The sequence below is a fragment of the Verrucosispora sp. CNZ293 genome (assembly GCF_002754655.1).
Genome location: NZ_PEFR01000001.1, coordinates 2514799 through 2572469, shown reverse-complemented (window position 1 = coordinate 2572469; position 57671 = coordinate 2514799). Strand labels below are relative to the sequence as shown.

The following is a 57671-nucleotide window of genomic DNA, read 5'->3' as shown; positions in this document are numbered from 1 at the left end:
GCGCCGGGCGCCGTCGGCCAGCTCCTGGCCGTGCCGCTGGGCCACCGCGAGGTACTGGTGCTGCCGGATCTCCGGTTCGGCGCTGAGCAGCAGGCCGAGCAGCAGCGGTACGGCCGCCGCCCGATCGCGGGCTCGTTCGAGCAGCGAATCCGGGATCCGGTCGAGGATCGCTGCGGCGTGTGCGTAGGCGCTCTCGGTGGGCGCGGCCACCCGCCCCAGCACCTCGTCTGGCGCGACGGTTATCCGGGCGCCGTGCCCTGTCCCGCCGGTCCCGCCGGTCCCGCCTGACCCGCCGGTCCCGCCTGACCCGCCGGTCCCGCCCGGACCGGCGGGAGCGGTTGGAGCCAGGCCGAGGGCGACGTCCTCCTGACGGCCCGACGGCGGTGCCGCCGCCCACTGCCGTGACAGGTGTTGCAGCTCGGCCGGGTCGAACGACGGTTCCAGTGCCTTGATCCGGTCGACAAGCGGGGGGTGGGTGGCGAACCAGGACGTCCGGGCCGCCTCGCCGAAGAGCATGTGCCCCACCTCGTCGCGCTTGGGCGAGGTCAGCTCGGACCCGTCGGCCAGGCCGCCGATCTTCTTCAGCGCCCCGGCGATGCCCCGGGTCTGGCGGGTGTACTGCACCGCCGAGGCGTCGGCGAGGTACTCCCGCTGCCGGGACACCGACGCCTGGATGAGTCGACCGGCGAGGACGCCGACGTAGCCGGCCACCAGCAGCGCCAGGCCGACAAGCGCCAGCGGGGCGGCGCTGCCGCCGCTGTTGTTGCCGCGGGACCGGCCGCCGCCGATGACCCCGGCGCGGGCCAGCCCACGGCCGATCACGGTCAGGAAGAGGATGCCGAACAGCAGGCCCATCAGCCGGATGTTCAGCCGCATGTCGCCGTTGACGACGTGACTGAACTCGTGGGCGATGACCCCCTGGAGTTCGTCGCGGTTGAGCCGCTGCAACGCGCCCCGGGTGACGGCGACGGCGGCGTCGGACGGGGTCCACCCGGCAGCGAAGGCGTTGATCGCCGTCTCCTCCGGCAGGACGTAGACCTCGGGAACGGGTACGCCGGAGGCCAGCGCCATCTCCTCGACGACGTTGCGCAGCCGGCGCAGCTCCGGGTCGGTGGTGTTCGCCGGCACCGGCACCCCGCCCAGCTCTCGGGCCACCTTCCCGCCACCGCCGCGCAGCGCGAGCGTACGCACCAGGGCGGCCAGACCGATCGCGGCGACAGTGGCGACGGTGACCATGGCGACGAAGCCGGCGAGCTGGCCGGGGTCGGCGGTGGTGGCGTTGAAGGCGAACAACGCCGCGAGGTTCACCACCACCACGATGCCGACCACGGCCAGCACGAACAGCAGTACCAGCCGGGTCGACAGCCGACGTACCTGGCGCTGCCGTTCGAAGAAGTTCATCGGAACCCGATCAGAACGAGACCTGCGGCGCCTGGCGCTGCTGCGGGTCGTCCGGCTGGAACAGCGCCGCCGGCCCGAACGAGAACATTCCCGCCACCACGCTGGAGGGGAACACCTCGCGCTTGTTGTTGTAGGCCATCACCGCGTCGTTGTACGCCTGTCGGGCGAAGGCGACCCGGTTCTCCGTTGAGGTCAGTTCCTCCGACAGCTGCATCATGTTCTGGTTGGCCTTGAGGTCCGGGTACGCCTCGGAGAGCGCGAACAACCGGCCCAGGGTGGCGGTGAGCATGTTCTCCGCGCCGCTGAGCTGCTGCATCGCGGCCGGGTCGCCGGGAGCGGCCGCGGCGGTGGCCTGCGCGTTGACCGCGGCGTTGCGGGCGTTGATCACCGCCTCCAGCGTCTCCCGCTCGTGCTTGAGGTAACCCTTGGCGGTCTCGACCAGGTTGGGGATCAGGTCGTGCCGCCGGACGAGCTGCACGTCGATCTGGGCGAAGGCGTTGCGGTACGCGTTGCGGGCCCGGACCAGCCCGTTGTAGATCGAGACGCCGAAGCCGACCACCGCCACGACGATCAACACCAGGCACACCAGTCCGATGATCAGTTCCATGGCCGCTCCCTCGGTGTGTGTCGGCACTTCCGCTGATCATCGTACGTGCGTCGGTCCAGGCCCGCTCCTGCTCAGTGCGCGGACCGACGCGCCTTGACCGCGCTGTCGACGATGTCCCAGATCGTGATGGCGACGATCACCACGATGCTGATCCGGGCGACCGTGTCCAGGCCGCCGTCCCGCAGCCAGGCGAAGCGGGCGACGAACTCCGGGTTGAGCAGCTGGTCGTTGGCCAGCAGCCAGATCGCCGGAACCGCGAAGGCCAGGTTGAGCACGGCGTTGACGCTGACCAGCGGCCACGTCCAGCGGCGGGCGCGGTACTTGGCGATCTCCAGGCCGATGCTGGCGAGCAGGACCACGAGCAGCAGCGGAAGCCAGAAACCCCACAGTGCCGGATCCAGGATCGGCAGGCGCTCGCCGTCGGGACCGATCACGGACTGGAACTGCTGCCACGGCAGGAAGGCGATGAGCAGGACCAGGAACACGATCGAGGCGCACACGTCGGTGAGGGTGACGTCCCGTTCGACGGGGTGGTCGGGAAGTCGGTCGACGCTCCATTCGGGCAGGTCCAGCGGGGTGCCGAGCCGTTCCAGCACCGCGAAGACCAGGGTCACCCAGAAGGCGATCTGCACCGCGACGTTGAACGCGACGCTCACGCCCGTGCCGATCGCACCGGCCGGGTTGTCGGAGACGGTGGCCTGGACCACCCCGACCGCCACTCCGGCGATGGCGGGAACGATGCTGAGCAGCAGGATCAGCAGGCGTTGCCAGGCCAGGTAGTAGGTGGGGCCGATGAGCTGTAGCCGGCGGTCGGCGTAGCGGGCGGCGAGCTGGGCCGGGTCACCCAGCTCGGTCAGCACCTCGCGCTCGGCAGCGCCGGCGTCCTGCCCGGCGGCGGTCCGGTCGTCGATCATGTCACCGATGGAGGCGCGCAGTTCGGTGGCGATCTCCTCGCGCCGCCGGGTCGGCACCGAGCGCAGGGTGGCGGCCAGGTAGCGGTCGGTCAGGGAGGTCATCGGGGTGCTCCTTCGATAAGGGTGGTGAGGGAGGTCTGTACGGCGGCGAGGTCATCGAGCAGTCGCCGCAGCACCTGCTCGCCGGACTCGCTGATGCGGTAGAACTTGCGCGGTCGGCTCTCCTCGGTGTTCCACTCGCTGGTGAGGAGCCCCTGCTCCTCCAGCCGTCGCAGGAGGGGATAGAGGGTGTTCGCGTCGACCGGGAAGCCGTGCCCGGTGAGTCGTTGCAGCAGCGCGTAGCCGTAGTCGGGTCGGCGCAGCGCGACCAGACTCGCCACCACCACCGTGCCCCGACGTAGCTCCTGTAGGTGGGTCCGTAGGACGTCATCGCTGACCATGTGTCACACCATAGTGTGTGCCACACACTGTTGTCTACCGCGCAATGATGTCGCCCCACCGACATCGTGTCAGTCGACGCGCCAAACGTCACAATCTAAAACTTTGCAGAGACTGCACCTTTGGCCCTAGGGTTCTGCCGTGACCCCCGACGACCCGACCCGGCTGGGCCGACGCGACCGCAAGAAGCGCCAGACCCGTGCCGCCCTCGCCGCCGCGGCGCTGCGCCTGGTCGCCGAACGTGGACTCGACCAGGTGACCGTCGAGGAGATCAGCGAGGCGGCCGACGTCTCCTCCCGGACCTTCTTCAACTACTTCCCGTCCAAGGACGACGCCCTGGTCGGCGACACCGACGCCGACCGGGACACCGTGCTGCGGGCCCTCGCCGCCGTGCCTGCCGAGCAGCCCGCGCTGGAGACGCTGCGGCACGCCTTCGCCGAGGTGGTCACCGAGGTGCAGGGTGACGCCGAACTGTCGCTGCTGCGGATGCGGGTGGTGACGCAGTACCCCGTGCTGCTGGCCCGCCTGATCTCCGGTAACGCGGTCACCGAACGGGCGCTCGTCGAGGCGATCGCCGCCCGAACCGGGCTGCCCCCCGAGCACGGGTACCCCGCTCTCGTCGTGGCGGTCGCCGGAGCCGCCCTGCGTACCGCCCTGATCCGGTGGGCGACCGGCGGCGGCGCCGGCTCCCTGACCGCGCTGCTCGACGAGGCGTTCGCCGCCGTCGCAGCCGGCCTGGTCGACCCCCGCACCGGCTGACCGGCCGTGCGGGCCGCCACCGACCACCCGTTTCAACCTTCGGCGTGACCGCGCCGGGGCGGCACCATGCGTGAGGAAAGGTTCATGACAGCTTCGACAGCGCCGATCGACGCGTCCGAGACCGGCGTCGGCCGGATGTCCCGCCGGGAGATTCTCCAGGCCCTCTCGGGGCTGATGGTCGGCATGTTCGTGGCGATTCTCGCCTCGACGGTGGTGGCCAACGCGCTGCCCCGCATCATCGCCGACCTCAACGGCACCCAGACCGTCTACACCTGGATCGTCACCACCGAACTGCTGGCCATGACCGCCACCGTGCCGCTGTGGGGCAAGATGGCCGACCTCTACAGCAAGAAGCTGCTCATCCAGCTCTCCCTGGGGCTGTTCGTGGTCGGCTCGCTGATCGCCGGACTCACCCCGAACGTCGAGGTGCTGCTGGTCAGCCGGGTCGTGCAGGGCATCGGCGCAGGTGGCATGACCGCCCTCGCCATGATCGTGATGGCCGCGATGATCCCGCCCCGGGAACTGGGCCGCTACGCGGGCATCTTCGGTGCCGTCTTCGGCGTCGGCACCATCGCCGGTCCGCTCATCGGCGGCGTTCTGGTCGACACGTCCTGGCTGGGCTGGCGATGGTGCTTCCTGATCGGCGTGCCGTTCAGCATCCTCTCCATCGTGCTGCTCCAGCGGACCCTGCACCTGCCCGTCGTCCGTCGCCGGGTACGCATCGACTGGCTCGGCGCGGCGCTTATCACCGCCGGGGTCTCCACCCTGCTGATCTGGTCCTCGCTGGCCGGCCACAAGTTCGCCTGGGCCTCCGGCTGGACCGCGCTGATGGTCCTCGGCGGCCTGGCCCTGCTGGTGGCGGCCGTCCGGGTCGAGGCCCGGGTACCCGAGCCGATCATCCCGCTGAAGATCTTCCGTAGCCGTACCGTGGCGCTGACCACCGTCGCCAGCATGCTTGTCGGGGTGGCCCTCTTCGGTGGCACGGTGTTCCTGTCCCAGTACTTCCAGACGTCGCTGGGCAAGTCGCCGACCGTCGCCGGCCTGATGAGCCTGCCGATGATCCTCGGCCTGCTGGTCTCCTCCACTGTCGCCGGCCAACTCATCACGAAGTACGGCCGCTGGAAGGCGTACCTGGTGGCCGGGGCGGCGGTGATGGTCGTCGGGATGCTGCTGCTGTCGACGATCGACGTCGACACCCCGCTGCCGCTGCTGTTCAGCTACATGGCCCTGCTCGGCATCGGGGTCGGCATGCTCATGCAGAACCTGGTCCTGGCGGCCCAGAACGACGTACCAGCCCACGAGTTGGGTGCCGCCACCTCCGTGCTGACCTTCTTCCGCAGCATGGGCGGCGCGATCGGCGTGAGCGCCCTGGGCGCGGTGCTGGCCAACCGGGTGACAGGTCTGATGACCGAGCAACTCGGGCCGGCGGCCAGCGCCACCGGCGGCGGCACGACCGAGGTACCCGACCTGTCCGCGCTGCCCGAGCCGATCCTGCGGATCGTGCGCGACGCGTACGCCACCGCCACCTCGGAACTGTTCCTGATCGGCGCGCCCATCGCCTTCCTCGCTCTGGTCGCGGTCCTGTTCATCCGCGAGAAGGCGCTGCACACCGTCAGCGGCGACGAACGGGCCCGCCAGGAGGCGAGCCTGCCCGCCGTCCACTGAACATACGTACCCGCGACGCGGGACGTCCGCTCCTCCGGACGCCCCGCGTCGTCGTTCAGACGGCCCCACCCGGGTGCGTGCCCCCGGACGGCACCTCAGCCGGGTGCGTGGCCTCGGACGGCACCCTCAGCAGGTGCCGCCCTGCCGGAAGTTACGTTCCACGAAGGATGCCGGGCCGACCTGGAAGGCACCCACGCCAGGCCGGATCGGGTGCCCGGTGAACAACTCCACCCGCGCGCCCACCCGCACCAGGTACGCGGTGGCGGTGCCCGCGTCGTTGCTGATCAGGCCACCGCGCGGGCCGTAGATCGTCTCCAACTGGGCGAAGGTCATGCCGACACCCGCTCCGGCGGGGGAGTAGGGCGGGACGGTGGCGGTGCTCACCTCGACCAGCCGGCCGTGCCGGAAGGCCAGCAGGACGACGCCCGCCCAGGTGCCGGTCGCACCGGCCCCGACCACACCGTCGCAGGTCGCGACGGACCAGTCGATCAGTCCGGCGGCGGTGAGCCGGTCAAGGCTGGCCCCGATCCGGTACGGCCCGGCACCCCGCACGCTCATCACGTCGGTGGTGGTCGGCGGCTGCGCGGCCACCACCACCGAGGGGACCGAACGCGGTAGCGGTGCGGCGTTGGCTGGAGCAGCCCCGACCAGGGTCAGCACGGTCGCGACTGCGACATACACGAGACGGTGCACAGAAATCGCCTCCTCGGCATCGAGTTCCTACTCCCTTCGTCTCCCCACCCACCCCCACAGTTCGCCCCACCCGACACCCGCCGCGCCCAGCGCGCCGATCATGCAGTTGTGGTATCCGCCAAAGTGGACCATAAGTGGCATTCCGGGTGCCACAACTGCATGATCGCGGGGTTGGGGTGGGGGAGAGGGAGGGTTGCTGTGGGGGTGGGGGAGGGGAGGGTGGCAGGGGCGGGGGAAAGGTCTGGAGGGGCGGGTGGTGGGGGCGGAGCGGATTGGGGCGTACCGGGTGGAGCGGCTGCTCGGTGTGGGCTCGTTCGCGACCGTCTGGCTGGCGTACGACCCGATGCTGGACATCCGGGTAGCGATAAAGGTGCTGGCGGAGAACTGGCACCACGACGTACGCGTCCGGGAACGGTTCCTGGACGAGGCTCGGCTGCTGCGCCGGATGGAGGACGACCGGCTGGTCCGGGTACGCCTGGTGGGAGAGCTGGCGGACGGACGGCCCTACACGGTGCTCGACTGGGCCGACGGGGGCAGTCTGCGGGAGCGGCTGGCCACCGGGCCCCTGCCCGTGACGACCGCCCTGAACCTGCTCGCCGAGATCGCCGCCGGGGTGGCGGTACTGCACCGGCACCGGGTGGTGCACCGTGACCTGTCGCCCGGCAACATCCTGTTCCGCTCGACCGCTGACGGCGAGCGGGTACTCATCGCCGACCTCGGCCTGGCCAAGGCGCTCGCCGCCGCCTCCGGGCTCACCATGCGCGCCGGCACCCCCGGGTTCATGGCCCCCGAGCAGGACGATGCACTCGCGATCGTGGACGAGCGCGCCGACGTGTACGCCCTCGGTCAGCTCGGCCGCCGGCTGCTCGCACCGTCGGCCCCTGGCGCCGAACCGACCGCCACTGCGGCTGTCGACGCTGGACCGCCCGCCTCCGGTGTCGACTCTGGACTGCCCGCCTCCACCGCCGACGTCGGGCCGGCCGACGCTCCGGTCGTCACGGTGGGACTGCCGGCCGCCGGTCCTGCACGGCGGGCCGACGGCGTTGCCGGAGCGGCGACCGGGTCCGTCCTCCCGGGGCGGGTGCCCCCGGCCGTGGCGGTGATACTGCGCCGGGCCACCGCCAGTCGCCCGGGGGACAGATACCCGGACGCCGAGGCGTTCCGGACGGCCCTGCTGGCGGCGGTGCGGCGGCCCAGTGATTCGATCAACCCGGGCGCCGGACCGGCGTCATCGACGTCAACCTCATCGGCTACGCCGACCCGGGCCCACGGTCCCCACCCTGTCGACGACCCGGCCCCGGTTCCTGCGGCCCCGGTTCCTGCGGCCCCGGTTCCTGCGGCCCCGGTTCCTGCGGCCCCGGTTCCTGCGGTGCCGGCTCGTGCGGCCCTGGTTCCTGCGGGTTCGGTGATGGCGGTCCCGGTGGCTGCGGGCCGGTCGCCGTGGCTACGGGCGGTCGCGCTGACGGTGGTGCTGGTGGCGGCGGCCGGCGCGGTGGCGGCGGACTCGGCGACGCCCAGCGGTACGGCGACGAGTGGTCCGCTGACCGTCGTGCTGCCGGACGGCTGGCGGGCGACCGGGACCGGCTGGGCGGGGCGGTACGACGCGTCCGGCCAGCTCGAACCGGCGTTGGTGATCTCGCCGGAGCCGCGTCGGTGGGCCACCGACCCGAGTGTGCCGGGTGCCTTCCTCGGGCTGTCGGTGACCGCCCGACACACCGATCCGGCCACGTTCGTCGCCGCGCAACCGCATGCCGACTGTGCTCCCTCGCCACCGCGGCGGGTGCGGCGCGGTGGTCTGGGCTGGGTGGTCGCCCGCTTCGACTGCCCGTACGGGCGGCCGGTGCTTGTGGAAGCCGCCGCCCGGGGCGCCGCCGGGCTGCTCTACGCGCAGGTCGTGCCGCCCCCCGGAGCCGGCGACGAGTTCGTGGACGCCCTGCTCGACGGGGTACGGACACGACGACCGGTCATCGCACGACGACCGTGATCACGTGGGTGCCCGCCTCGCGGGGAATGAACACGTCCACGGTGCCGGCCCGGACGAACCGGAGATCGACCACGCCGGCCTCGTACTGGCTGTCCACCAGATCGTCCCGGTCGACGGTGACCTCACCCGGACCGATGCCCACCAGTCGCAGTACCCCGCCGGTGGCGAAGCAGAGCGAGGACGGTAGCGGCCCGGGGTCGGACAGGGGCAGCTCGTACCGGACCGCGCCGAGACAGACCTCGGACATCGTCGCGGTGGGCGTCGGGGTACGGGTGCTCCGCGCGGGGGTGGGGGATCGTGGCACCGAGGTCGGTCGTGCGGTCGGCACCGTCACCACCGTCGGTGGCGCCACGACAGGTGTCCCGCTCGGCCGGGCCGTCGGCGGGGTGGACGGAACCGGCGGCGGCGCGGTGGTCGGGGCGGGTGGGCGTACCGGCAGCGGCGCGACGGGCTCGTCGGCGCAACCGGCGGCACCCGCGACGAGCACGACGGCCACAGCCAGCGCCGTCGGGCGGTGCCGGCCGGTCAGAGCCAGCGCCGTCGGGCGGTGCCGGCCGGTCAGGTCAGTCGGCACCGGTGAGCCGCTGCCGGACCTGCCGGCGGGCCTCGTGGATGCGGGACTTCACAGTGCCCTCGGGCAGGTCGAGCAACGCGGCTATCTCGCGATAGTCGAGGTCGAGCACGTCACGCAGGGTCAGTATCTCGGCCAGTGCGGGCCGGATCGCGTCGAGGGCCTCCAGCAGATCCAGTCGGGTGCCGGCGACCACGCTGGTGCGGCGCGGGTCGGGTCGCTCCGGCAGCGGCGTCCCGGCGGCCTCCACCTGCCAGCGGCGGCGCAGTGCCCGGTAGGTCGAGCGGGCCCGGTTGGCGGTCAGCCGGTACAGCCAGGTGTGGAACGACGAGCGGCCCTCGAACCTGTCGATGCCCCGCGCCACCGCGAGCAGCGCGTCCTGGCAGGCCTCCTCCGCGTCCTCCCGGTTGGGCAGCAGCCGGCCACACAGCCGCAGCACCTCCGGGCGGATCGCCGCCAGCAGGGCGTCCAGGGCGGCCCGGTCGCCACGTGCCGCGGCGGCGGCCAGGTCGTCGATTCCGTCCGCGAGGGTCATCGCGCCGTCCCGTGTTCGACGGTGTTGCGGTGGTCGTTCAGGCTACGCCGACCGAGCCACCGTGTCCGGCCCCGAGTCCACCAGCCGACAGGGCGCCAACGTCGACAGCGGCCGGACCCGCGCCGCCGACCGGGGTCGGGTCCGGACCGTCGGGCCGGTCCGGAGGGGCCGCCGAGCCGGGCGCGCGGCGCGCTGGAGTGGCCGGCGGCGGCGGGGTTAGGGTTACCCCCGACCGACTCGATCATCCGACCCGGGGGGCCTCCGCATGGGCGATTCGTTCGCGCATCTGCACGTGCACACGGAGTACTCGATGCTCGACGGGGCGGCCCGGCTCAAGGACCTGTTCGCCGAGGTCAAGCGGCAGGGCATGCCGGCGGTGGCGATGACCGACCACGGCAACATGCACGGCGCGAACGACTTCTACAAGCAGGCGATGGCCGCCGGGGTGACCCCGATCCTGGGCATCGAGGCGTACGTGGCGCCGGAGTCGCGCTATCACAAGAAGCGGGTCCGCTGGGGTCGGCCGGAGCAGAAGAGCGACGACGTCTCCGGTAGCGGTGGTTACACCCACAAGACGATCTGGGCGCGTAACAAGACCGGCCTGCACAACCTCTTCACGCTCACCAGCAAGGCGTACACCGAGGGTTACTTCGTCAAGTGGCCCCGGATGGACGCCGAACTGCTGGCCGAGTACGCCGACGGCCTGATGGCCACCACCGGCTGTCCCTCCGGCGAGGTGCAGACCCGGCTGCGGCTGGGCCACGACGCGCAGGCCCTCGAAGCCGCCGCGAAGTACCAGGACATCTTCGGCAAGGAGAACTACTTCCTGGAGCTGATGGACCACGGCCTGGACATCGAGAAGAAGGTCCGGGACGGGCTGGTTGAGATCGGCCGCAAGCTCGGCATCCCGCCGGTTGTCACAAACGACTCGCACTACACGCACGAGGCGCAGTCCGAGGCGCATGACGTGCTGCTCTGCGTGCAGACCGGCAGCAACGTCGCCGACCCGAACCGGTTCAAGTTCGGCGGCAGCGGCTACTACATCAAGTCCGCCGACGAGATGCGTGGGGTGGACGGCTCCGACGTCTGGCTGGAGGGCTGCCGCAACACGCTGCTGGTGGCCGAGCGGGTCGACCCGACCGGGATGTTCGAGTTCCACAACCTGATGCCGCGCTTCCCGGTGCCCGAGGGCGAGACCGAGGAGTCGTGGTTCCGCAAGGAGACCTTCGCCGGCCTGGCCCGCCGCTACCCGCAGGGCATCCCCGAGGGCCACGTGGTGCAGGCCGAGTACGAGCTGGGCGTCATCATCCAGATGGGCTTCCCGTCGTACTTCCTCGTGGTCGCCGACTTCATCCAGTGGGCCAAGAACCAGGGCATCGCCGTCGGTCCCGGCCGCGGGTCCGCGGCCGGTTCCCTTGTCGCGTACGCCCTGGGCATCACGGACCTGGACCCGATCCCGCACGGGCTGATCTTCGAACGGTTCCTGAACCCCGAGCGGGTCTCCATGCCGGACGTCGACATCGACTTCGACGAGCGTCGGCGCGGCGAGGTGATCAAGTACGTGACCGACAAGTGGGGCGAGGACAAGGTCGCCCAGATCGCCACCTTCGGCACGATCAAGGCGAAGGCCGCGATCAAGGACTCGGCGCGGGTGCTCGGCTACCCGTACGCGGTCGGCGACCGGATCACCAAGGCGATGCCACCGGCCGTGATGGGTAAGGACATTCCGCTCGAGGGCATCTTCGACCCGAAGCACCCCCGGTACGCCGAGGCCGGTGAGATCCGGGGCATGTACGAGGCCGAGGCCGACGTCAAGAAGGTCATCGACACCGCCCGGGGGATCGAGGGGCTGATCCGGCAGACAGGCGTGCACGCCGCCGGTGTGATCATGTCGGCCGAGCCGATCATCGAGCACATCCCGCTGATGCGCCGGGACTCCGACGGGGTCATCATCACCCAGTTCGACTACCCGACGTGCGAGTCGCTCGGGCTGTTGAAGATGGACTTCCTCGGCCTGCGCAACCTGACGATCATCGACGACGCGGTCAAGAACATCGAGCTCAACCACGGCAAGGAGCTGGACCTGCTGGCCCTGCCGCTTGACGACAAGGCCGCGTACGAGCTGCTGGCCCGGGGCGACACGCTCGGCGTGTTCCAGCTCGACGGCGGGCCGATGCGGTCGCTGCTGCGGATGATGAAGCCGGACAACTTCGAGGACATCTCCGCAGTCCTGGCGCTGTACCGGCCCGGCCCGATGGGCGTGGACTCGCACACCAACTACGCGCTGCGCAAGAACGGCCTCCAGGAGATCACCCCGATCCATCCGGAGCTTGAGGAGCCGCTGCGGGAGATCCTCGCCCCGACCTACGGCCTGATCGTCTATCAGGAGCAGGTGCAGCGTGCCGCGCAAATCCTCGCCGGGTACACGCTCGGCCAGGCCGACCTGCTGCGCCGGGCGATGGGCAAGAAGAAGAAGGAGATCCTCGACAAGGAGTTCATCCCGTTCCGCGACGGCTGCCGCGAGCACGGCTACTCCGACGAGGCCATCCAGAAGGTCTGGGACGTGCTGGTCCCGTTCGCCGGGTACGCCTTCAACAAGGCGCACTCGGCCGCGTACGGGCTGGTGTCCTACTGGACGGCGTACCTGAAGGCGCACTATCCGGCCGAGTACATGGCGGCGCTGCTGACCTCCGTCGGCGACGACAAGGACAAGATGGCCATGTACCTGTCGGAGTGTCGCCGGATGCGCATCCAGGTCCTGCCGCCGGATGTGAACACCTCGGCCGGACCGTTCACCCCGGTCGGCCGGGAGATCCGCTTCGGCCTCGGCGCGATCCGCAACGTCGGCGCGAACGTGGTCGCCGCGATCATGCGCTGCCGCGAGGAGAAGGGCGAGTACGCCGACTTCTACGACTTCCTGTCCAAGGTCGACGCGGTGGTGTGCAACAAGAAGACGATCGAATCCCTGATCAAGGCGGGGGCGTTCGACTCACTGAAGCATTCCCGCAAGGGCCTGCTCACCGTGCACGCCGACGCCATCGACGCGTACGCCGACGTCAAGCGCAAGGAGGCCGTCGGGCAGTACGACCTGTTCGGTGCCGGTTTCGGCGACGCCGAGGTGGCGACGAACACCACTGTCATGCCGGTCATCGCCGAGGGGGAGTGGGACAAGCGCGACAAGCTCGCCTTCGAACGCGAGATGCTCGGCCTGTACGTCTCCGACCATCCACTGTTCGGCCTGGAACACATCCTCGGCGCGGCGGCCGACACCACGATCGCGGCGCTCTCCGAGGAGGGCACCGTGCCCGACGGCGCGGTGGTCACCCTCGCCGGCATCCTCTCCGGCGTGCAGCGGCGGGTCACCAAGCAGGGGCGGGCGTGGGCCTCGGCGACCCTTGAGGATCTCGCCGGTGGGGTGGAGACGCTGTTCTTCCCGAACACCTACGAGGTGATCGGGCAGTACATCGCCGAGGACGCGATAGTGGTGGTCAAGGGCCGGGTCGACAGGCGCGACGACACCCCGCGCATCATGGCGATGGACATGTCCCTGCCGGACGTCAGCACCAGCACCACGAACAAGCCGGTCACCCTCACCATCCCGGTGACCCGCTGCACCCCTCCGCTCGTGGAACGCCTCAAGGAGACCCTGGTGCTGCACCCCGGCGACGCCGAGGTGCACGTCAAACTCCTGAACGGCACCCGCTCCACCACCCTGCGCCTGAGCCCGGTCCGCGTGGCCGCCACCACCGCCCTCATGGCCGACCTGAAAAGCGTCCTAGGCCCCGCCAACGTCACCTGACCCCGTCCCCACCCCAAACCCCCAACCCCACCCCGCGCGTCGATCTTGCACTTCTGGTCGCTGGAATGCGCTGATTAGTCCCCTTTGCGGAGACAAAAAGTGCAAGATCGCGGGAACGGGGCGGGGCGGGGCGGGGCGGGGTGGGGTGGGGTGGGCCACGGGGGTGGGATTGGCGCTTCGGGGTGGGGTGGCGGGGCGGTTAGCGTCGGGGTGTGGAACTGGAACAGGCGCAGAAGCTGTGGCAACCGCAGCCGGGCTGGCTGAACACTGCCAGCTACGGGTTGCCGCCCGACCCGGCCTGGGACGCGTTGCAGGACGCGCTGGCCGCGTGGCGGGTGGGCCAGGGCTCGTGGGAGAGCTGGGGTACGGCGACCGACAGGTGTCGGACGGCGTTCGCTCGACTCGTCGCGGTACCGGTGGCCGATGTCGCGGTCGGCGCCACCGTCTCCCAGTTGCTGGCGCCGGTCGCCGCCGCGCTACCCGCCGGTGCCCGGGTGCTGGCGCCCGAGGTCGAGTTCACCTCGAACCTGTTTCCCTGGCTCGTCCAGGCCGAACGGGGCGTCGAGGTACGCACCGTCGCGCTTGACGAGCTGGCCGCCTCCGTCGACGCCGACACCGACCTGGTGGCGTTCAGCCTGGTGCAGTCCGCCGACGGCAGTGTCGCCGCGTACGACGAGATCGTCGCGGCGGCCCGGGCGCACGGCGCGCTCGTGGCGGTGGACGCCACCCAGGCGTGCGGCTGGCTGCCGTTCGACGCGGCCCGCGCGGACGTGGTGGTGGCCGGCGGATACAAGTGGCTGATGGGCCCCCGGGGGACCGCGTTCGCCTACCTTGCTCCCGGGCTGCGGGACCGGCTGCGGCCGGACGCCGCCGGCTGGTACGCGGGCCGTGACCCGCACGCCTCCTACTACGGGCCGCCGCTGCGGCTGGCCGAGGACGCCCGCCGGTTCGACCTCTCGCCGGCCTGGTTCAGCTGGGTCGGGGCCGCCCCCGCCCTGGAGCTGCTGCTGGAGATCGGGGTCGAGCAGGTACGGGCGCACGACGTGGCGCTGGCCAACCGGTTCCTCGCCGGCCTGGGGCAGCCAACCGGGCGCAGCGCGATCGTCACCGTCGAGGTGCCCGGCGCGCAGGAGAAGTTGGCACGTGCCGGGGTACGCGCGGCGGTGCGGGCCGGTCGGGTCCGGGCCTCGTTCCACCTCTACTCCACCACCGAGGACGTCGACCTGGCCCTCGACGCGCTCACCTCCTGACCGCGCCGTCCACGCCGCACCGGACGGCTCGCCGGTGTGCGGCCGGCGCTCGCCGCCCGCCCTCATCACCTGACCGGTGAGGGCGGGCGGCACTGTCCACCGGGCGCCAGCGGGAGCGGGTCCACCGACTCACTTGCCGGTGACGATGCCCGGGTTGATGCACAGGCCCGGCGTGCTGCCGTGCTTGTCCGCGATCTCCAGGCAGCGGGTCACCTTGTCCACTGTCGCGTTGGTCTCGGTGACCTGCTTCTGGATCTCGGCGTTGAGGCGGTCCTGTTCGAGGTTGCGGGTCTGGGCGAGCTTGTCCTGGAACGCCTTGATGTTGCCCTCGGTCTTGTCGTCGTGGTTCACCCGGGTGATGGTGACCGACAGGATCTCGACGTCGTCGGCCAGCCGGCCCTCGGCGTTGGACTTGATGCTCTCCGAGAAGGGCTTGAGGTCGACGTTCAGGTTGCCGGTCTTCGAGTCGATGCGCTCCAACGGGTTGTAGACGGCGAAGGCGTCGTTGACCGCGCTGTCGAGCTGGACGCCGACCCGCTGCCCCCGGAAGCTCTCGAAGTCGCCCTTGTAGTCCATGAACTGCTGCGGGGCGTTCTCGGGCTGGACCTGCCACTCGACGAGCACCTCCACGCACGCGTCCGCGAGGGTGCCGGTGCGTACCCGCACGCACTTGTCGCTGCCGATGTGGTCGTACTTCTGCCGCCCGGCGTCCCACTCGCCGACCCGCTGCCACGGGGTGACCCATTTCAGACCGGAGCCGGTGACCTCACCTGTCGGCTTGCCGAAGCTGGTGACGATGCCGACCGAGCGGATCGGTACCGAGTGGGCGCTCGACGCGACTGTGAAAACGGCCGTCGCGACCAGGGCGCCGACCGCCGTCAGGACTCCGATCTGCCGTACCTGGCGTTGCGAGCTGAGCAGGGTGACGGCGACGGCGATGACCGCGGTGACGGCGGTGACGATCGCCAGGATGAAGCCGAAGGGCATGACGGGACCTTTCCGGGTACGGCCTTACTGAGTTGATCATCAACGTAGCCGCCCGGGTCAAGGCGCCGGTGAGCGCATCCGTGACGCGGCGTCCCGACGAATCCCTCGGTGCAGAGCTGTTCATCCGGGAGGAAGTCTGGTGTCTGGGGTACCGATGCCGACCGAGGTCGTGCAGGTCGCGCGCAAGCGCCTGACGACCGCCGCCGAGGAGTTCGACGGCAATCGGGTCGCCGCGCTTGTCGTCGAACTGGCCGAGGTGTGGGGAGTCGTACGGCTGTGGGACGACGTCTGCGTGCCGGTGCTCACCGCGCGGAGCGGGCGGACCGCCGCCGGGATCGCCGTCGAGCACGCCCTGTCCGAAGGCGTCCGGGTCGGCCTGGATGTGTTCGGTCGCGATCCGGAGGTCGGCCCGCCCCCGGACGGCGTGCTGCTGGCCGGGGCGGAGCAGGAGGAACACTGCCTCGGGCTGCACGCCCTCGCCGCCGCGTTGCGCGAGCGCCGTCGAGGCTGCCTGCTGGTCGGGCCGGCGCTGCCGTGGCAGGCGTTGGCCGGCGCCGTGCACCGGGCCCGACCGCACACCGTCGCCGTCTGGTCCCAGACGGCGCTGACCGGCCGCTCGTACCGCATCGGCCGCTTCGCCCGCGACTTCCCGGCGGTACGGGTGTACGGGGCCGGGCCTGGCTGGGTCGAGCCGCTCGCCCCGCCGGTGCGACGGCTGGACTCGCTCGCCGCCGCTGTCCGGGTGTTGCAGGAGAGTCCGACGGCCGATCCCGATCTGTGACCGGCGTCATAGCGAAACGGAACCGTACCGTATCGTAAGTGCACTACGCTCGGGGACGTACGGACGGAACCGTATCGAAAACCGGGGGCGGAGATGCAGCCGAACGAGAACACCGGACATCCGAGGAGGTGGGCGATCCTCGGGGTGCTGGTGATCAGCCTGCTCGTGGTCGTCCTCGACAACACGATTCTCAACGTCGCGCTCCGCACGCTCGCCGACCCGGTGCACGGGCTCGGGGCGAGCCAGGGCGAGTTGGAGTGGTCGATCAACTCCTACACCCTGGTCTTCGCCGGGTTGCTGTTCACCTTCGGCGTGCTCGGGGACCGGGCCGGCCGGCGCAGGATGCTGGTGATCGGCCTCGCGCTCTTCGGCCTGGCGTCACTGCTCTCGGCGTACGCGCAGAACCCGGTCCAGTTGATCGCGGCCCGCGCGCTGATGGGGGTCGGCGGCGCGGCCATCATGCCGGCCACCCTGTCGATCATCTCCAACGTCTTCGACCCTCGGGAGCGAGGGCGGGCCATCGGGATCTGGGCCGGCGCGGTCGGTCTCGCGGTGGCGATCGGGCCGGTCCTCGGCGGCCTGCTGCTGGAGCACTACTGGTGGGGCTCGGTCTTCCTGATCAACGTGCCGGTGGTGGCGCTCGGCGTGCTCCTGGTCGCGCTGCTGGTGCCCGAGTCGCGCGACCCCGAACCGGGCCGCGTCGACGTGTTCGGTGTGCTGCTCTCGGTGGTCGGTCTGGTCGCCCTCACCTACGGCATCATCGACGGCGGCGAGCACGGCTTCGGCCGACCCCTGGTCTGGGCCTCGATCGTCGGCGGGGTCGCGGTGCTGGCCTGGTTCGTGCTGCACGAGCGGCGCAGCAGCCACCCGTCGCTGGACGTCCGACTGTTCCGGGTGCCCCGCTTCGCCGCCCCGGTGGCGATGATCGGGCTGGTCTTCTTCGCCGCGATGGGCGTGATGTTCTTCAGCTCGTTCTACCTGCAGCTGGTGCGTGGGTACAGCCCGCTGGAGACCGGCCTGCTCTTCCTGCCCTTCGCGGTCGCCCAACTCGTCTTCGCCCCGCGTAGCGCCACAATGGTCCGCAGGTACGGCGGCCGGGCGGTGGCGGTGGTGGGGTTGGTGCTGACCTCGGTGGCCCTTGGCGCGTTCGCCTTCGTCGACGCCGCCACGCCCATCTGGGTGGTGCTTGTCGTCTTTTTCCTGCAGGGCGTCGGGATGGCCAACATCATGCCGCCGGCCACCGAATCGATCATGTCGGCGTTGCCCCGGGAGAAGGCCGGCGTCGGCTCGGCGGTCAGCAACACCATCCGGCAGGTGGCCGCCGCGCTCGGCGTCGCGGTGATCGGCTCGGTGCTGGCGGCGGGCTACCGGGGCGGCATCGAGCCGGCCCTGGCGGAGCTGCCGCCGGCCGCCGGTGCGGCAGCCGGTGAATCCATCGCGGGCGCGTACGCCGCGGCCGGTCAACTCGGTCCGGCGGGTCCGGGACTCGTCGCGGCGGCCAACGACTCCTTCGTCTCGGCCATGCACCTGTCGGCGACGCTTGCCGCGCTGGTCGCGGCGGCCGGCATTCTGGTGGCCCTGCGCTGGATGCCCGGGCGGTCCACGGCCGGCGGTTCGGCGCCGATCGGCGAGCCCGAGTTGGCCGGTGCCACACCGGGCCAGCGACAATGAGCAGATGACAGGCATGGCGGACGCGGCACGACCACCCGGGCGACCACGAAGCGTCCGGGCGGACGAGGCGATCGTCGAAGCCGCCCTGGACCTGCTCGCGGAGGGCAGCACCATCGAGGCGATCTCGATCGAGGCGATCGCCGCACGGGCCGGGGTGGGCAAGGCCACCATCTACCGCCGGTGGCCAGGCAAGGACGCGCTGCTGCTCGACGCGCTGCGTCGGCTCAAGGGCGACCCGCCGCAGCCGGCCGGGCGGTCCGTCCGCGAAGACCTGATCACACTGGTCAGCGCGATCGGTCACAACGTCGACCCACGCGCGGCGCAGATCATGCCCTGCCTGGTGCCCGAGATGAAACGCAGCCCCGAGCGGTACGCGTTCTACCAGAGCATCGTGGAGCCCCGCCGGGTGGTGATGCGGGAGGTGCTGCGCCGTGGCGTCCGCGACGGGGAACTCCGCGCCGACATCGACGTCGAGGTGACGATGGCGATGCTCACCGGCCCGATGCTCATCCAGCGGGTGCTGAACTGGAACCCGGACCTCGACGAGGCGACCCTGCCGGAGAAGGTCGTCGACGGCGTCCTGGCTGGTATTCGCGTGCGCTGACCCGCGCGTCGGTCGCCGTCGACAGACCGCCCGCCGCGAGGTGTCCCGACAGACGCTCAGCCGGCCGGCGTACGCAGGCGGTGCAGGCGCAGGGCCAGTTGCACCTCCAGGGCCCGGTCGGGCCGCTGCCAGTCGGCGCCGAGCAACTGCCCGACCCGCTCCAGTCGCTGCGTCACCGTGTTGACGTGCACGTGCAACTGCTCGGCGGCCCGGGCGAGGCTGCCGCCCACCCCGAAGTACGCCTCCAGGGTCCGCACCAACGCGGTACCCCGCCGGGAGTCGTAGTCGATCACCGGGCCGATGGTGGCGGTGAGGAAACGGCTGACGTCGGCGTCGCCACCGTCGTCGACGGCACCCAGCAACAGCCCGACGAAACCCAGCTCGGCGCTGCTCGCCCCCTGCCCCGACCGGCCCAGCGCGCCGAGCGCGGTCAGGCAACGGTCCGCCTCCCGGAACGAGGCGGCCAGCGAATCGGGGCCGGTCGACGGACCGCTCGCCCCGGCGGTCACCGGCCGACCGGTGATCCGGGACAGGTCCCGGGCCACCGCCCGGGCGCTGCCACCGGCGTCCTGCCCGGGCAGCATCAGCGCCACCCGGCCGTCCCGCGCCGCGGCCAGCCCGCCCCGCGTCGAGGCGTACGTGGTGGCCCAGGAGAGCACCCGCTGCCGGGCGGAGCCGGTCGCCGCGATGGCGTCGTCGCCGACGGCCACCAGCACGTGTGGCGCGTCCAACTCGACGCCCAGCCGGCGGGCCCGACCGCGCAGCGCGTCCGGGTCGCGCAGCGGCCGGGCGATCAGGTCGTCGAGCAACTCGCCCCGGACCCGTCCCTCCGCCTCGGCGACGGTACGCCGGAACAGCAGCAGCAGGGCGGTCACCAGCGCCGCCCGTTCCAGGATCCGCTGGTCGGCGTCGGCCGGTTCGCCCTCGGGACGCAGCACCAGCACGCCCAGGTTCTCCGCGCCGGCCACCACGGCGGCGTACCACAACGTGCCCCGACGGACGCTGCGTCCCTCGGTCCGCGACGCCGCGACCGCCTCGACGATCTCCGCCCGGTCCGGCTCGTCGATCTCGCCGACCTGGGCCAGACGTCGGCCCTCGGCGTCGAGCGCCAGCAGCGCGCCGCCGAGCACGTCGGTGACCGCCGCGGCCACGTCCTCGACCCCACCGCCGCGCAACACCAGCGCGGTCATCCGGTCGTGGGCCGCCGCGGCCCGCTCCACCGAACTGCTGTGCGCGCGGATCGTGGTGTTCGCCGAGGAGAGTTCCTCGAGCGCCGCGCGGGTCTCGGCCAGCAGCCGCGCGGTGTCGATCGCCACCGCGGCGTGTGCCGCCAGCGAGAGCAGCAGCGCCACCTCCTCGCGGGCGAACGGCCGGGCCGTGCGGTTGGCCGCGTAGAGCACCCCGATGCTCGTCGAGCCGAGCCGTAGCGGCACCCCGAGGATCGCCACCAGCCCTTCCTCACCCACCCCGGCGTCGATCTCCCGGGTGTGGTGGAACCGCTCGTCCTGCGGATAGTTCGCGGTGACGTACGGGGCGCCGGACTGCGCCACCAGGCCGCCGAGTCCGGCGCCCATCGGCAGCCGCAGCCGCTGGAACTGGGCGGAGACCGAGCCGTCGGTCACCCGCATGTAGGTGTCGCCGCGCTCGGCGTCGTTGAGCGTCATGTAGGCGACGTCCGCGCCGAGCAGGTGCCGGGCCCGGTGCACGATCGCCCGCAGCACCTCGTCCAGGTCGCGCAACCCGGCCAGGTCGCTGACCGTGTCGTACAGGCCGGACAGCTCGCTCTCCCGGCGGCGGCGGCGTTCCAGCAGCGCCCGGACCCGCAGCGCCACCGTCTTGGCCTGTTCCAGCTCGGCGAGGCGCTCGGCGGGCAGCCCGGCCGAGCGGGCGGCGACGAGCGGTCCCTCGAACTCGACCGCGGCGGCCTCCCGGGCGAGCAGTTCCAGGAACTCCACAGGCGACGACATGACCGACATTCTGCGGGTGGCCGGCGCTAATTCGCCGTCCAGCCCCCGTCGAGCGCGATCGAGGCGCCGGTGAGGAACCCCGCCGCCGGAGAGCAGAGGTACGCCAGCAGCTCCGCCACCTCCTCGGGTTCGATCAGCCGCTTGACCGCTGCCCGGGCCAACATGATCTTCTCGATCACCTCGGATTCGGGGATGCCGTGGGCGGCCGACTGGTCGGCGATCTGGCTCTCCACGAGCGCGGTCCGCACGTACGCCGGGTTTATGCAGTTGGCGGTCACCCCGTGCGCCGCCCCCTCCAACGCCACCACCTTCGACAGTCCCTCAAGCGCGTGTTTCGCCGAGACGTAGGCCGCCTTGTACGGCGAGGCGCGCAACCCGTGCACCGAGGAGATGTTCACGATCCGGCCCCAGCCCCGGGCGTACATGTGCGGCAGCGCCCGCCGGATCAGCAGGAACGGCGCCTCCACCATGACCCGCTGGATGTACTCGAACCGTTCGACGGGAAAGTCCTGGAGCGGCGCCACGTGTTGCAGACCGGCGTTGTTGACCACGATGTCGACGTCGGCGTCGAGCGCGTCCACGGCCGTCGGGTCGGCGAGGTCCACCCCCTCGGCCCGGCCACCGGCCTCGGCGGCCACCAGCTTGGCCGCCTCGACGTTGCGGTCGACGACCACCACCGTCGCGCCGGCCGCGGCCAACCGCAGGGCGCAGGCCCGACCGATGCCGCCGCCCCCGCCCGTCACGAGGGCGGTACGACCGGCCAGGTCGACGTTCACGACGTGGGGGACCGCCACGGGTTCTGCCGTCATGGCGCATGAAGTTACGAGCTGTGTGGCCGGGCGCACATGGGGTCGCGACACATACTCCCACCGCACGCTGTGGCCGGGCTCTACACTGCTGTCCCGCCCGCCACGACTGGCGTGTCCCGTGGCGCGCCGTGGCGGCGGCATCGGTAGGGTGTCGAACACACGTACTGCCTGGCGGCTGGAGGGAGGCGGCGTGCGGGTGCTCGGCGTCGACCCGGGGTTGACCCGGTGTGGGGTCGGCGTGGTCGAGGGGGTGCCCGGCCGGCCCTGCACGCTTATCGCCTACTACGTCGTCTACACCGACCCGGCCGACGAGCTGCCCACCCGCCTGCTGCACCTGGACCGCTCGTTGACCGAGCTGGTCGCCGAGCACCGGCCGGACAGCGTGGCCGTGGAGCGGGTGTTCAGCCAGCACAACGTGCGTACGGTGATGGGCACCGCCCAGGCCAGCGGGATCGCCGTGCTGGCCGGGGCGCGCGCCGGGCTGCCGGTGCAGACGTACACGCCGAGCGAGGTGAAGGCGGCGGTGACCGGTTCCGGCCAGGCGGACAAGGCCCAGATGACCGCGATGGTCACCCGGCTGCTGCGGCTGCCCGAGCCGCCCCGGCCGGCGGACGCCGCGGACGCCCTCGCGCTGGCCATCTGCCACATCTGGCGCGGCGGCACCCGGTCGAAACTGGCCGCCGCGGCGGACCGGGCCAGACGAGGAGGAGCGAGATGATCGCCAGTGTGCGTGGCGTGGTGACGGCCACCGGCCCGGACCACGCGGTGATCGAGGTCGGCGGGGTCGGCCTGGCCGTGCAGTGCGCCCCCGGCACCCTCGCCGACCTGCGGGTCGGCCAGCCGGCCCGGCTGGCCACCAGTCTTGTCGTCCGGGAGGACTCGCTCACCCTCTACGGCTTCGCCGACGACGACGCCAAGGCGCTGTTCGAGCTGTTGCAGACCGCCAGCGGGGTCGGCCCACGCCTGGCGCAGGCGGTGCTCGCCGTGCACACCCCCGACGCGGTGCGCAAGGCCATCGCCAACGCCGACACGGCGGCGCTGACCCGGGTCCCCGGCATCGGCAAGAAGGGCGCCGAACGGCTGGTGCTGGAGCTGCGTGACCGGATCGGGCCGGTGCCGGTCGGTGTCGACGGCGCGGCCGGGGTGACCGGCGGCGGCTGGCCCGAGCAGGTCCGTCAGGCGCTGGTCGGGCTCGGCTGGACGGCCAGCCAGGCCGACCAGGCCGTGGCCGCCGTCGCGGAGACCGTCGACGGCCCCACCCCGCCGGTGCCGGTGCTGTTGAAACAGGCGATCCGGCTGCTGGGTCGTACCCGATGACCGGCCCCGACGGCGGACTGGTCTCGGCGTACGTCAACGACGCGGAACGGGACGCGGAGGTCAGTGTCCGGCCGAAGCGGCTGGACGAGTTCATCGCCCAGCACCGCGTCCGGGACCAGCTCGACCTGCTGCTCCAGGGCGCGATGCGACGCGGCTCCCCACCCGACCACATCCTCCTGTCCGGGCCGCCCGGCCTGGGTAAGCCGGTCTCTGTCGATGCCCTGGTCCTGCTGGAGGACGGCACCCGACGGCGTCTCGGCGACATTGTGGTGGGCGACCGGGTCATCAGCCGGACCGGTGCGGGCGCGACGGTGTCCGCCGTGCACGAGCAGGGGGAACTGGACAGCGTCCGGATCCGGACGGCGAGCGGACGGGAGGTGGTGGCGGCACCCGATCACCCCTTCTGGACGCCGGAGGGCTGGGTGAAGGCAGGTGATCTGACCGATCGGGATTTCGTCGCGAACGTCCTGTCGCCGGATCTCGTCGCCGACGGCACCGAGAGCACCGACGAGTACCGCCTCGCCGGGTACCTCGTCGGCGACGGTTGCACGACCAACCAGGTGACCTTCACCGGTGGTGACGATGACGTGCTGGCTGATTTCAGGTCCACCTGTGATCGTCTCGGATATGGCCACATCACTCGGCCGAACAGCGCCCGTAGCTCCCTGATCCGCATCTCAGGGCTGCTGCCCTGGCTCTCCGAACACGGCCTGCTCGGCAAGAACGCCTGGTCCAAGCGGGTGCCGGCGTTCGTGTTCCGGGGCGACACCTGGCAGGTGTCGGCGTTTCTCGGTGCCTACTTCGCCTGCGACGGGACGGTGAGTCGTCGTGGGCGCGACCGGTACGACGTGGTGGTCGAGTACCACAGCGTGTCCCGGGAACTGCTCGCCGACGTACAGCACCTGCTTCTCCGACTGGGCGTGCAATCACGGTTGAAGCTCAAGCGGGGCCGGTACCAGGGCAGACCGCACGAGTCGTGGCGGCTCAGCATCACCAGCCAGGATGACGTGGCCAGGTTCGTGCAGCGAGTCACGGTGCTCGGTGAGCGGGGCAGGCGGTTGGCGGAGTGGGCTCCGCGCCGGGATCGGTTCGAGGAGCGGCTGGCGGCCGACCGAGTGGTGTCCGTAGAGCCGGTCGGCTTGCACGAGTGCCGGTGCCTGACGGTCGACGGCGACCACACGTTCACGGTGAATGACCTGGTAGTGCACAACACCACCCTGGCCAACATCGTCGCCGCCGAGCTGGGCGCCGGCATCCGGGTGACGAGCGGGCCGGCGATCGAGCGCTCCGGTGACCTGGCGGCGATCCTGACCAGTCTGGCCGAGGGGGACGTGCTCTTCATCGACGAGATCCACCGGATCGCCAAGCCGGCGGAGGAGCTGCTCTACAGCGCGATGGAGGACTTTCGGGTCGACGTGGTGGTCGGCAAGGGACCGGGGGCCACCGCCATCCCACTCGACGTGGAGCCGTTCACGCTTGTCGGCGCGACCACCCGGTCGGGTCTGCTCACCGGCCCGATGCGGGACCGGTTCGGCTTCGTGGCGCACCTGGACTTCTACGCGCCGGCCGACCTGGAGACGCTGCTGCACCGTTCGGCGCGGATCCTCGGGGTGCCGATCACCGAGGACGGGGCGGCGGAGATCGCCGGCCGTTCCCGGGGTACGCCCCGGATCGCCAACCGGCTGCTGCGTCGGGTGCGGGACTTCGCCGAGGTACGCGCCGACGGGGTGGTCACCATCGAGACCGCCCGGGCTGCGCTCACCGTGTACGACGTGGACGCCCTCGGCCTGGACCGGCTCGACCGGGCGGTGCTGACGGCACTCGTGGATTCGTTCAAGGGCGGTCCGGTCGGCCTGTCGACCCTGGCCGTGGCGGTCGGCGAGCAGCCGGACACGGTCGAGGAGGTCTGCGAGCCGTTCCTGGTGCGGGCCGGCCTGCTGGCCCGTACGCCCCGGGGGCGGGTGGCCACCGAAGCCGCCTGGCACCATCTGGGCCGTACGCCACCGAATGGTACATTTGCGGCAGAAGCTCCTCCCGTGCCCGATCTGTTCTCGGTGGACATCGGCGAGCCGTGATCCGTTCGTGATCTGTGCCGCATTCGGCGTTCCCAGGCAGAGCGACTAGACTCGCCGCGGTCTGTACAGGACGTGAAAATCCGCCTCCGTTCCGGCGCCGACGCGCCGGTCCGGCGGCCAATGGGAAGGTCGACAACCGTGTACTACGCAGCAGAAGGCGGCGGAGCGGGCGGCTTCACGCCGATCCTCATGATCGCTCTGCTCTTCGGCGTCATGTACTTCATGATGATCCGTCCGCAGCAGAAGCGCCGCCGCGAGGCCGAGTCGATGCAGGCCAACCTCTCCGCAGGCGACGAGGTGGTCACCATCGGCGGGCTGTACGGCACGGTCACCGGTGTCGAGGACGACAGCGTCCTGCTGGAGGTCGCTCCCGGAGTGCAGACCCGCTTCGCCCGGCCGGCGATCGCCCGGGTGGTCACCCCGGCGGAGCGTCCGGTCGAGTCGGCCGCCGAGGAAACCGACGCCGTCAAGGACTGACGTCGAGTCCCGTCCGGGTCGCCGGTCCGTCGGCGGCTCGAACGGGAGGCATCCGCACGCGTCCCCGGGTGGGTGTCATCCTCGAATCGCGCATTGAGACAATTGGATAGAAGGCCGACGTCGGGGTGCCGGCGCGCCGGCTCGTACCCGGTCCACGCCCCCGCGTCGACCACCCGAGGCGGCGGCGCCAGCCCGGGCGTCGTCGCAAAGGCAGACCGTCGGCCCGGGATTCCGGCCGACCCGCCGCCGCGTCCGCGGCGGCGTGACCACAGGGAGACAGGACAGCCGTGGCACCACCTCAGGGACAGATGCGCCCGGGACGGCAGTTGGCCGTGCTCGGGGCCATCTTCGTCGTCCTCTATCTTTTGGTGTTCTTCTCGGGCGGCGCCAGCGGTAGCTGGAAAGATCGACTCGAACCCCGCCTCGGTCTTGACCTGGTCGGCGGTACCCGGCTGACGCTGGAGGCCACGAACACCCTGGACGGCCGGGCCCCGACCGCCGACAACCTGGAGCGCGCCCGCCAGATCATCGAGAGCCGGGTCAACGCGTACGGTGTGGCCGAGGCCGAGGTGGTCACCGAGGGCGACCGCAACATCGTCGTCTCCCTGCCCGGTGAGAACCGTGAGCTCAACGAGGTCGGCAACGCCGCAGAGCTGCGCTTCCGCAAGGTGCTGAAGATCGCCGACGGCAGCGGGTCGATCCCGTCGCCGGCGCCGAGCGAGAGCCCTTCGGCGACTCCGTCCGGCACCGCGAGCCCCGAGGCCACGCCGTCCGGCTCCGCGACCCCCACGCCCGACGCCGAGGCCACCTCGTCGCCGAGCGCCGGTGGCCAGGGCGGTGGCGCGCCGACCCCGACGCCGTCGGCGACCCCGACGCCCACCCCGTCGGCCACGCCCGACGAAGAGGTGACCCAGACGATCGAGGAGCAGCGCCGCGCCGTCGAGCAGAAGGTCGGCGCGGAGGCCTGGGCCGCCGCGAGCGGCCTGCAGGCACCGGCCGACCTGAGCGCCGACCCGTCGCTCGCCGACAAGCTCAAGCCGTTCAGCGAGTTGAGCGGCCGCGAGGTGGCGGTGCTGCCGGCGCAGATGCAGTTCAACGTGCCGACGATCGGCTGCGTCCAGCTCGACGACCGCCCTCCGGCGTCCATCTCGATCCCGGATCAGCAGGTCGTCGCCTGTGAGGGCGGCTACGCCAAGAACCTGCTGGACGTGGCGAAGGTGCTCGGCACCGACGTCTCCGACGCCAGCGCGGTGCGCGACCAGACCAGCCAGTGGGTGGTCAGCCTGAACTTCACCAGCTCCGGCCAGGACAAGTGGACCGCGCTGACCCGTGAGGCGTTCAACAACGAGGGCCAGGCGTGTGACGCCTCCGCCCTCGGCGACGAGGGCAAGTGCCGGGTCGCCGTGGTGCTGGACAACCAGATCATCTCGTCGCCGCAGATCCAGGGCGTGCTCACCGGTAACTCCCAGATCACCGGCAACTTCAGCAACGCGGAGGCCAGCGAGCTGGCCGGCTATCTCAGCTACGGCGCCCTGCCGGTCACCTTCGAGCCGCAGGAGCAGCAGAACGTCACCGCCACCCTGGGCGCCAGTCACCTGCGGGCCGGTCTGCTCGCGGCCGGCATCGGCATGCTGCTGGTCATCATCTACTCGTTCTTCTACTACCGCCTGCTCGGCTCGGTGATCTTCCTGAGCCTGATCCTGTCGGCGCTGCTGCTCTTCGGCGCCCTGGTGTTCCTCGGCCGGCAGATCGGCTTCACGCTCACCCTCGCCGGCATCGCCGGCATCATCGTCTCGCTCGGTGTGGCGGCGGACTCGTTCGTCATCTACTTCGAACGACTGAAGGACGAGATCCGGGAGGGCCGCAGCCCGCGTAGCGCGGTACCCCGGGCCTGGGTCCGGGCCCGCCGGACGATCATCTCGGCCAACGCGATCACGATCATGTCGGCGGTGGTGCTCTACATCGTCTCGGTCGGCACGGTGAAGGGATTCGCCTTCGCCCTCGGCCTGGCCACGGTGCTGGACCTGCTCGTGGTCTTCCTCTTCCGGCATCCGATCATGACGATGTTCGCCCGGACCAAGGCGTTCCTGTCCCCGCGGGTCAGCGGCCTGGGCCGGGCACTGCCGGCCCGGTCGGAGCCGGCCCAGCAGCCCCGCAACCAGCGCGTCAAGGAGGCCTGAGATGGCTGAGACTGGTCTGGCAGCCCGCCTCTACCGAGGTGAGGCCGGCCTCAACATCGTCGGCCGGCGCAAGGTGTGGTTCACCGTCGCCGCCGTGCTGGTGATGATCGCGCTCGGCAGCGTCATCTTCCGGGGCTTCAGCCTCGGCATCGAGTTCGCCGGCGGCAACTCGTTCCAGGTCCCGACGAGTGCCGGCACCCTGGAGCAGGTGGAGCAGCGCGCCGGCGAGGTGCTGGCCACCGCGGGTGAGGGTGGCCGGGTGGTCACCACCCAGCAGGTCGGCGGGGGCGGCGGCGAGTTCTACGAGCTGCGTACCACCGAGCTGGGCGCCGAGCAGGCCGACGCGGTCCGGATGCAGCTGGGGCAGGTGTTCAACATCGACCCGGCCGACATCGCCAGCAACCGGGTCAGCGAGGCGTGGGGCAGTCAGGTGACCAACCGGGCTCTGCTCGGTCTGGTCATCTTCCTCGCGCTGGTGACCGTCTACCTGGTCCTGCGCTTCGAGTGGCAGATGGCCGCGGCGGCCATCTTCTCGCTGGTGATGAACCTGGTCTTCACCGCCGGTCTCTACTCGATCGTCGGATTCGAGGTGACGCCCTCGACGATCATCGGATTCCTCACCATCCTGGGCTTCGCCCTGTACGACGTGGTGGTGGTCTTCGACAAGGTCCAGGAGAACACCAGAGGAATCACCGCGAACAACAACCAGACGTACGGCGACGCGGCCAACCTGGCGGTCAACCAGAGCCTGATGCGGTCGATCAACACCTCGGTGGTCGCGCTGCTGCCGGTCGGCGGCATCCTGTTCATCGGTGCCGGCCTGCTCGGCGCGGGCACCCTGAAGGACCTCGGCCTGGTGCTGTTCGTCGGTATGGCGATGGCCTTCGTCACCTCGATCATGCTGGCCACCCCGCTGCTTGTGGTGCTGAAGAACCGCGACCCGCGGATCCAGGCGCACAACAAGCGGGTGCTGGCCCGGCGGGGCACGGTCAGCCGGAGCGAGACCCCGGCCAGGGCCAGCGCGGCTGCCACGGCCGAGCCGGAGCAGGAGCAGGAGCCGGTCACCGCGGAGGCCGGCGCCCTCGCCGGCGCCGCCGCGCCGAAGGTGGGCGCCCGACCGGCCGGCAAGCGTTCCGGTGGCGCCCGGGGTGGCCGTCCCGGTGGCGGCAACCGTCCGGGCGGCGGAAAGCGCCGCTGAGGACGCCCGGGACCGACCCGGTAGGAACAGGTACCGGCGGCGTCCTGCATGCTGTGCGAGCAGTGTGCGGGACGCCGCCGTCGTGTGGAAGGGAAACGGAACTGCCGTGACGGAGACCCACAGCGCCGGGGTACGCGGAGACAGCGGGCCGGAGGCGGCCCGACTGGTGGCCAGCCGGGTGCTCGACGTGCCCGACTTCCCGAAGCCCGGCGTCATGTTCAAGGACCTGATGCCGTTGTTCGCCGACGGTGACGCCTTCCGGGAGGTGATCGACGGGATCGTCGCTCACCACGGGCGGGACTCCTTCGACACGGTCGTCGGTATCGAGGCCCGGGGGTTCGTGGTCGCCGCCGCCATCGCGTACGCGACGGGAGTCGGCGTGGTGCCGGTGCGTAAGGCCGGCAAGCTGCCCCGGCCGGCCTACGCCGCCTCCTACGAACTGGAGTACGGCGAAGCCACGCTGGAGGTGCACCAGGACGCCTTCACCGCCGGTCACCGGGTGCTGGTGGTCGACGACGTGCTCGCCACGGGTGGCACGGCGGCGGCGACGCTGGATCTGGTGGAGCGGGCCGGCGGCACGGTCGCGGGCTTCACGGTGCTGCTGGAGCTGTCGTTCCTCGGCGGGCGTGATCGCCTGGCGCCGCGTCCCGTGCATGCCCTGTTGACCGTTTGAGATGACGGCGACCCGGGACGGCGCCGGCACGGTCCGTCCGGCGGAGCGGCACGGCACCCCGGGTGGGGGTAGCATTGCCCATTGCTGACCGGGCGGTCACCCGTCTGTGCGGCGCTAGACCAGACCGGCCGGCGCACGGTCGGTGTCGTCCCGGCGAGCGGTGAGGAGGCCGGTGTCCCACGAGGTCGTCCCTCCGGTGGAGGGCACGGTGCACCCGACAGGTGACGCGGAGGGCTCGCTGACCGACCGCAACGGCGCCGCACCGGCGTCGGGCGGCGGGACCGGCGTGGCGCAGCCGACAGGTGACCCGGCTCGTCCGGCCGTCGGCACCGGTGACGGTGCTGGCGACTCCTCGGCTGCCAGTGGCTTCGCGCTGTCGCACACGCCCACCGGGCGGCGGGTCCGGGCCCGGCTGGCCCGGTTCAACGCCCCATGGCAGTCGTCGCAGGTCAGCGAGGTGCTGGAGCCGCTGATCGCGTCACACCGGGAGAATCACCCCAAGGCCGACGCGCGGTTGTTGCAGCGGGCCTTCGACACGGCGGCGCGCTGGCACTCCGGTCAGTACCGCAAGTCGGGGGATCCGTACATCACCCACCCGCTCGCGGTGGCGACCATCCTGGCGAACCTGGGCATGGACACCACCACCCTGGTCGCCGCGTTGCTGCACGACACCATCGAGGACACGGAATACTCCCTCGACCAGATGCGCACGGACTTCGGTGGTGAGGTCGCCCTGCTCGTCGACGGGGTCACCAAGCTCGACAAGGTCAAGCTCGGCGACGCGGCGAAGGCCGAGACGATCCGCAAGATGGTCGTCGCCATGGCGAAGGACCCGCGCGTCCTGGTGATCAAGTTGGCCGACCGGCTGCACAACATGCGGACGCTCACCTTCCTGCCGCGACCGAAGCAGGAGCAGAAGGCCAAGGAGACGCTCGAGATCCTCGCCCCGCTGGCCCACCGGCTCGGTATGAACACCATCAAGTGGGAGCTGGAGGATCTGGCGTTCGGGACGTTGTTCCCGAAGCGGTTCGAGGAGATCAACCGGCTGATCGGGGAGCACCAGCCGCAGCGGGAGGCGTTGCTGCGGCAGGTGACCCAGAAGGTGCAGACCGACCTGAAGGCCGCCAAGATCAAGGCGGAGACGACGGGTCGTCCGAAGCACCTCTACTCGATCTACCAGAAGATGATCGTGCGGGGGCGGGACTTCAACGACATCTACGACCTGGTGGGTGTCCGGATCCTCGTCGACACGGTGCGGGACTGCTACGCGGCGCTTGGGGTGATCCACGCGAACTGGCAGCCGGTGCCGGGTCGGTTCAAGGACTACATCGCCATGCCCAAGTTCAACATGTACCAGTCGCTGCACACCACGGTGATCGGGCCGACCGGCAAGCCGGTGGAGATGCAGATCCGCACGTACGCGATGCACCGTACGGCGGAGTTCGGTATCGCGGCGCACTGGAAGTACAAGGAGCACAAGGGCACCCAGATCGTCGGCCCGCCGGCGCACATCGACGAGATGACCTGGCTGCGGCAGCTGCTGGACTGGCAGCGGGAGGCCGCCGACCCGAGCGAGTTCCTGGACGCGTTGCGCTTCGACCTGTCCAGCCAGGAGGTGTACGTCTTCACCCCGAAGGGTGACGTGATCCCGTTGCCGACGGGGTCGACGCCTGTGGACTTCGCGTACGCGGTGCACACCGAGGTGGGGCACAAGTGCATCGGCGCGCGGGTCAACGGCAAGTTGGTGCCGTTGGAGTCGACGCTGTCCAACGGCGACGTGATCGAGATCTTCACCTCGAAGTCCGACACGGCCGGCCCCACGCAGGACTGGCTGGGCTTCGTGAAGAGCCCCCGGGCGCGGACGAAGATCCGGCAGTACTTCAACAAGGAGCGTCGCGAGGAGGCGATCGAGGAGGGCAAGGACGCGATCGTCAAGGCGATGCGCAAGCAGGGCATGCCGTTGCAGCGGATGCTCACCTCCGACAACCTGATGGCCATCGCCCGGGACCTGCACCTGCCCGACGTGGCGTCGCTCTACGCGGCGGTCGGCGACAGTCAGGTCTCCGCCCAGTCGGTGGTGCAGAAGCTGATGGCCTCCTACGGCGGGGAGGAGGGCGCGGCCGAGGACATCGCCGAGACCGCCGTGGCCACCCGCCCGCCGCGCAGCCGCTCCTCCAGCCACGATCCGGGTGTGGTCGTACGCGGCGTCAGCGACGTCTGGATCAAGCTGGCCCGGTGCTGCACCCCGGTCCCGCCGGATTCGGTGTTCGGGTTCGTGACCCGTTCCGGCGGGGTGAGTGTGCACCGCGACGACTGCGCCAACGCGGAGGACCTGCGCGCCCAGGGCGAGCGGGTGGTCGAGGTGAACTGGAAGCTCACCTCCGCCTCGACGTTCCTGGTGGCGATCCAGGTGGAGGCGCTCGACCGGCACAAGCTGCTCGCGGACGTCACCCGGGTGCTCTCCGAGGAGCGGGTCAACATCCTCTCCGCCACCGTCACCACCACCCGCGACCGGGTTGCGGTGAGCCGGTTCAGCTTCGAGATGGCCGACCCCAAACACCTGGGTCACCTGCTCGCCGCCGTCCGCAAGGTCGACGGCGTCTTCGACGCCTACCGCGTAACCTCCGGCGCCTAACCCACCCCACCCCCACCCCCACGCCCGCGCCACCCCCACGTCCGCGATCTTGCACTTTTCGTCTCCACATATCGGGATGAAAGCCTCATAACGGCGACACAAAGTGCAAGATCGCGGGTGCGGGTGCGGGTGCGGGTGTGGGTGTGGGTGCGGGTGCGGGTGCGGGTGCGGGTGCGGGTGCGGGTGCGGGTGCGGAAGGCGAAGCGCCCGCCGGCGGTGCCGGCGGGCGCTTCGTGGGTTGGTTCGGGTCAGGCGTCGGTCATGGTGAGGTCGGTGATGACGACCTCCTTCTTCGGGTGACCGCCGCCGGCCTGCTGGGCGAAGGCGCCGTCGTCACCGGCCGCCGCGACGTCGTTCACGATGTCCATCCCGCCGGTGATGGTGCCGAGGACCGTGTAGTTCGGGTCCAGCGGCGAGTCGCCGTACACGATGAAGAACTGGCTGCCGCTGCTGGACGGCTGGCCCGAGTTGGCCATCGCGATGACGCCTGCCGGGTACGGCGGTCGCTTGTCGGCGGGCAGGTTCTCCTCCGCCATGCGGTAGCTCGGACCGCCGGTGCCGTCGGTCTCCCGCCAGCCCTCGCCGGTGGCGCTCGGGTCGCCACACTGGAGCACCTTGATGCCCTCGGTCACCAACCGGTGGCACTTGGTGTTGTCGAAGAAGTTCTTCTCGGCCAGGTGGGTGAAGCTGCCCGCCGTGCACGGCACCGCGGACCTGTCGATCCGGGCGGTGATCGGGCCGAGGTTCGTGGTGATCGTCATGGTCTGGACGCCCACCTTGCTCTGCTGGGTGTCCGGCAGACCGACGTCCTTGACCTGCGGGGTGCGCTCGCCGTCGGGCATCTCGACCCAGTCGCACTGCACGGAGGCCGCGTCCTGGGCCGCGTTGTCGGTGCCGCTGTCGTCGCCGAGCATGTTGCTGGCCAGCCAGGCCGTGCCGGCGACCACCAGCAGCAGGACCACTCCGGCTCCGACGACCGCCTGCGTCTGGCGGCGCTTACGGGCCCGAGCGGCCCGCTCGGCCATCTCCTTCTCGAGCCGGGCGCGGGCCGCCGCGCGCTGCCGCTCTCTGGTGGACGTCACGCCTCGATCCTCCTGGACTGTGTGTGAATGCCGCTGCGGTGGGGTGGGCCCCGGTCGCCCGGTGGTCAGCCGGCGCTGGCGCTGGCTTCGGGCGCGCCGGAGGCTTCCGGACTCGGGGTGCCCGTGGGGGGCGGATCGGCGGGTGCCGCCGGGTCCAGCACGGGCTCGCCGACGGTCAGGCTCTGAATGACCACGTCGTCGTTCTCCGGCTTGACCTTCTCCCCGGCCCCATTGTCCACCGTCGGCAGGGCACCGATCTTCTCGACGACGTCGAGGCCCTCGGTGACCCGGCCGATGATCGGGAATGCCGGCTCGGCGGTGGTGAAATCCTTGAAGAAGATCAGGAACTGGCTGCCGTTGGCCCCGGGTGGGTTCGAGATCATCGCGACCGTGCCCTTGGGGTACGTCGGTGGCTCGTCCGGGGACGGGCTCGGCTCCGGCGACGCCTCCGGCGCGGTCGGCACGTTCTCGTTGTAGAACGAGTAGGCCGGGCCGCCCAGACCGGTGCCGCTGGGGTCGCCACAACGCACCGCGCCGTCGGCGGTGATCTCGTGACACTTGGTGTTGTCGTAGAACGACTGGCTGGCCAGGTGGGCGATGCTCGCCGCAGCACACGGGGCGCTCGCGAGATCCAGCTCCACGGAGATCGGCGCGCCCTGGTTTGTGACTATCGACATCGGCCGGGTGCCGGTGACCGGCAGCCCGGTGGTCGGGGGCTCGCCGACATCCTTGAGGTTGGCGTTGCCCTCGGTGTTCTGCGGGGTCCAGAGGCACACCTCGTCGGCCGCGGTGTTCTCGGTCGGCTCACTGTCGAAAGCACCGAGGGCCCACGCCGAGCCGGCGACGACAAGTACGAGGATCAGGGCGGCGCCGACACCGGCCTGGATCCGTCGGCGACGCCTGACGGCGGCGGCCCGGCGGGCCAGTTGCCGGTCGAGCTTGGCCCGCGCCAGTTTGCGCTGCCGGTCCCTGCTGGAAGCCACCCGTGCTCCCCTTTCCTCTACCCTGGTCGTCACCCGGTGGTCGTGTACCTGTCGGGCGGCAGGTGCGCCACGCCACACGCCCGCCAGAGTGTACGGGTACCGGCTGGGAAAGTGGTGTACGAGGTCGGTGCCCATCTTCATCGGGATCCGTCAGTGCCCCGGGTGGGGGTCCGGCGGGTCGGGACGGCCGGCCGGTGACGCCGGTAGGCTGCCGAAGAGGACGACTCGACGGAAAGGGGAGCGGACGTGCTCGTGGCCGGCTTTCCCGCGGACGCCTTCGGCACCAACTGCTACGTGGTCGCCACCGGGCCGGGGGAACAGTGCGTGGTGGTCGACCCCGGCATCGGGGTGATCGACCAGCTCGACGCGCTGCTCGCCGAGCATCGTCTGCACCCGGCCGCGGTGCTGCTCACCCACGGCCACCTCGACCACACCTTCTCCGTGGCACCGGTCTGCGGGGCGCGTGGGATCACCGCGTACGTGCATCCCGACGACCGGGAGCTGCTGGCGGATCCGACGAAGGCCCTGTCGATGGACCTCACGCAGCTCTTCGGCGGGCGGCTGCCGTACGCCGAGCCCGAGGATGTCGCCGAGCTGGCCGACGGTACGACGCTCGCCCTCGCCGGGCTGGAGATCACCGTCGATCATGCGCCAGGCCATACCGGCGGGTCGGTGCTCTTCCGGCTGCCCGGCGCGGGCTCGCCCTGGGAGGCGGAGCAGGTCTGCCTCTCCGGTGACGTGCTCTTCGCCGGGTCGATCGGCCGCACCGACCTGCCGGGGGGCAGCATGCCGACGATGCTCGCCAGCCTGCGGGACAAGATCCTTCCGCTGGCCGACGACACGGTCGTCCTGCCCGGCCACGGCCCCGCGACCACGATCGGTCGCGAGCGCGCCACCAACCCGTACCTCGTCGAGGTGGCGGAGTTGGGCGGAGCGCGACCGGCGGCACCCACGCGCGGCCTGTAACGGCCGCGCACCGGAACCTCACCGCGCGGACCGCGCGGCATCGCCAGCAGACCACCCTGCCGCGCGGCGCGCGGCTGCCGAGGGAGTACGTCATGAGCAAGCCCACGCCCATCTCCGGCTTCCCGGAGTGGACGCCCGCCCAGCGGATGATCGAGCAGTTCGTGCTCGACCGGATCCGGTCGACCTTCGAGGTGTACGGCTTCGCGCCGCTGGAGACCCGGGCGGTCGAGCCGTTGGACCAGCTGCTGCGCAAGGGGGAGACCTCCAAGGAGGTCTACGTGATCCGGCGGCTGCACGCCGACCCCGACGGCGCGGCCGGTGACGACTCGCTCGGCCTGCACTTCGACCTGACCGTGCCGTTCGCCAGGTACGTGCTGGAGAACGCCGGCAAGTTGAACTTCCCGTTCCGCCGCTACCAGATCCAGAAGGTGTGGCGCGGCGAGCGCCCCCAGGAGGGTCGCTACCGGGAGTTCCTTCAGGCCGACATCGACATCGTCGGCCGGGACACCCTCGCGACGCACCACGAGGCGGAGATGCCGCTCGTCGTCGGCGACGCGTTGCGCTCGCTGCCGATCCCGCCGATCCGCATCCAGGTGAACAACCGCAAGATCTGCGAGGGCTTCTACCGGGGTATCGGGCTGACCGACCCGGAGGCGGCGCTGCGCGCTGTCGACAAGCTCGACAAGATCGGTCCGGCCGGTGTGACGGAGCTGCTGGCGACCACCGCCGGGGCGAGCGAGGCGCAGGCCAAGGCGGTGCTGTCACTTGCCGAGATCTCCGCACCGGACGCCTCCTTCGCCGACGCGGTGCGCGCGCTCGGGGTCAGTGATCCGCTGCTCGACGAGGGGGTGGACGAGTTGGTCCGGGTGGTGGAGACGGCTGCCGCGCACTCGCCCGGTCTCTGCGTGGCGGACCTGCGCATCGCCCGGGGTCTGGACTACTACACCGGCACCGTCTATGAGACGCAGCTGATCGGGTACGAGCGGTTCGGCTCGATCTGCTCCGGCGGCCGGTACGACAACCTGGCCAGCGCCGGCACCGCCCGCTTTCCCGGGGTGGGTATCTCCATCGGTGTGACCCGGTTGCTGGGGCTGCTCTTCGGCGCGGGCGCGCTGTCCGTGTCGCGGGAGGTGCCGACCTGTGTGCTGGTCGCGGTGACGAACGAGGACCTGCGGCCGGCCAGCGACTCCATCGCCGGGGCGCTGCGGTCCCGGGGCATCCCGACCGAGGTGTCGCCGAGCGCGGCCAAGTTCGGCAAGCAGATCCGGTACGCCGAGCGGCGCGGCATCCCGTACGTCTGGTTCCCCGGCGCCGACGGCACCCCCGACGAGGTCAAGGACATCCGCTCCGGCGAGCAACTCACCGCCGCCCCCGGCGAATGGACCCCACCCCGCCAGGACCTCAAGCCCCTCGTGACCTGACGCCGTCCCCCCGTCCCCCGCGATCTTGCACTTTCGGTCGCCGTTACGGGCGTTGTATCCCGATGTGACGCGACGATAAGTGCAAGATCGCGGGGGTGAGGGGTGAGGGCGTGGGTGGGGTTACCAGGGGAAGCCGGCGGGGTGGGAGATGGTGGCTAGGGTCTGCTGGCCTGTGGTGTTGGGGTGGAAGTAGTCCCAGGTGGAGAGCTGGGCGAGGGTGAAGGGGTAGCCGAAGACGGCGTTGCCGTCGTATCGGCAGTTCGAGCCGTACGCGGCGCAGGCCGCCGCGAGCTGGCTGTTGAAGTCGATCACCCGCTGGCGGACCCGGGTGCGCCGGTCGACGTCGGCCTGGGCGGTGGAGGTCGGGTTGGCCAGGATCGACTGGCAGATGCCGAAGAGCGACCACGCGGTACGGGCGCTGCCGCTGCCCTTGCCGACCGTCCAGAGTCGGTGCACATCCGGGATGCTGATCACGAAGACCCTGGTGTTCGGCAGGCCGGTCTTCAGCCGGTTCAACGCGGAGTCGATGTTCGCCCGGAAGGTGGCCGGGGAGGTCATCGTCGACTCCGAGCTGGTGCAGGCGTCGTTCGCGCCGATCAGGATCGTCACGTAGTCGACGCCCTGACTGATCGCGGTGCCGGCCTGGCCGTACAGGTCGGCTGATTTCGCGCCGGTGCGGGCGGCGTTGTGGTTGCGTCCGTTGATTGCCGGCTCGACCCGACGGATGCGCAGGTAGTGGCTGTTGACCGTGGAGTCGCTGCCGGTGCTGAACGAGCGGCTGGTGCAGTCGACGTACCACCCGCAGGCGTTGAAGCCGCGGGTGATGGAGTCGCCGAGGCTGGCCATCGAGGTGGGCGGTGGGCCGGGGTCGGCCGTCGCGGGGCTGGCGACGAGCAGGACGAGGGCGGTGACGCCGGCGAGGGTGGCCAGCGTACGTCGGACGAGGGTCATGGTGGCCTCCGGTTCACGGGTGCCGGACAGCGGCGGTTACCGGAGCGTATAGATGACTTTCTGTGTCCACAATGTTGCGGAGAGGTTACCTGTGGCCGATGGGTGAATTCGGGCAAACGGGGGTCTTGCTTACGATCTTAAATATGTGAATACTTTCCATCGCTCGGCCATTTCCCCAGGTGGCCGAGTTGCCCCCGCTCCTGTCGGCATGACAGGGCCCCAAACCCCCAACCGGGAGGCTGTTACATGCGACCCACGAGGTCAATGCTGCGCCGCGTCGTCACCGTCGCCGCGGCCGGAACCCTGGTCGGCGGCCTGTTGGCCGGCGCGCCCGCCCAGGCGGCACCCGCATCCGTCTCGCCCGACGCCGCCGCCGCCCTCGCCGACCGCCTCGGTGACCGCGCCGCCGGTGCCTACGCCGACGCCACCGGCAAGATGGTCGTAGCCGTCACCGACGCCGTCGCCGCCCGCCAGGTGGCCGCTGCCGGCGCCACCCCCAAGGTGGTCAAGCGCGGTGCCAAGGAGCTGAACCGCGCCACCGCCGAGCTGGACCGCTCCGCCGCGATCCCCGGCACCGCCTGGTGGGTCGACCCGGCCACCAACCAGGTCGTCGTCTCGGTGGACAGCACTGTCACCGGCGCCAAGTTGGAGCGGGTCAAGGCCGCCGCCGCGCGGACCAACGGTGCGGTGCGCATCGAGGCCGAGGCCGGCGTGCTGAGCACCCGCATCTCCGGCGGCCAGGCCATCTACGCCCAGGGCGGCGGGCGCTGCTCGCTCGGCTTCAACGTCCGGGCCGGTAGCACCTACTACTTCATCACCGCCGGGCACTGCACCAACATCGCCGCGAACTGGTACAGCAACTCGGGCCAGACCTCGCTGCTCGGCTCCCGTGCCGGCAGCGTCTTCCCGGGCAGCGACTACGGCATCGTCCGGTACAGCAACCAGAGCACCGTGCAGCCGGGCAACGTCTCCCTCTACAACGGCAGTTTCCGGGACATCACCGGCTCCGGCAACGCGTACGTCGGGCAGTCGGCGCAGCGCTCCGGCAGCACCACCGGCCTGCGCAGCGGCTCGGTGACCGCGCTCAACGCCACTGTCAACTACGCCGAGGGCCAGGTTCGCGGTCTGATCCGGACCAACATCTGCGCCCAGCCCGGTGACAGCGGCGGCTCGCTGTTCAGCGGCGGCACCGCACTCGGCCTGACCTCGGGCGGTAGCGGCAACTGCTCCACCGGCGGCACCACCTTCTTCCAGCCGGTCGGGCCGGTGCTGAGCCGCTACGGCGTCAGCGTGTACTGATCCTTCCCGTACCAGGAGAACCTCCTCCGTCAGCGGGCCGCCGGGTTCCCTCCGGCGGCCCGCCGCACTGTCCCGATTCAATTCCATAACGTACGGTCGCCTGATGGTCGTACGATTCCTGGCGCAGCTACGCCCGCTGATTGTCGTGGGCGGGCAGGTGGCGGCCTGGGTGCTGCTCATCGTGGACGCCCGTCGGGAATGGAACGCGTACTGGTTTGTCGGGCTGCTCCTGGTGCTCGGCGCGCTTGCCGCGATACCTGCGGCAGTTGTCGGCGAGCCCGAGTTCCGGGTGGTCGCCTCGGTCACCCACACCATCGGCGCCGGCATCGTCGCGTTGGCCCTGTACGACACGGCGGACAAGCGGGCGCTGTGGGCGTACGCCCTGGCCGCCCTCGGCGCGGTGGCCCTGCCAGCGGGTCGGACCGCGCTCGGGGTCTCGCCGGCGAGCCGGCCGGCGCTCGGCCGGGCCACCGTGATCGGCGTGGCGGCGGCTCTCCTGCTCACCATCGGCGCGTCGGCTCCTGCCCTGGCCTGGAGTGGTGCGCAGCCCGAGGTGGTGGTGTGCGTGCGGCCGGACGTGGCCGTCGACGAGATGACGCGCGAGAGCGACCGCTTCGATCCCCAGCACCTCATCGCCGGCTTCGGATTCGACGATTCGCAGGCATCGTGCCTGGAGGTGCTCTTCGATCCCGGTGCCACCGCTGGCGACGCCGACGACGTCGCCCGCCGTTACGCCGCGGACCCGAGGGTCACCGCCGTGAGCCGCACCCGCTGACGAACGCTCGGCAGGGCCGTTCCGCTACCGCAGGCGTTAACAAGGGGCCCTTCCGCACACCCGAGGAACGGGGGCGGGCAGAATGCGGGAGCACAGTGGTTGAGCAGACGAGGGAGACGTACGTCGTGATCCGTACCCATGACGCCGGCAGCCTGCGCGCGACGGACGCCGGCACCACGGTGACGCTCGCCGGGTGGGTGGCCCGCCGGCGCGACCACGGCGGTGTCATCTTCGTCGACCTGCGCGACGGCTCGGGCGTGGTGCAGGTGGTCCTCCGCGAGGAGGACGCGCACGCGCTGCGCAACGAGTACTGCGTCAAGGTCGTCGGTGAGGTCACCCGGCGGCCCGAGGGCAACGAGAACCCGGAGCTGCCCACCGGTGAGATCGAGGTGACGGCGGCCGAGCTGGAGGTGCTCTCCGAGGCCGCGCCGCTGCCCCTGCCGGTGGACGACCAGGTGGTGGCCGGGGACGACGTCCGGCTCAAGTACCGCTACCTCGACCTGCGGCGCGGCGGCCCGGCTCGGGCCATGCGGCTGCGGTCGCGGGCCAACCAGCTCGCCCGCAGCGTGCTGCACGAGCGGGAGTTCCTGGAGATCGAGACGCCGACGCTGACCCGGTCCACGCCGGAGGGCGCCCGCGACTTCCTGGTCCCGGTGCGCCTGCAACCGGGCAGTTGGTACGCGCTGCCGCAGTCGCCGCAGCTGTTCAAGCAGCTGCTGATGGTCGGCGGCATGGAGCGCTACTACCAGATCGCCCGCTGCTACCGCGACGAGGACTTCCGGGCCGACCGGCAGCCGGAGTTCACCCAGCTCGACATCGAAATGTCCTTCGTCACCGAGGACGATGTGATCGACCTGGGTGAGGCGATCGTCGCCAAGCTCTGGTCGGAGCTGGCCGACCACCAGATTCCCCGACCCATCCCGCGCATCACCTGGCACGACGCCATGGCGCGGTACGGCTCGGACAAGCCTGACCTGCGGTACGGCGTCGAGTTGACCGAGCTGACCGACTACCTGCGCGGCACCCAGTTCCGGGTCTTCGCCGCGGCGATCGACGCGGGCGGCTACGTCGGCGCGGTGGTCATGCCGGGCGGGGCCAGCCAGAGCCGGAAGGAACTGGACGGCTGGCAGGACTGGGCCAAGGCCCGTGGTGCCAAGGGGCTGGCGTACGTGGTGCTGGACGCCGAGACCGGCGAGGCACGCGGGCCGGTGGCGAAGAACCTGTCGGCCGAGCACCTGGCCGGGCTGGCCGACGCGGTCGGCGCCAAGCCGGGCGACGCGATCTTCTTCGCCGCCAGCGGGGAGACCCGCGAGGCGCAGGAGCTGCTCGGTGCGGCCCGGATCGAGATCGCCAAGCGGGCCGGTCTGGTCGACGAGAGCGCCTGGGCGTTCTGCTGGGTGGTCGACGCGCCGATGTTCGAGCGGACGGACGAGGGCGGCTGGACCGCTGTGCACCATCCGTTCACCTCGCCGAACTCGGAGTGGATGGACCGGTTCGAGGAGGCGCCGGACCGGGCCCTGGCGTACGCGTACGACATCGTCTGCAACGGCAACGAGATCGGCGGCGGCTCGATCCGTATCCACCGCCGCGACGTGCAGCAGCGGGTGTTCGACCTGCTCGGCATCACCCCCGAGGAGGCGCAGGACAAGTTCGGCTTCCTGCTGGAGGCGTTCAGCTACGGCCCGCCGCCGCACGGCGGCATCGCGTTCGGCTGGGACCGGGTCTGCATGCTGCTCGCCGGCGCCGACTCGATCCGCGAGGTGATCGCCTTCCCGAAGACCCGAGGCGGCTTCGACCCGTTGACCGGTGCCCCCACCCCCATCACCGCCCAGCAGCGCACCGAAGCCGGCATCGACGCCAAACCCAAGCCCCAGCCCGCACCCACCCACCCCGGCACGGCCGGCCCCGCCGCCCCCGTAGCCGACCCCACCTGACCCACCCCGCAGCGCCCCGGCCCCCACTCAGGGCCGGGGCGCTTGCTGTTGACCATGAACCTGTTGTCCTGTTGTCCGGCGTGTCCCCGGCGTGTCGCGCAATAAGTTCATGATCAACGATGTGAGGGTGGGGTGTGGAGGGGAGGGTGTTGTGCGGGTGTTGGTGGTGGGTGGGAGCGGGTTTCTGGGGCGGGAGGTTTGTCGGCGGGGGATCGCCGCCGGGTGGGGGGTGGTGGGGACGTGCCACTCCGGTGAAGTCGGCGTGGCGGGCGTCGGGGTGCGTCGGCTGGACGTGACCGACCGGGCCGCGGTGGTCGACCTGGTCGCGGCGGTACGCCCGGACGCGGTGGTCGCCACCCCTTACCGGTACGGCGACTGGGGGGTCACCGCCGACGGGGCGGCGCACGTGGCGTACGCCGCCGCCCGGGTGGGGGCCCGGTTGGTGCACATCTCCAGCGACGCGTTGCACGCCGGGCGACCCGAGGCGTACGCCGATGACGACCCGCCCACGCCGATCTTCCCGTACGGTGCGGCGAAGGCGGCTGCGGAGACGGCGGTGCGGGCGCTCGACCCGGGCGCCGTGCTGGTGCGCACCTCGCTGATCCTGGGGAGGGGAGCAAGCAGATCCAGCTCTGCCGGGAGGCCCTGGCCGGTCGGGCGACCCTGTTCACCGACGAGCTGCGTTGCCCGATCGACGTCGGTGATCTCGCCGCCGCCGTGCTGGAGCTGGTGGACTCCGATGTCGCCGGCCCGCTCAACGTGGCAGGCCCGGACGCGGTGAGCCGGGCGGAGCTGGGACTGCTGGTGGCCCGCCGGGAGGGCATCGACCCGGCCGGTTTGAAGACCACCACCGGAGCCGCCGCCGGAGTGGTACGCCCCACCGAGGTACGCCTCGACTCGTCCCGCGCCGCCGCCCTGCTCCGTACCCGGCTGCGCGGTGTCTCGGAACTGCTCGCCAACTCCGCTGGCCACTGAGCGATTCTGCCGGGAAGATTATGCACAACTATTGTGCATAGATTCTGTGCACAGATATTGTGCATCTATGGCAGTCGACGAGAACCCACAGTCGCCACGGCAGGTGTGGCTCGACCACCGGCAGGTCCGGGTGCTGGCGCATCCGCTGCGGGCCCGGCTGCTCGGCGCGCTGCGGGTCAACGGACCGGCCACCGCTACGACCCTCGCCGGCCTGCTCGACACCAACACCGGCGCGACCAGCTACCACCTGCGTCAACTGGCCGAGGTCGGCCTGGTGGTCGAGGAGCCCGACCGGGGCACCGGGCGGCAGCGGTGGTGGCGGGCCGGGCACGACGTGACAAGCTGGGAGAACAGCGACTTCGACGACGACCCCGACGCCCGGGCCGCGATGGAGTGGATCCAGGCCGAGCAGGTCCGCCTCTTCGTCGAGTACACCGAGCGGTGGTTCGCCGTCCGCGACGAGTGGTCACCCGAGTGGCGTGACGCCTTCGGCATGAGCGACGCCTTCATGACCATCCCGGCGACCCGGCTCAAGGAACTCCAGGAAGAGCTGTGGCGCACCCTGGAGCGCTACCGGGCCGCGGCCGATCCGGATGAGCCCGGCGCCGAGCAGGTGCAGATCTTCCTCGCCTCCCTCCCGCTGCTGCTCGGCAGGACGCCGTGAGCGAGCTGTCCGTACGCCAGGTCCGGCGTCGGTTCCTGGTCCTGCACGGCCTGCGTTGGCTACCGACCGGCCTGCTCATCCCGGTGGTGATCCTGCTGATGCAGGAGCGCGGCCTGACCCTGACCCAGATCGGTCTGGCCGCCGCCGCCCAGGGGGTGGTGGTGCTGGCCCTGGAGTTGCCGACCGGCGGGTTCGCCGACGCGCTGGGCCGCAAACCGGTGCTGGTGGTGGCGAGCGTGGTGGGCCTCGTCTCGATGGGCCTGCTGGTGGTGGCGGACTCGTTCGCCCTGCTGGCCGCCGTCTGGGCGTTGCAGGGCGTGTTCCGCGCCCTGGACAGTGGCCCCCTGGAGTCCTGGTACGTGGACAGCACCCTGGCCGTCGACCCGGATGCCGGGTACGAGAAGGGGCTCGGTCAGGGCGGTGCCGTGCTCGGCCTGAGCATCGCGGCCGGCGCCCTGCTCAGCGGCGGCCTGGTCGCTCTCGGTCCGCTGGGTCCGGTAAGCGCCCTGACCACGCCGGTGCTGGCCGCCGTGGTGCTCCAGGGGATCTCACTTGTGGCGCTGCTGATCCTGCTCGTGGAACGGCGACCGGCGAGCGGGCCCGGTGCGGTGCGGGCCTCGGTCCGGGCGGCTCCGCGCATGGTCGGCGAGGCGTTCGGCCTGCTGCGTCGCTCCCGGGTGCTGCTGGCCCTGGTCACGGTCGAGCTGTTCTGGGGTTTCGGGATGGTGGCCTTCGAGAGCCTGCTGCCGATCCGGCTGGCCGAGGTGATCGGTGACGCCGACCGGGCCGCCGCCCTGCTCGGACCGGCGAGCACCGTGGCCTGGCTGGCCTCCGCGGCCGGCGCGGCGCTGACCCCGTTGCTCATCCGCTGGCTCGGTGCCGCGCCCGGTGCCGCGCTGCTGCGGATCGTGCAGGGTGTCACGGTGGTCGGGATGGCGCTGCTCGCCGGCCCGGTCGGTGTGCTCATCGCGTTCTTCATCTGCCATGCCGTGCACGGCGCGTCGAACCCGCTGCACATGGGACTGCTGCACCGGCAGGTCGACGGCCCGTACCGGACCAGCGTGATCTCGGTGAACTCGATGGTGGCCATGCCGGCGGGTGCGCTCGGCGGCGTGCTGCTCGGCTTCGTCGGTGACCGGGCCGGGGTGAGCACGGCGATGCTTGTCGGTGCTGTCGCGCTGGCGGTCGCCGCGCCGCTGTACCTGCCCGCCTGGCGGGCCGCCCGGAACGCCGCCCCGACCACCGGCCAACCGAGGCGGCCCGACGACCCGGCCTCCGACCAGGCGGAACCGGTCGACGGCGGCCCCGCCGACGATCAGGCGAACCGCACCGAGGTGAGCGGGGCCGTGCCGGTGTAGCCGACGAACGGGCCCGTGATCCAGGGTGGAGATTGGCGAGTCGACCGATCGGGTACATCCCGCGCCGACCTACTGGAAACCCCCACCGGAGGACCGTCATGCTCGCCATCGCCGCGGCCGTCGTCTTCGGCTTCGCCCTGTTGCTGGATCTGCTGGACACCAAACTCGGCGCGCCCGACCTGTTCAACTGGAACACCCTGGTCCTGATCGGTCTGCTGCTGCTCTCGCTCTACCTGGCCGGGGTCGGCCGGGGGCCGGGTGGCGGCGGTGGTCGCTGGTACCGGGGCCGCCGCCCCGGACGCGGCTGACCGGAAACGATCACCCCGGGCTCGGCCGGCGGCGCGATTCCGACGTTGTCGGCTGAGCCCGGTACTGTTCTCGTGATGGAGTCCGACGCCCTCTTCACCCTCGGTGAACCCGCCGCAGCACCCGGTGCGCCTGCGGGTTCCGCTGGTGTCGGCGGCTTCACTCCGGCCGGGCCGGACGCGCCGCTGCCGGTCCGGATGCGCCCGGCCGATCTGGACGAGCTGGTCGGCCAGGAACACCTGCTCACCCCCGGCGCGCCGCTGCGGCAGCTGGTCGCCGGCAGCGCGCCGATGTCGGTGATCCTCTGGGGGCCGCCGGGCAGCGGCAAGACCACGATCGCCCACCTGGTCGCCGCCGCGACGGATCGCCGCTTCGTCGCCATGTCGGCGTTGACCGCCGGAGTGAAGGACGTCCGCGCCGTGATCGACACGGCCCGGCGACAGCGACGCTCGGGCGGCCCGCCGACGGTGCTCTTCATCGACGAGGTGCACAGGTTCAGCAAGACCCAGCAGGACTCACTGCTCGCCGCGGTGGAGGACCGCACGGTCACCCTGCTGGCGGCCACCACCGAGAACCCGTACTTCTCGGTCATCTCCCCACTGCTCTCCCGGTGTGTGCTGCTCACCCTCCGGCCCCTCGACGACGAGGCGGTACGCGGGTTGCTGCGCCGCGCGGTCGTCGACGAGCGTGGGCTGGCCGGGGCGCTCACCCTCGCGCCCGAGGCCGAGGAGCACCTGGTCCGGTTGGCCGGCGGTGACGTCCGCAAGGCGCTGACGGCGCTGGAGGCGGCGGCGTCGTCGGCGACCGCGCTGGGTGGCGGGCAGATCGACCTGGCCACCGCCGAACGGGCGGTGGACACCGCGGCCGTCCGCTACGACCGGGCGGGGGACGCCCACTACGACGTGACGAGTGCCTTCATCAAGAGCATGCGTGGGTCCGACGTGGACGCCGCACTGCACTGGCTGGCCCGGATGATTGTCGCCGGGGAGGATGCCCGGTTCATCGCTCGGCGGTTGGTCATCTTCGCCAGCGAGGACGTCGGCATGGCCGATCCGGGTGCGCTCGGTGTGGCGACCGCCGCGGCGCACGCGGTGGAGTACGTCGGCCTGCCCGAGGCGCAGCTCAATCTCGCCCAGGCCGTGATCCACCTGGCCACCGCGCCCAAGTCCAACTCGGCGACCACCGCCATCGGAGCGGCGATCGCCGACGTGCGGGCCGGGCGGGGTGGGCCGGTGCCCCGGGGCCTGCGCGACGCCCACTACTCAGGTGCCCGGGGTCTCGGCCACGGCATCGGCTACCGCTACCCGCACGACGACAAGCGGGGCGTGGTCACCCAGCAGTACGTGCCCGACGACCTGGTCGGCACCGACTACTACCGGCCGAGCCAGCATGGCGCGGAGCGATCGGTGGCCGGCCGGCTGCCGCTGCTGCGCCGGATCGTCCGGGGGCTGTCCACAGCCGCTCGCCCGGACGAGCCGGCGGAGAACGGTCGCCTGGACACACAGGTGTCGTCCGGGGGGACGACGGCGACCGGCGTACGGCCACGGACGCCCAGGTGGCTGAAGAGGTCGGCGCTCGCGCCGACGGGAGGGGTCAACAGTGAATTCGTCGGACCGACCGGACGAGGGCCCGGAGGCGCGGCGCGGCAAGGGCCGCCGCTGGGGTCGGGGCAAATCCGAGCCCGCCCCGGAGGAACCGGGTGGCGGCGAGGACTTCGGCTGGATCGACGACCTGCGTTCGGCCAAGCAGCAGCGCGCTGAGCTGGGCCCCGACGGCCTCGCTGGCGAGCCTCCCGCCGCACCGCCTCCCGCCCGTGGCCCGGCTGAACCGCCACGAGCACGGCCGGTCGACGGTCCGTGGCCGGGTGCCCCGGCTGCCCGGCCGCCCGCCGGCACGCCGCCCGTGGGGCGGGAACGGCCACCGGCGCCTCCGCCGTTCGCCCCGCCACCACCGGCCGCCGCCCGGCCCGAGCCCGGTGCGCCGAACACCCCTCCGGCCGGCTGGCCACGGCAGCCCGGTGCCCCCGGGCCGGCCGCCCGGCGACCACACCCCGGTGAGCCGGTGCCGGGTGGCCCGGGCGGTACCGGTCCGACTCCGGACGCCGGCCCGGTGTCCGGAGCACCGAACGGTCCGGGCCGGCCACCGGGGCCGGTGCCGGGTGCGCCGGCTCCCGTGGCGGGCCAACCCGGGCCGCGTCGACTGCCCGGCGTACGGCCGAACGCCGCCCCCGCCAGCCCCCGCCGGCTGCCCTCGGAGACCGAACCCAGCCACGCCCCGGCACCGGCGGAGCCGGTCACCGGCCCGCTCCCGCCGGACCGCACCGATCCCGGCCGCGTTCCCGACGCCCGAGCCGCGCGTTTCGCCGGGCCCGGCCGACCCCGTGGGCTCGACGCTCCGATCACCACACCGCCGCCCGGTGTGCCGGACCCGACGCCACCGCGAGGTGCCCGGCGCGTCGCACCGGACCCGGCCGGACCGCAGGGTCCCGAGCGGCCCGGCCCGGCCGCCGGCGCGGGTGCGCCGGCCATGACGCCCGCCGCCGGTCGCCCGGGCGGCGCTCCGGCCGGCGGCGGCCTGCGGGCCGGCCGGCGGCGAGCTGCCGAGCCACCGGAGCAGCCGCCGGTGGTGCCGCTGTCCGGCAACGCGCCACCGATTCCCGGCGTGCCCTCCGGCCCTCCGGCCGGTGGACCCGCAGCCACCGGGCACGGCAAGCCGGGCGGCCCGGCCGTCACCGACCGGGACCGCCGGACCGCACCCAGCGCGGACGGGTCGGCCGACGCGGCGTCGGGTCGTCGGGCTGCACCTGAGCCGCCGGAGCCACCCTTCGGTCGTCGGCCCCAGGACGGGCCGGTCGAGCCACCGCGGGGGCGCCGCGCGGCCGAGGCGGACGACACACTGACCCGCGGCCGGCGCGCGGCGGACGAGGAACCGTCCGGCCGGCACGCGGTGGCCGGTACCGAGCCGCCTCCCGCCGGTCTGTCCGGGGATGGCCGGGCCGGACGGCCGCAGCGGCCGTCCGACTGGCTCCGGCAGGCCGGACGGCCGCACCACACCGACCCGGCGTTGCCCACGATCAGCAAGCGGCCTGCGACACCGGCGGGCGCACCGCCCGGCCGCGTGGTCGGTACGCCCTCCGGTGGCACGCCGACGGTGGGCGACCGCCGTGGCGGGGACGTCGGCGGTGCGTCCGGTCGATCGCCGGCGGGCACCGCACCTACCGACGGACGCGGTGCCGATCCGGTACCGGAACGTCCGGGCGCCGGCCCTGTCCGCCGCCCCGACGGGCCACCCGCCGGCCGTGGCCGACCCACTCCGATGACCGGTCCGGCGTCGGGTCCGGATGGACCCGAGCCGGTCCGCCGAGCCGGTGCCCTACCGCGAATCGGCGGCACCGGCCCGACCAGCCGACCCGACGGCTCGCCTGCGGGCCCGCCGCGTGGTGCGGTGCGGCCCGACGGTTCGCCTACGGTGCCGCCGCATGGTGCGGTGCGTCCTGACGGTTCGCCTGCGGTGCCGCCGCGTGGTGCGGCTCGGCCCGACGGTCCGCCGGCGCGTGGTGCGGTGCGTCCTGACGGTTCGCCTGCGGTGCCGCCGCGTGGTGCGGTGCGGCCCGACGGTCCGCCGGCGCGTGGTGCGGTGCGTCCTGACGGTTCGCCTGCGGTGCCGCCGCGTGGTGCGGTGCGGCCGGACGGGACGGCGGGTCGACCGGGTGGGCCGCCACCGGGTCCCGCCCGTGACACGGTCCGGCCCGATGCTGGTCCACACCGGCCCGATGCCGGCCCACCCGGCGCTGCCGACCCCGGTCGGGCAGCCGGCATCGGACCAGCCGGTTCGCCGGTCACAGCCCGGGCCGGTGCCCCGGTGCGTCCGGAGGACCGGCTCGCCGGCCGGGCGGCTCCGCCGCATCGGCATCCGGCACGTCCCGAACCCTCAGGGGTGCCGCCGGTACCGCCGACGCGAGCCGGCGAGGCTCCGGCTGTGGCTCGCGCCGCGGCTGCCGTGGCGCCTGTCGACCCGGCCGGGCCGCGCCCCGGGGTGGAACCGACGTTCCGGCGTCCCGACCTGCCGGATTCCGCCGACGTCGATCGGTCCGAGAATGACCTGACCGACGACGGCGGTGAGCCGCGTCGGCAGACGCCGGGCTCAGCGCGCCTGCGCACGGCCGTTCTGGTGCTGGCCAGCGTGCTCCTGCTCGGTGTCCTTCCGGCGTTCTTTGGCCTGCAGAGCATGAACCGGGACCCGGTCTTCGCCTCGCTTGACGAACTGGAGGTGCCGTCCTGGGCCGCTGTCCAACCGGTCGACGACGTCAGCGGCAGCCAGTGGTGCCTGCTCGACTGCCGGTTGCGGGAACGCACTGTCACCTCCGACCGCTCGCCGGACGAGACCGCCCAGGCGTACGAGGCCGCGCTGAGCGGTGACGGTTGGCAGCGGTGGACGCCCAACTACTGCCCGGAACAGGAGGAGAAGGGCAGCTACACCTGCTGGCGGCGGGACGAGCTGACCCTCGACCTCTGGGTACGGGAGCGGACCTGCGTGCCGCCACCCGTGGACGGCGAACCCGCCGTGGTGCCCGCCCCCGACCCGGCCACCACGGCGCAGGAGTGCCCCGGATCGTTGGTGTCGGTGAAGGTCCGCAACGCGATCGACGACGAGCGGACGCGGCCACAGCCGAGCACCGATCCGTCACTCACCGGTGAGGATCCCTTCCCGACACTTACCGATGACCCGTTGGGCGATCTGACACCGTCGCCACCGTCCTGAGCCGATCGTCATCACGGACGGTAGGGTCAGGTGCTGGTGGTGACCGGTCGTCGGCCGGGCACTCGACGTTGACGTGGGCGAGACGGTCGTGCTGCTCAGGGGCCTGGCACCCCGAAGGCACTAGTTGAGGAGGACTGGCGTGGGCTTTTTGGAGGTCGCGGCGTTGATCGCGGCTATCGCGTTCGCGATGCTGGTGCTGATCCTGACGCTGCCCATCCTTCGGTTGCGGCACACCGTGGACGCCACCACCCGCATGATCAACGACCTCAACGACCGGACGGGGCCCCTGCTCGGTGACGTCAACACCACGGTTCGCAACGTCAACGTGACCCTGGAGCAGGTGCAGACCTCCCTGGACGGCGTGAACCTCCAACTGGCGAAGGTCGACACCATGACCAGCCACGCGCAGAACATCAGCGCCAACGTCGCCAACCTGGTCACCGTGGTCTCCGCGGCCGCGGCCAACCCGCTGGTCAAGGTGGCCGCGTTCGGGTACGGCGTGCGCAAGGCCGCCGCCACCCGCCGGCACGCCGAGACCGAACGCGAGGTGCGGGACACCATCAAGGCTCAGCGACGCGCCGCCCGGCGCGGGAACCGCTGAACCAACGGCACCGGGAGGTACGAGCATGAGGCGCCTTTTCTGGCTGGGCATCGGGCTGGCCGTCGGTGTCGTGGTGGTGCGCAAGGCGACCCGCGCCGCGCACGCGTACACCCCGGCCGGCATCGCCGACAACCTCTCGCAATCCGCTGGCGGACTCGTCGAGGAACTGCGTAGCTTCGTGGCGGACGTACGCGCCGGAATGGCCGAGCGGGAGCACGAGATCCACGAGGCGTTCGCCCAGGGCGAGGCGTTCGACGACCAGTTCGCCGAGCTGCGGGAGGACCCGCGTATCGGCGACCGAGAAATCTTTCCGGAGGAACACCAGCGATGAAGACGGCGGAGATCAAGCGGCGGTACCTCGCCCACTTCGAGGCGAACGGTCACACCGTGGTGCCGTCCGCTCCGCTGCCCGCCATCAGCGACCCGAACCTGCTGTTCGTCAACGCCGGCATGGTGCAGTTCGTCCCCTACTTCCTCGGTCAGCAGACGCCGCCGTACCAGCGCGCGGTGAGTGTGCAGAAGTGCATCCGTACGCCGGACATCGACGAGGTCGGCAAGACCAGCCGACACGGCACGTTCTTCCAGATGAACGGAAACTTCTCGTTCGGCGACTACTTCAAGGACGGCGCGATCCCGCTCGCCTGGGACCTGGCCACGAAGTCGGTCGAGGCCGGTGGGTTCGGACTGGACCCGGAGCGGATCTGGGCCACGGTCTACCTCGACGACGACGAGGCGTACGAGATCTGGCGCCGGACCGGGGTGCCCGACGAGCGCATCGTGCGTCGGGGCAAGAAGGACAACTTCTGGTCCATGGGCATTCCCGGCCCGTGCGGCCCGTGCTCCGAGCTGTACTACGACCGGGGCCCGGCCTACGGCGCGGAGGGCGGCCCGGAGGTCGACGAGGACCGGTACCTGGAGTTCTGGAACCTCGTCTTCATGCAGTTCGAGCGGGGCCCGGGCACCGACAAGGAGAACTTCCCGATCCTGGGTGACCTGCCGGCGAAGAACATCGACACCGGCATGGGCCTGGAGCGGATGGCCTCGCTCCTCCAGGGGGTCGACAACCTCTACGAGATCGACGAGGTCCGCCCGATCCTGGACCGGGCGGCCGAGCTGACCGGCAAGCGGTACGGCGCGCACTCGGGTCACGCCGCCAACCAGTCCCACCCGGACGACGTGCGGCTGCGAGTGATCGCCGACCACGTGCGTACCGCGCTGATGCTCATCGGCGACGGGGTGACCCCGTCCAACGAGGGTCGCGGGTACGTGCTGCGACGGATCATGCGTCGGGCGATCCGCTCGGTGCGGCTGCTCGGCTGGCAGGAGCGGGCCCTGCCGGAGCTGCTGCCGGTGGCCCGGGACTGCATGGCCCCGTCGTACCCGGAGCTGGCGGCGGACTTCGACCGGATCTCCGCGTACGCGTACGCGGAGGAGGACGCGTTCCTGGCCACGTTGCGGGCCGGTACGACGATCCTGGACACCGCGATCTCCGAGACGAAGTCGGCGGGGCGGCCGGCGCTCTCCGGAGACAAGGCCTTCCAGCTGCACGACACCTACGGCTTCCCGATCGACCTGACCCTGGAGATCGCGGCCGAGCAGGGCCTGAACGTCGACCAGGAGGGCTTCCGCCGGCTGATGGCCGACCAGCGCGCCCGCGCCAAGGCCGACGCGCAGGCGCGCAAGACCGGGCACACCGACCTGTCGGCGTACCGGTCGGTGCTCGACGCCGGTGGTCCGGTGACGTTCACCGGGTACACGGAGGTGGCCCGCGAGTCGACGGTCCGGGCGGTGCTCGGCAGCGAGGGTCCGCGCGCGGCGGCCGTCGAGGGTGACACGATCGAGCTGGTGCTCGACACCACCCCGTTCTACGCCGAGGGCGGTGGTCAACAGCCCGACCTCGGCATGATCACGGTGGGCGGCGGCCAGGTCGAGGTCCTCGACGTGCAGCAGCCGGTGCCGGGTCTGATCGTGCACCGCGCCCGGGTGCTGCGGGGCGAGGTGCGGGCGGGGGAGACCGGCTACGCCGAGATCGACACCAGTCGGCGGCGGGCGATCTCCCGGTCACACACCGCCACCCACCTGGTGCACCAGACCATGCGTAACTTCCTCGGCGAGTCCGCCACCCAGGCCGGCTCGTTGAACGCGCCCGGCCGGCTGCGGTTCGACTTCAACACCGCGACCGGGGTGGCGCCGAGCGTGCTGCGCGACGTCGAGCAGCAGGTCAACGAGGTGCTGTTGGCCGACCTGGAGGTGCACGCCTTCATCACCTCGCTGGACGAGGCGCGGCGGATCGGTGCCATGGCGCTCTTCGGTGAGAAGTACGGCGAACACGTCCGGGTGGTCGAGGTCGGTGACTACGCCCGCGAGCTGTGCGGTGGCACCCACGTGGCCCGCTCAGGCCAGCTCGGCCTGGTGAAGATCCTCTCCGAGTCGTCAATCGGGTCCGGCGTACGCCGGGTCGAGGCGCTCGTCGGGATGGACGCGTTCAACTTTCTGGCCCGCGAGCACCTGCTGGTGGCGCGGCTCGCCGAGTTGTACCGGGTCCCCTCCGAGCAGGTCGCGGACCGGGTCGAGCAGACGGTCACCCAGCTTCGTGACGCGGAGAAGGAGCTGGAGAAGCTACGCGCGCAGCTGGTCCTCGGTGGCGCGGCGGCGCTCGCCGCCCAGGCCAAGGACGTGCACGGGGTCGCCTACGTGGGCACCGAGGCGCCCGAGGGAGCGGCCGGCAACGACGTACGCACCCTCGCCCAGGAGATCCGGGGCCGGATCGACGCGTCCCGGCCGGGAGTGGTGGCGGTGGCCGCCCGGGCGAATGGCAAGGCGTCGCTGGTGGTGGCGGTGAACCCGGCCGCCCGCAGTCGGGGCATCGCCGCGAATGATCTGGTCAAGGCCGCGTTCTCCGGTCGTGGCGGCGGTAGTCCCGAGCTGGCGCAGGGCGGCGGGCTGCCCGAGTCGGAGGTGCCCCGACTGTTGCTCACGGTCGAGAAGGCGCTCGCCGACGCGTGAGTCCTCAGCGCAGCGGATCAGGGCGGACCGACGCGGTCCGCCCTGACGCGTTTGTCCGGGGAGGTGACGCGGCGTGAACGACTCGCCCCGGGGGGTACGCCTGGGAGTGGACGTCGGGCAGGTCCGGATAGGGGTCTCCCGGTCCGATCCGCACGGGGTCCTCGCCACCCCGCTGGTCACCCTCGCGCGGGAGCAGAAGCCCAGGTCAGAGGCGGTTCCCTCGGACCTTGCCGAACTCGCCGCGCTGGTCGCCGAACACGAGGCCGTCGAGGTGGTGGTGGGCCTTCCGGTCAATCTCGCCGGCAAACATGGCCCCGCAGCCGAACACGTGAAGGCGTACGCTCGACAACTGGCTGATGTGATAAGTCCTGTCCCGGTGACGCTCACCGACGAGAGGATGTCCACGGTCGTGGCGAGTCGTAGGCTTGCCGAGCGCGGTGTCCGGGGGAAGAGACAACGGGCGGTGGTCGACCAGGCCGCCGCGGTGGAAATTCTGCAGAGCTGGCTGGATGCGCAGCGGAGGCGGACGCAATGATGGACGATCTGGACCTCGGGTTCGACGAGCAGGAGCGGGGGGAGAAGGGCAAACACCGCCGGGGACGCCGTAAGGGCGGCCGGTCCGGTGGCGGGCGGGGCAAGACCGTTCTGGCCCTGCTGCTCGCCGTGGTGCTGCTCGGCGGCATCGGCGGGGGTGCCTTCTACGGCTTCGACCGGATCCAGAGCTACTTCGTCACCCCGGACTACGACGGCGGGGGCACCGAGGACGTGACAGTCCAGATCCCGCAGGGCGCGTTCCTCGCCGACATGGCCGTGGCGCTCCACGACGCCGGTGTGGTCAAGAGCACCAAGGCGTTCATCGAGGCGGCCGACGCGAACTCCCGCAGCCGCAACATCCAGCCCGGCACCTACAAACTGCGCAAGCAGATGAGCGGCGAGATGGCCCTCGCCGCGATGCTCGACCCGCAGAACCGGGTCGTCAACGGGCTCACCATCCCCGAGGGCCGCACCGCTAAGAGCATCTTCAAGCTGCTCAGCGACGAGACCGAGATTCCGGTCAAGGAGTTCGAGGCCGCCGCGAAGGACCCGGAGAAGCTCGGCGTACCGGACTGGTGGTTCAAGCGGGAGGACGGCAAGAAGCCCAAGAAGTCGATCGAGGGTTTCCTGTTCCCCGACACCTACGAGATCCCGCCGGACGCCACCGCTGAGACGATCCTCAAGCAGATGGTCGACCACTTCCTCACCGTCACCGGTGAGATGGAGTTCGCCGACCGGGTGCAGAAGGAACGCGGCGGGATCAGCCCGTACGAGGCGCTGATCGTGGCGTCGCTGGCCCAGGCCGAGGCCGGCACCAAGAAGGATCTCGGCAAGGTCGCGCGGGTCGCCTACAACCGGGCCTACTCGGGCACGTTCGACTGCGGCTGCCTGGAGATGGACGTCACGGTCAACTACTACCTGGAGTTGACCGGGCAGAAGACGAAGACGTCGGCCGAGATGACCCGGGACGAGTTGCTCGACACCAAGAACCCGTACAGCCGCAAGCTGCGCGGCATGATCCCCACCCCGATCAACAATCCGGGCAAGGAAGCCCTCGAAGGGGCGATGGATCCGCCGGCCGGAGACTGGCTGTTCTTCGTGGCCATCGACAAGGAAGGCAACTCCGCCTTCGCCAACACCTACGAGGACCACCTGAAGAACGAGGCCAAGGCCCGGGAGGCCGGGATCATCTGACCGGTCCGGCCCCCGGCCGTGGTCGGGGTCAGGGCAGGTCGACGATCGTGGTGGTGTCGGCGGCGTCGATGGTGAAGCGCGCGGTGCGGTCGCCGACGCTGACGGTGTAGTCGCCGAGGAAGCCCTCGACGGTGACGGTGCCGTCCGCGTCGGTGCGCCGCTGGGTCGGCGGCAGCCACCACTCGCCCTTGACGAGTGCTTTCAGGGCGTCGTACGACGGCTTCGGGCTGCCGTCGACGCGGACCAGGCCGGCGGGCGCACCGAGCCACGCCCCGTGGTCGGTGAGCCCCCAGTAGTTGACCGCCTGCACCGACGGGTGGGCGAGCAGCAACCGGTAGTGCCGGACGATCTCCTCGGCCTGCCGGGCCTCGCCCTCGGGGGTGCTCGGCCAGTGTGGGATCTGGTAGTCGTTGAGATCCTCGATCTCGGGCGGCATGAGGTGGCCGGAGACAAGCGTGGTCTCGGTCAGGTGCAGCGGCAGCCCGTACCTGGCGAACCGGTCGAGCATCTGCTGCATGTACTCCTCACCCCGGTAGCCCTGGTGCATGTGGGTCTGCAGACCGATCGCGTCGATGCGTACACCGGCTTCGAGAACCCCCTCGATGAGGCACTCGTACGCCGAGCTGAGGTCGAAGTCGTTGAGCACCAGGGTGGCCGCCGGGTTGGCCGCCCGCGCCTCCTCGAACGCCAGCCGCACCAGGTGGATGCGCCCGCGTGCCCGCGCCAGCGGGGTGATCGCGTTGTCGCCGTTGTCGAAGACGGGCATGATGACCGCCTCGTTTATCGCGTCCCAGGTGTCGATGAGGCCGGCGAACCCGCCGGACAGGTCCCGGATCCGGGCCCGCAGCAACCGCTCGACCTCGTCGAGGTCCAGGCCGAGAAGCCACGACGGCTGCACGGTGTGCCAGACCAGCGGGTGCCCCTTGACTGTGACACCACGCTCGGCCAGCCACCGCGCGGTGGCGGTGAGACGTGCGGTGTCGGGGGCACCGCGCCGTGGCTCGTAGCGACCCCAGTAGAACGGCAGGGTCGCGGTGTTGAACACGTCGAGCCACAACTCACCGAGCCGGTCGAGGTCCAGGTGGGCGGTGCCGCCGAAGCTCTCGACGTCGCTGCTCCCCGCCGGGCCGGGACCACCGACCAGGTCGACGAAGTCGAAGCCGATGTTGCCGAAGGCGAAGGCGTGCCGCTCCTGGGCGACAGTCACCACCTGGTCGGCCAGCGGCTGCCGGTCGGTGCCCCGGACGGTGAGGGTGATCTCGCCCTTGCGGTGCCGCAGACTGCTGTCAGACATTGTTGGATGTTAGGCGACAGGTGCGCCCACTGCTGAGGAGCGATGGTGGCTGAGTCAGGGAGCGTGGCGGCAGTGTCCGGGGCGTCGGCGCACCGGGCGGCGGTGCTGGGTAAGCCGATCACCCATTCGCTCTCCCCGGTGATCCACAATGCCGGGTACGCCGCCGCCGGGTTGACCGGATGGTCGTACACCCGGATCGAGTGCGCGGCGGCGGAGCTGCCGGCCCTGGTCGCGGGCCTGGGGCCGGAGTGGGCCGGGCTGTCGGTGACCATGCCGGGCAAGGAGGCGGCGCTCGCGGTGGCCGCCGAGGTCTCGCCGGTCGCCGCCGCCGTGGGTGCCGCCAACACGTTGGTACGCCGCCCCGACGGTTCCTGGTACGCCGACAACACCGACGTCACGGGCATGGTCGAGGTGCTGACCGGGGCGGGCGTGGGCCCCGGTGCCACGGTCACGGTGCTCGGTGCGGGTGGTACCGCGCGGGCGGCCCTCGCGGCGGCGGCCCGGCTGCACGCCGCCGGGGTGACAGTGCTGGCCCGCCGCCCGGCGGCGCTCGCCGAACTGGAACCGGTGGCCGCCGCCCTCGGCGTGCCGATGACCAGCGCGCCGTGGCCGGAGGCGTCCGCGCGGTCCGAGGTGTCCGTGTTGGCGGGTGCCGACGTGCTGGTCTCCACCGTGCCGAAGGGTGCCGCCGACGAACTGGCCGGCAGGGTGCGCTGGCGAGCGGGCACCGTGGTCTTCGACGCGATCTACGATCCATGGCCGACCCCGCTGGCCGCCGCCGCCGAGGCCGCCGGCTGCCGGATCGTCTCCGGCCTGGACCTGCTGCTGGCCCAGGCGATCGGCCAGTTCGAGCAGTTCACCGGTGTGCCCGCCCCCCGCCCGGCGATGGCCGCCGCCCTCACCGCCGTGCGTGCGGGAAGCTGACCCTGCGCCGACCAGCATTCCACCCGGCCCCACACCCCGTGACGGTTACCGACGAGGGTGCGTGGGCCGTGGGGCGAGGTGTGAGGTGGGGTGGGAGGCGTAGGGGTGTCTTAGGTGAGTTTTAAGACGCGCTTAGGTCCTGCCGTCATTGGCACGCTCTGTTGTGTACGCGGATACGCTGCTCAGCGTTATCGTCGAAGACACGAGGAGTATCCGTGGCAAGTCGCGGACTGCACCGCCTGATTCCGCGTCGTGGCGGCCGGCGTAAAGCCGTGATGCTCGGCGTCATCGGCACCACTGTGGTGCTGGGGCTCGGCGCGACAATGGTGCCGCTGTTAGCCGATGATGATCTGTCGATTCCGGTGGTGGCGGACACCACCGCCACGACGGTGCCGCAGGACGGCGACAACAGCGTCAAGACGACGCTCGCGACCTGCCCGGCACCCTGCGACGGCAACCCGCGCGGCACCCGCGAGGCGGTGCTCACCTTCCTGGTGACCACGTTGCCGGCGAACGCGGTGAACGTACGGGCCACGCTGCGGGTGCACGCCTGGCAGAAGTTCGACGCCACGGTGAGCGCGCACGAGTCCCGGCTGGACGCCCGGGCGGCCCGTCCGGCGCCCTCACCGCTGGGCGCGGCGCTGGACACGGTC

48 protein-coding genes and 2 pseudogenes (2 of these 50 only partly in view) are annotated in these 57671 nt (G+C 71.4%); 35 read left to right on the top strand and 15 right to left on the bottom strand.

Features of this window, described 5'->3' with window-relative positions:
- The 4 genes from CLT74_RS11680 to CLT74_RS11665 form a co-directional block, all read right to left on the bottom strand.
- On the bottom strand, nt 1-1401 hold the 5' portion of the coding sequence (locus CLT74_RS11680) for a M48 family metallopeptidase (RefSeq protein ID WP_099846546.1). The gene continues 588 nt to the left of window position 1, outside the view; only the first 1401 of its 1989 coding nucleotides appear in the window; the start codon lies at nt 1399-1401; its stop codon lies off the left edge, out of view.
- A gap of 10 nt (nt 1402-1411) precedes the next feature.
- A complete protein-coding gene (locus CLT74_RS11675; RefSeq protein ID WP_199172168.1) occupies nt 1412-2008 on the bottom strand; it encodes a LemA family protein in 597 nt (198 codons plus the stop codon).
- A gap of 71 nt (nt 2009-2079) precedes the next feature.
- Nucleotides 2080-3024, bottom strand: a complete 945-nt coding sequence (locus tag CLT74_RS11670) for an HAAS signaling domain-containing protein (RefSeq protein ID WP_099846545.1) — start codon at nt 3022-3024, stop codon at nt 2080-2082.
- Nucleotides 3021-3362 (bottom strand): PadR family transcriptional regulator, encoded by a 342-nt coding sequence (locus tag CLT74_RS11665; RefSeq protein ID WP_099846544.1) that lies wholly within the window; start codon nt 3360-3362, stop codon nt 3021-3023. Before CLT74_RS11665 ends, CLT74_RS11670 begins: the two co-directional genes overlap by 4 nt.
- Before the next feature lie 139 nt (nt 3363-3501).
- On the opposite strand from CLT74_RS11665, the gene CLT74_RS11660 reads away from it, so the two are divergent.
- Nucleotides 3502-4119, top strand: a complete 618-nt coding sequence (locus CLT74_RS11660) for an acyl-CoA-like ligand-binding transcription factor (protein ID WP_099846543.1) — start codon at nt 3502-3504, stop codon at nt 4117-4119.
- Nucleotides 4120-4203: 84 nt separating this feature from the next.
- Nucleotides 4204-5784, top strand: a complete 1581-nt coding sequence (locus CLT74_RS11655; protein ID WP_099851805.1) for an MDR family MFS transporter — start codon at nt 4204-4206, stop codon at nt 5782-5784.
- A gap of 126 nt (nt 5785-5910) precedes the next feature.
- Here CLT74_RS11655 and CLT74_RS11650 read toward each other — a convergent pair whose 3' ends face one another.
- Entirely contained in the window at nt 5911-6477 is a 567-nt protein-coding gene (locus CLT74_RS11650) for a hypothetical protein (protein ID WP_099846542.1), read from the bottom strand.
- Nucleotides 6478-6733: 256 nt separating this feature from the next.
- Between CLT74_RS11650 and CLT74_RS31295 the strand changes: the two genes are divergently transcribed.
- Nucleotides 6734-8461 carry a serine/threonine-protein kinase gene (locus tag CLT74_RS31295; protein ID WP_486582255.1) on the top strand — a complete coding sequence of 576 codons (1728 nt, stop codon included), beginning with the start codon at nt 6734-6736 and terminating at the stop codon, nt 8459-8461.
- Here CLT74_RS31295 and CLT74_RS11635 read toward each other — a convergent pair.
- A complete protein-coding gene (locus CLT74_RS11635; RefSeq protein WP_486582254.1) occupies nt 8442-9035 on the bottom strand; it encodes a hypothetical protein in 594 nt (197 codons plus the stop codon). The two genes, CLT74_RS31295 and CLT74_RS11635, sit on opposite strands and share 20 nt — an antisense overlap.
- On the bottom strand, nt 9025-9567 hold the full coding sequence (locus CLT74_RS11630) for an RNA polymerase sigma factor (protein ID WP_099846540.1): 543 nt from the start codon (nt 9565-9567) through the stop codon (nt 9025-9027). Before CLT74_RS11630 ends, CLT74_RS11635 begins: the two co-directional genes overlap by 11 nt.
- Nucleotides 9568-9832: 265 nt before the next feature.
- On the opposite strand from CLT74_RS11630, the gene dnaE reads away from it, so the two are divergent.
- A complete protein-coding gene (gene dnaE, locus CLT74_RS11625; protein WP_099846539.1) occupies nt 9833-13366 on the top strand; it encodes a DNA polymerase III subunit alpha in 3534 nt (1177 codons plus the stop codon).
- A 212-nt stretch (nt 13367-13578) separates the two neighbouring features.
- Nucleotides 13579-14616 carry an aminotransferase class V-fold PLP-dependent enzyme gene (locus CLT74_RS11620; RefSeq protein ID WP_099846538.1) on the top strand — a complete coding sequence of 346 codons (1038 nt, stop codon included), beginning with the start codon at nt 13579-13581 and terminating at the stop codon, nt 14614-14616.
- Between the two features lie 129 nt (nt 14617-14745).
- On the opposite strand, the gene CLT74_RS11615 is transcribed toward CLT74_RS11620, so the two are convergent.
- Nucleotides 14746-15603: an SPFH domain-containing protein gene (locus CLT74_RS11615; RefSeq protein ID WP_099846537.1), complete on the bottom strand. Its 858-nt coding sequence runs from the start codon at nt 15601-15603 to the stop codon at nt 14746-14748.
- 139 nt (nt 15604-15742) lie between these two features.
- Here CLT74_RS11615 and CLT74_RS11610 point away from each other — a divergent pair, with 139 nt between their 5' ends.
- The 3 genes from CLT74_RS11610 (at nt 15743) to CLT74_RS11600 (ending at nt 18659) form a co-directional block, all read left to right on the top strand.
- Entirely contained in the window at nt 15743-16384 is a 642-nt protein-coding gene (locus CLT74_RS11610; protein WP_486582253.1) for a transcriptional regulator, read from the top strand.
- A 93-nt stretch (nt 16385-16477) separates the two neighbouring features.
- The gene (locus CLT74_RS11605) at nt 16478-18055 is read left to right on the top strand and encodes an MFS transporter (protein ID WP_099846535.1); all 1578 of its coding nucleotides are present in this window, start codon (nt 16478-16480) and stop codon (nt 18053-18055) included.
- A 4-nt stretch (nt 18056-18059) separates the two neighbouring features.
- On the top strand, nt 18060-18659 hold the full coding sequence (locus CLT74_RS11600) for a TetR/AcrR family transcriptional regulator (protein WP_099851799.1): 600 nt from the start codon (nt 18060-18062) through the stop codon (nt 18657-18659).
- Nucleotides 18660-18715: 56 nt separating this feature from the next.
- Here CLT74_RS11600 and CLT74_RS11595 read toward each other — a convergent pair whose 3' ends face one another.
- Nucleotides 18716-20635, bottom strand: coding sequence for a helix-turn-helix domain-containing protein (locus CLT74_RS11595; protein WP_099846534.1), 1920 nt, complete (start codon nt 20633-20635; stop codon nt 18716-18718).
- A gap of 17 nt (nt 20636-20652) precedes the next feature.
- Nucleotides 20653-21435: a 3-hydroxybutyrate dehydrogenase gene (locus CLT74_RS11590; protein WP_099846533.1), complete on the bottom strand. Its 783-nt coding sequence runs from the start codon at nt 21433-21435 to the stop codon at nt 20653-20655.
- Nucleotides 21436-21625: 190 nt separating this feature from the next.
- Here CLT74_RS11590 and ruvC point away from each other — a divergent pair, with 190 nt between their 5' ends.
- From ruvC to CLT74_RS11550, 9 genes and pseudogenes are all read left to right on the top strand, one after another.
- Entirely contained in the window at nt 21626-22153 is a 528-nt protein-coding gene (gene ruvC / locus CLT74_RS11585) for a crossover junction endodeoxyribonuclease RuvC (RefSeq protein WP_099846532.1), read from the top strand.
- Complete coding sequence (gene ruvA, locus CLT74_RS11580) at nt 22150-22752, top strand: Holliday junction branch migration protein RuvA (RefSeq protein WP_099846531.1); 603 nt, start codon at nt 22150-22152, stop codon at nt 22750-22752. The genes ruvC and ruvA overlap by 4 nt, the downstream gene beginning before the upstream one ends.
- A pseudogene (locus tag CLT74_RS30215) lies at nt 22749-23093 on the top strand (Holliday junction branch migration DNA helicase RuvB); the annotation flags it as partial. The gene ruvA and the pseudogene CLT74_RS30215, both read left to right, overlap by 4 nt.
- Nucleotides 23073-24827, top strand: coding sequence for a Holliday junction branch migration DNA helicase RuvB (ruvB, locus tag CLT74_RS30455; protein WP_158240305.1), 1755 nt, complete (start codon nt 23073-23075; stop codon nt 24825-24827). The pseudogene CLT74_RS30215 and the gene ruvB, both read left to right, overlap by 21 nt.
- Nucleotides 24828-24965: 138 nt before the next feature.
- The gene (gene yajC, locus CLT74_RS11570; RefSeq protein WP_199172167.1) at nt 24966-25304 is read left to right on the top strand and encodes a preprotein translocase subunit YajC; all 339 of its coding nucleotides are present in this window, start codon (nt 24966-24968) and stop codon (nt 25302-25304) included.
- Between the two features lie 287 nt (nt 25305-25591).
- Entirely contained in the window at nt 25592-27484 is a 1893-nt protein-coding gene (gene secD, locus CLT74_RS11565) for a protein translocase subunit SecD (protein ID WP_099846529.1), read from the top strand.
- Between the two features lies 1 nt (nt 27485).
- Nucleotides 27486-28682 (top strand): protein translocase subunit SecF, encoded by a 1197-nt coding sequence (gene secF, locus CLT74_RS11560; protein WP_099846528.1) that lies wholly within the window; start codon nt 27486-27488, stop codon nt 28680-28682.
- 106 nt (nt 28683-28788) lie between these two features.
- A complete protein-coding gene (locus CLT74_RS11555) occupies nt 28789-29355 on the top strand; it encodes an adenine phosphoribosyltransferase (RefSeq protein WP_099846527.1) in 567 nt (188 codons plus the stop codon).
- Nucleotides 29356-29551: 196 nt separating this feature from the next.
- Nucleotides 29552-31990, top strand: coding sequence for a RelA/SpoT family protein (locus tag CLT74_RS11550; protein WP_199172362.1), 2439 nt, complete (start codon nt 29552-29554; stop codon nt 31988-31990).
- A gap of 248 nt (nt 31991-32238) precedes the next feature.
- Here the strand turns inward: CLT74_RS11550 and CLT74_RS11545 are convergent, their stop codons facing one another.
- Both CLT74_RS11545 and CLT74_RS11540 read right to left on the bottom strand, forming a co-directional pair.
- Entirely contained in the window at nt 32239-33072 is an 834-nt protein-coding gene (locus CLT74_RS11545; RefSeq protein ID WP_099846525.1) for a peptidylprolyl isomerase, read from the bottom strand.
- A 65-nt stretch (nt 33073-33137) separates the two neighbouring features.
- Nucleotides 33138-34055 (bottom strand): peptidylprolyl isomerase, encoded by a 918-nt coding sequence (locus tag CLT74_RS11540; protein ID WP_099846524.1) that lies wholly within the window; start codon nt 34053-34055, stop codon nt 33138-33140.
- A gap of 246 nt (nt 34056-34301) precedes the next feature.
- Between CLT74_RS11540 and CLT74_RS11535 the strand changes: the two genes are divergently transcribed.
- Both CLT74_RS11535 and hisS read left to right on the top strand, forming a co-directional pair.
- Nucleotides 34302-35021, top strand: coding sequence for an MBL fold metallo-hydrolase (locus CLT74_RS11535; protein WP_099846523.1), 720 nt, complete (start codon nt 34302-34304; stop codon nt 35019-35021).
- A 92-nt stretch (nt 35022-35113) separates the two neighbouring features.
- Complete coding sequence (gene hisS / locus CLT74_RS11530) at nt 35114-36442, top strand: histidine--tRNA ligase (protein ID WP_099846522.1); 1329 nt, start codon at nt 35114-35116, stop codon at nt 36440-36442.
- 120 nt (nt 36443-36562) lie between these two features.
- On the opposite strand, the gene CLT74_RS11525 is transcribed toward hisS, so the two are convergent.
- Complete coding sequence (locus tag CLT74_RS11525) at nt 36563-37393, bottom strand: SGNH/GDSL hydrolase family protein (RefSeq protein ID WP_099846521.1); 831 nt, start codon at nt 37391-37393, stop codon at nt 36563-36565.
- A gap of 246 nt (nt 37394-37639) precedes the next feature.
- Between CLT74_RS11525 and CLT74_RS11520 the strand changes: the two genes are divergently transcribed.
- The 8 genes and pseudogenes from CLT74_RS11520 to CLT74_RS11485 all read left to right on the top strand — a co-directional run bounded on the left by CLT74_RS11520 (nt 37640) and on the right by CLT74_RS11485 (nt 46464).
- A complete protein-coding gene (locus CLT74_RS11520) occupies nt 37640-38692 on the top strand; it encodes an alpha-lytic protease prodomain-containing protein (RefSeq protein WP_099846520.1) in 1053 nt (350 codons plus the stop codon).
- A gap of 103 nt (nt 38693-38795) precedes the next feature.
- Complete coding sequence (locus tag CLT74_RS11515; protein WP_099846519.1) at nt 38796-39467, top strand: hypothetical protein; 672 nt, start codon at nt 38796-38798, stop codon at nt 39465-39467.
- 125 nt (nt 39468-39592) lie between these two features.
- Entirely contained in the window at nt 39593-41401 is a 1809-nt protein-coding gene (gene aspS, locus CLT74_RS11510) for an aspartate--tRNA ligase (RefSeq protein ID WP_099846518.1), read from the top strand.
- Nucleotides 41402-41552: 151 nt separating this feature from the next.
- Nucleotides 41553-42376: pseudogene (locus CLT74_RS11505) on the top strand (sugar nucleotide-binding protein).
- A 67-nt stretch (nt 42377-42443) separates the two neighbouring features.
- Nucleotides 42444-43040: a helix-turn-helix domain-containing protein gene (locus tag CLT74_RS11500; protein WP_099846517.1), complete on the top strand. Its 597-nt coding sequence runs from the start codon at nt 42444-42446 to the stop codon at nt 43038-43040.
- Nucleotides 43037-44398 carry an MFS transporter gene (locus CLT74_RS11495; protein WP_099846516.1) on the top strand — a complete coding sequence of 454 codons (1362 nt, stop codon included), beginning with the start codon at nt 43037-43039 and terminating at the stop codon, nt 44396-44398. Before CLT74_RS11500 ends, CLT74_RS11495 begins: the two co-directional genes overlap by 4 nt.
- Before the next feature lie 98 nt (nt 44399-44496).
- The gene (locus tag CLT74_RS11490) at nt 44497-44706 is read left to right on the top strand and encodes a hypothetical protein (protein WP_093404409.1); all 210 of its coding nucleotides are present in this window, start codon (nt 44497-44499) and stop codon (nt 44704-44706) included.
- Between the two features lie 75 nt (nt 44707-44781).
- Nucleotides 44782-46464, top strand: coding sequence for a replication-associated recombination protein A (locus tag CLT74_RS11485; RefSeq protein WP_486582250.1), 1683 nt, complete (start codon nt 44782-44784; stop codon nt 46462-46464).
- Between the two features lie 1703 nt (nt 46465-48167).
- Here the strand turns inward: CLT74_RS11485 and CLT74_RS11480 are convergent.
- Complete coding sequence (locus CLT74_RS11480) at nt 48168-48425, bottom strand: hypothetical protein (protein WP_158240242.1); 258 nt, start codon at nt 48423-48425, stop codon at nt 48168-48170.
- Between the two features lie 341 nt (nt 48426-48766).
- On the opposite strand from CLT74_RS11480, the gene CLT74_RS11475 reads away from it, so the two are divergent.
- From CLT74_RS11475 to mltG, 6 genes are all read left to right on the top strand, one after another.
- On the top strand, nt 48767-49465 hold the full coding sequence (locus CLT74_RS11475) for a hypothetical protein (RefSeq protein WP_486582720.1): 699 nt from the start codon (nt 48767-48769) through the stop codon (nt 49463-49465).
- Between the two features lie 139 nt (nt 49466-49604).
- On the top strand, nt 49605-50066 hold the full coding sequence (locus CLT74_RS11470; protein ID WP_099846515.1) for a DUF948 domain-containing protein: 462 nt from the start codon (nt 49605-49607) through the stop codon (nt 50064-50066).
- A gap of 25 nt (nt 50067-50091) precedes the next feature.
- Nucleotides 50092-50397: a hypothetical protein gene (locus CLT74_RS11465; protein ID WP_099846514.1), complete on the top strand. Its 306-nt coding sequence runs from the start codon at nt 50092-50094 to the stop codon at nt 50395-50397.
- Nucleotides 50394-53072, top strand: a complete 2679-nt coding sequence (gene alaS / locus CLT74_RS11460) for an alanine--tRNA ligase (protein ID WP_099846513.1) — start codon at nt 50394-50396, stop codon at nt 53070-53072. Before CLT74_RS11465 ends, alaS begins: the two co-directional genes overlap by 4 nt.
- A 73-nt stretch (nt 53073-53145) precedes the next feature.
- On the top strand, nt 53146-53607 hold the full coding sequence (gene ruvX, locus CLT74_RS11455) for a Holliday junction resolvase RuvX (RefSeq protein WP_099846512.1): 462 nt from the start codon (nt 53146-53148) through the stop codon (nt 53605-53607).
- Nucleotides 53604-54800 (top strand): endolytic transglycosylase MltG, encoded by a 1197-nt coding sequence (mltG, locus tag CLT74_RS11450; protein WP_099846511.1) that lies wholly within the window; start codon nt 53604-53606, stop codon nt 54798-54800. The genes ruvX and mltG overlap by 4 nt, the downstream gene beginning before the upstream one ends.
- Before the next feature lie 28 nt (nt 54801-54828).
- On the opposite strand, the gene CLT74_RS11445 is transcribed toward mltG, so the two are convergent.
- Nucleotides 54829-56094 carry an endo-1,4-beta-xylanase gene (locus CLT74_RS11445; protein ID WP_099846510.1) on the bottom strand — a complete coding sequence of 422 codons (1266 nt, stop codon included), beginning with the start codon at nt 56092-56094 and terminating at the stop codon, nt 54829-54831.
- Between the two features lie 72 nt (nt 56095-56166).
- Here CLT74_RS11445 and CLT74_RS11440 point away from each other — a divergent pair, with 72 nt between their 5' ends.
- The gene (locus CLT74_RS11440) at nt 56167-57018 is read left to right on the top strand and encodes a shikimate dehydrogenase (RefSeq protein WP_486582719.1); all 852 of its coding nucleotides are present in this window, start codon (nt 56167-56169) and stop codon (nt 57016-57018) included.
- A 215-nt stretch (nt 57019-57233) separates the two neighbouring features.
- On the top strand, nt 57234-57671 hold the 5' portion of the coding sequence (locus tag CLT74_RS11435) for a glycosyl hydrolase (RefSeq protein WP_099846508.1). It continues 1275 nt past the right edge of the window; the window shows 438 of its 1713 coding nt (coding positions 1-438); its start codon is at nt 57234-57236; its stop codon lies beyond the right edge, outside the window.

Coding starts and splice junctions, on each gene's coding strand:
- CLT74_RS11675 (WP_199172168.1), bottom strand. CDS start 2,008: ATGGAACTGATCATCGGACTGGTGTGCCTGGTGTTGATCGTCGTGGCG.
- CLT74_RS11670 (WP_099846545.1), bottom strand. CDS start 3,024: ATGACCTCCCTGACCGACCGCTACCTGGCCGCCACCCTGCGCTCGGTG.
- CLT74_RS11665 (WP_099846544.1), bottom strand. CDS start 3,362: ATGGTCAGCGATGACGTCCTACGGACCCACCTACAGGAGCTACGTCGG.
- CLT74_RS11655 (WP_099851805.1), top strand. CDS start 4,204: ATGACAGCTTCGACAGCGCCGATCGACGCGTCCGAGACCGGCGTCGGC.
- CLT74_RS11630 (WP_099846540.1), bottom strand. CDS start 9,567: ATGACCCTCGCGGACGGAATCGACGACCTGGCCGCCGCCGCGGCACGT.
- dnaE (WP_099846539.1), top strand. CDS start 9,833: ATGGGCGATTCGTTCGCGCATCTGCACGTGCACACGGAGTACTCGATG.
- CLT74_RS11615 (WP_099846537.1), bottom strand. CDS start 15,603: ATGCCCTTCGGCTTCATCCTGGCGATCGTCACCGCCGTCACCGCGGTC.
- CLT74_RS11605 (WP_099846535.1), top strand. CDS start 16,478: ATGCAGCCGAACGAGAACACCGGACATCCGAGGAGGTGGGCGATCCTC.
- CLT74_RS11600 (WP_099851799.1), top strand. CDS start 18,060: ATGACAGGCATGGCGGACGCGGCACGACCACCCGGGCGACCACGAAGC.
- CLT74_RS11595 (WP_099846534.1), bottom strand. CDS start 20,635: ATGTCGGTCATGTCGTCGCCTGTGGAGTTCCTGGAACTGCTCGCCCGG.
- CLT74_RS11590 (WP_099846533.1), bottom strand. CDS start 21,435: ATGACGGCAGAACCCGTGGCGGTCCCCCACGTCGTGAACGTCGACCTG.
- ruvA (WP_099846531.1), top strand. CDS start 22,150: ATGATCGCCAGTGTGCGTGGCGTGGTGACGGCCACCGGCCCGGACCAC.
- secF (WP_099846528.1), top strand. CDS start 27,486: ATGGCTGAGACTGGTCTGGCAGCCCGCCTCTACCGAGGTGAGGCCGGC.
- hisS (WP_099846522.1), top strand. CDS start 35,114: ATGAGCAAGCCCACGCCCATCTCCGGCTTCCCGGAGTGGACGCCCGCC.
- CLT74_RS11525 (WP_099846521.1), bottom strand. CDS start 37,393: ATGACCCTCGTCCGACGTACGCTGGCCACCCTCGCCGGCGTCACCGCC.
- CLT74_RS11520 (WP_099846520.1), top strand. CDS start 37,640: ATGCGACCCACGAGGTCAATGCTGCGCCGCGTCGTCACCGTCGCCGCG.
- CLT74_RS11515 (WP_099846519.1), top strand. CDS start 38,796: ATGGTCGTACGATTCCTGGCGCAGCTACGCCCGCTGATTGTCGTGGGC.
- CLT74_RS11500 (WP_099846517.1), top strand. CDS start 42,444: ATGGCAGTCGACGAGAACCCACAGTCGCCACGGCAGGTGTGGCTCGAC.
- CLT74_RS11490 (WP_093404409.1), top strand. CDS start 44,497: ATGCTCGCCATCGCCGCGGCCGTCGTCTTCGGCTTCGCCCTGTTGCTG.
- CLT74_RS11485 (WP_486582250.1), top strand. CDS start 44,782: ATGGAGTCCGACGCCCTCTTCACCCTCGGTGAACCCGCCGCAGCACCC.
- CLT74_RS11465 (WP_099846514.1), top strand. CDS start 50,092: ATGAGGCGCCTTTTCTGGCTGGGCATCGGGCTGGCCGTCGGTGTCGTG.
- alaS (WP_099846513.1), top strand. CDS start 50,394: ATGAAGACGGCGGAGATCAAGCGGCGGTACCTCGCCCACTTCGAGGCG.
- mltG (WP_099846511.1), top strand. CDS start 53,604: ATGATGGACGATCTGGACCTCGGGTTCGACGAGCAGGAGCGGGGGGAG.
- CLT74_RS11445 (WP_099846510.1), bottom strand. CDS start 56,094: ATGTCTGACAGCAGTCTGCGGCACCGCAAGGGCGAGATCACCCTCACC.